The organism is Lysinibacillus sp. NPDC056185, from assembly GCF_047737915.1.
Taxonomy (GTDB): Bacteria; Bacillota; Bacilli; order Bacillales_A; family Planococcaceae; genus Lysinibacillus.
This window is the reverse complement of record NZ_JBLLLQ010000005.1, coordinates 1-57671: the sequence shown is the minus strand read 5'-3', so window position 1 is coordinate 57671 and position 57671 is coordinate 1. Positions and strand designations below refer to the sequence as shown.

Annotated in this window: 51 protein-coding genes, 1 rRNA gene and 1 pseudogene (1 of these 53 running past the window's edge); 23 read left to right on the top strand and 30 right to left on the bottom strand. The window is 37.6% G+C overall.

Features of this window, described 5'->3' with window-relative positions:
• The 12 genes from ACMZ42_RS06940 to ACMZ42_RS06885 form a co-directional block, all read right to left on the bottom strand.
• Positions 1-390: the start of an enoyl-CoA hydratase gene (locus tag ACMZ42_RS06940; protein ID WP_415730982.1), read on the bottom strand. It extends 393 nt beyond the left edge of the window; 390 of the gene's 783 nt are visible here — the first part of the coding sequence; it begins with the start codon at positions 388-390; its stop codon lies beyond the left edge, outside the window.
• Positions 387-1304 (bottom strand): hydroxymethylglutaryl-CoA lyase, encoded by a 918-nt coding sequence (locus ACMZ42_RS06935; protein ID WP_415730981.1) that lies wholly within the window; start codon positions 1302-1304, stop codon positions 387-389. Before ACMZ42_RS06935 ends, ACMZ42_RS06940 begins: the two co-directional genes overlap by 4 nt.
• A gap of 12 nt (positions 1305-1316) precedes the next feature.
• Positions 1317-1529, bottom strand: coding sequence for an acetyl-CoA carboxylase biotin carboxyl carrier protein subunit (locus tag ACMZ42_RS06930; protein WP_031418413.1), 213 nt, complete (start codon positions 1527-1529; stop codon positions 1317-1319).
• A 72-nt stretch (positions 1530-1601) separates the two neighbouring features.
• Complete coding sequence (locus ACMZ42_RS06925) at positions 1602-2960, bottom strand: acetyl/propionyl/methylcrotonyl-CoA carboxylase subunit alpha (RefSeq protein ID WP_415730980.1); 1359 nt, start codon at positions 2958-2960, stop codon at positions 1602-1604.
• 16 nt (positions 2961-2976) lie between these two features.
• Positions 2977-4611, bottom strand: coding sequence for an AMP-binding protein (locus ACMZ42_RS06920; protein ID WP_415730979.1), 1635 nt, complete (start codon positions 4609-4611; stop codon positions 2977-2979).
• A 30-nt stretch (positions 4612-4641) separates the two neighbouring features.
• Positions 4642-5784, bottom strand: a complete 1143-nt coding sequence (locus ACMZ42_RS06915) for an acyl-CoA dehydrogenase (RefSeq protein ID WP_370082471.1) — start codon at positions 5782-5784, stop codon at positions 4642-4644.
• Positions 5785-5891: 107 nt separating this feature from the next.
• Positions 5892-6548 carry a TetR/AcrR family transcriptional regulator gene (locus ACMZ42_RS06910; protein WP_370082530.1) on the bottom strand — a complete coding sequence of 219 codons (657 nt, stop codon included), beginning with the start codon at positions 6546-6548 and terminating at the stop codon, positions 5892-5894.
• A gap of 724 nt (positions 6549-7272) precedes the next feature.
• The gene (locus ACMZ42_RS06905; protein ID WP_415730978.1) at positions 7273-8325 is read right to left on the bottom strand and encodes a hypothetical protein; all 1053 of its coding nucleotides are present in this window, start codon (positions 8323-8325) and stop codon (positions 7273-7275) included.
• A gap of 77 nt (positions 8326-8402) precedes the next feature.
• Positions 8403-9509: an o-succinylbenzoate synthase gene (gene menC, locus ACMZ42_RS06900; protein ID WP_415730977.1), complete on the bottom strand. Its 1107-nt coding sequence runs from the start codon at positions 9507-9509 to the stop codon at positions 8403-8405.
• The gene (locus ACMZ42_RS06895) at positions 9484-10323 is read right to left on the bottom strand and encodes a GNAT family N-acetyltransferase (protein ID WP_415730976.1); all 840 of its coding nucleotides are present in this window, start codon (positions 10321-10323) and stop codon (positions 9484-9486) included. The genes menC and ACMZ42_RS06895 overlap by 26 nt, the downstream gene beginning before the upstream one ends.
• 34 nt (positions 10324-10357) lie before the next feature.
• The gene (locus ACMZ42_RS06890; RefSeq protein WP_415730975.1) at positions 10358-11473 is read right to left on the bottom strand and encodes a M20 peptidase aminoacylase family protein; all 1116 of its coding nucleotides are present in this window, start codon (positions 11471-11473) and stop codon (positions 10358-10360) included.
• A gap of 5 nt (positions 11474-11478) precedes the next feature.
• Positions 11479-12345 (bottom strand): MurR/RpiR family transcriptional regulator, encoded by an 867-nt coding sequence (locus ACMZ42_RS06885; protein ID WP_415731087.1) that lies wholly within the window; start codon positions 12343-12345, stop codon positions 11479-11481.
• A gap of 418 nt (positions 12346-12763) precedes the next feature.
• Between ACMZ42_RS06885 and ACMZ42_RS06880 the strand changes: the two genes are divergently transcribed.
• From ACMZ42_RS06880 to ACMZ42_RS06865, 4 genes are all read left to right on the top strand, one after another.
• Entirely contained in the window at positions 12764-14950 is a 2187-nt protein-coding gene (locus tag ACMZ42_RS06880; RefSeq protein WP_415730974.1) for a DNA topoisomerase III, read from the top strand.
• A 782-nt stretch (positions 14951-15732) separates the two neighbouring features.
• Complete coding sequence (locus tag ACMZ42_RS06875) at positions 15733-16620, top strand: helix-turn-helix domain-containing protein (protein WP_415730973.1); 888 nt, start codon at positions 15733-15735, stop codon at positions 16618-16620.
• 1122 nt (positions 16621-17742) lie between these two features.
• Positions 17743-18129 carry a hypothetical protein gene (locus ACMZ42_RS06870; RefSeq protein WP_415730972.1) on the top strand — a complete coding sequence of 129 codons (387 nt, stop codon included), beginning with the start codon at positions 17743-17745 and terminating at the stop codon, positions 18127-18129.
• 170 nt (positions 18130-18299) lie between these two features.
• A complete protein-coding gene (locus ACMZ42_RS06865) occupies positions 18300-18680 on the top strand; it encodes a hypothetical protein (RefSeq protein ID WP_415730971.1) in 381 nt (126 codons plus the stop codon).
• A 341-nt stretch (positions 18681-19021) separates the two neighbouring features.
• Here ACMZ42_RS06865 and ACMZ42_RS06860 read toward each other — a convergent pair whose 3' ends face one another.
• From ACMZ42_RS06860 to ACMZ42_RS06840, 5 genes are all read right to left on the bottom strand, one after another.
• Positions 19022-20095, bottom strand: coding sequence for a glycosyltransferase (locus ACMZ42_RS06860; protein WP_415730970.1), 1074 nt, complete (start codon positions 20093-20095; stop codon positions 19022-19024).
• A gap of 168 nt (positions 20096-20263) precedes the next feature.
• The gene (locus tag ACMZ42_RS06855) at positions 20264-21028 is read right to left on the bottom strand and encodes a hypothetical protein (RefSeq protein ID WP_415730969.1); all 765 of its coding nucleotides are present in this window, start codon (positions 21026-21028) and stop codon (positions 20264-20266) included.
• A gap of 1 nt (position 21029) precedes the next feature.
• Complete coding sequence (locus ACMZ42_RS06850; RefSeq protein WP_415730968.1) at positions 21030-24812, bottom strand: DEAD/DEAH box helicase; 3783 nt, start codon at positions 24810-24812, stop codon at positions 21030-21032.
• Positions 24813-24931: 119 nt separating this feature from the next.
• Complete coding sequence (locus tag ACMZ42_RS06845) at positions 24932-25486, bottom strand: NADPH-dependent FMN reductase (RefSeq protein WP_402870823.1); 555 nt, start codon at positions 25484-25486, stop codon at positions 24932-24934.
• A 493-nt stretch (positions 25487-25979) separates the two neighbouring features.
• Positions 25980-26825 (bottom strand): oxidoreductase, encoded by an 846-nt coding sequence (locus tag ACMZ42_RS06840; RefSeq protein ID WP_370082496.1) that lies wholly within the window; start codon positions 26823-26825, stop codon positions 25980-25982.
• Between the two features lie 261 nt (positions 26826-27086).
• On the opposite strand from ACMZ42_RS06840, the gene ACMZ42_RS06835 reads away from it, so the two are divergent.
• The 6 genes from ACMZ42_RS06835 (at position 27087) to ACMZ42_RS06810 (ending at position 33218) form a co-directional block, all read left to right on the top strand.
• On the top strand, positions 27087-28133 hold the full coding sequence (locus tag ACMZ42_RS06835) for a PseG/SpsG family protein (protein ID WP_415730966.1): 1047 nt from the start codon (positions 27087-27089) through the stop codon (positions 28131-28133).
• Between the two features lie 180 nt (positions 28134-28313).
• Positions 28314-28499, top strand: coding sequence for an SE1832 family protein (locus ACMZ42_RS06830; RefSeq protein WP_285397488.1), 186 nt, complete (start codon positions 28314-28316; stop codon positions 28497-28499).
• Positions 28500-28553: 54 nt separating this feature from the next.
• Positions 28554-30119 (top strand): ABC-F family ATP-binding cassette domain-containing protein, encoded by a 1566-nt coding sequence (locus tag ACMZ42_RS06825; RefSeq protein WP_415730965.1) that lies wholly within the window; start codon positions 28554-28556, stop codon positions 30117-30119.
• Between the two features lie 814 nt (positions 30120-30933).
• Positions 30934-31338, top strand: a complete 405-nt coding sequence (gene spx, locus ACMZ42_RS06820; RefSeq protein ID WP_053484570.1) for a transcriptional regulator Spx — start codon at positions 30934-30936, stop codon at positions 31336-31338.
• Between the two features lie 23 nt (positions 31339-31361).
• Positions 31362-31805 carry a MarR family winged helix-turn-helix transcriptional regulator gene (locus tag ACMZ42_RS06815; RefSeq protein WP_402870830.1) on the top strand — a complete coding sequence of 148 codons (444 nt, stop codon included), beginning with the start codon at positions 31362-31364 and terminating at the stop codon, positions 31803-31805.
• A gap of 1137 nt (positions 31806-32942) precedes the next feature.
• Entirely contained in the window at positions 32943-33218 is a 276-nt protein-coding gene (locus ACMZ42_RS06810) for a hypothetical protein (RefSeq protein WP_415730963.1), read from the top strand.
• Positions 33219-33360: 142 nt separating this feature from the next.
• On the opposite strand, the gene ACMZ42_RS06805 is transcribed toward ACMZ42_RS06810, so the two are convergent.
• Positions 33361-33909 carry an RNA polymerase sigma factor gene (locus ACMZ42_RS06805; RefSeq protein WP_132360114.1) on the bottom strand — a complete coding sequence of 183 codons (549 nt, stop codon included), beginning with the start codon at positions 33907-33909 and terminating at the stop codon, positions 33361-33363.
• 275 nt (positions 33910-34184) lie between these two features.
• Entirely contained in the window at positions 34185-35306 is a 1122-nt protein-coding gene (locus ACMZ42_RS06800; RefSeq protein ID WP_415730962.1) for a LuxR C-terminal-related transcriptional regulator, read from the bottom strand.
• A gap of 144 nt (positions 35307-35450) precedes the next feature.
• Here ACMZ42_RS06800 and ACMZ42_RS06795 point away from each other — a divergent pair, with 144 nt between their 5' ends.
• Positions 35451-36194, top strand: a complete 744-nt coding sequence (locus ACMZ42_RS06795) for an SDR family NAD(P)-dependent oxidoreductase (protein WP_415730961.1) — start codon at positions 35451-35453, stop codon at positions 36192-36194.
• 230 nt (positions 36195-36424) lie between these two features.
• Positions 36425-37294 (top strand): DMT family transporter, encoded by an 870-nt coding sequence (locus ACMZ42_RS06790; protein ID WP_415730960.1) that lies wholly within the window; start codon positions 36425-36427, stop codon positions 37292-37294.
• Positions 37295-37351: 57 nt separating this feature from the next.
• Here the strand turns inward: ACMZ42_RS06790 and ACMZ42_RS06785 are convergent, their stop codons facing one another.
• The 3 genes from ACMZ42_RS06785 to ACMZ42_RS06775 all read right to left on the bottom strand — a co-directional run bounded on the left by ACMZ42_RS06785 (position 37352) and on the right by ACMZ42_RS06775 (position 39635).
• The gene (locus tag ACMZ42_RS06785) at positions 37352-37777 is read right to left on the bottom strand and encodes a hypothetical protein (RefSeq protein WP_415730959.1); all 426 of its coding nucleotides are present in this window, start codon (positions 37775-37777) and stop codon (positions 37352-37354) included.
• A 258-nt stretch (positions 37778-38035) separates the two neighbouring features.
• Positions 38036-38962: an alpha/beta hydrolase gene (locus ACMZ42_RS06780; protein ID WP_415730958.1), complete on the bottom strand. Its 927-nt coding sequence runs from the start codon at positions 38960-38962 to the stop codon at positions 38036-38038.
• A gap of 16 nt (positions 38963-38978) precedes the next feature.
• On the bottom strand, positions 38979-39635 hold the full coding sequence (locus ACMZ42_RS06775) for a type 1 glutamine amidotransferase (protein ID WP_415730957.1): 657 nt from the start codon (positions 39633-39635) through the stop codon (positions 38979-38981).
• A gap of 140 nt (positions 39636-39775) precedes the next feature.
• Here ACMZ42_RS06775 and ACMZ42_RS06770 point away from each other — a divergent pair, with 140 nt between their 5' ends.
• From ACMZ42_RS06770 to ACMZ42_RS06760, 3 genes are all read left to right on the top strand, one after another.
• The gene (locus ACMZ42_RS06770) at positions 39776-41185 is read left to right on the top strand and encodes a PLP-dependent aminotransferase family protein (RefSeq protein WP_415730956.1); all 1410 of its coding nucleotides are present in this window, start codon (positions 39776-39778) and stop codon (positions 41183-41185) included.
• A gap of 400 nt (positions 41186-41585) precedes the next feature.
• Complete coding sequence (locus ACMZ42_RS06765; protein ID WP_415730955.1) at positions 41586-42383, top strand: MerR family transcriptional regulator; 798 nt, start codon at positions 41586-41588, stop codon at positions 42381-42383.
• 21 nt (positions 42384-42404) lie between these two features.
• The gene (locus ACMZ42_RS06760) at positions 42405-43049 is read left to right on the top strand and encodes a methyltransferase family protein (protein WP_415730954.1); all 645 of its coding nucleotides are present in this window, start codon (positions 42405-42407) and stop codon (positions 43047-43049) included.
• A 219-nt stretch (positions 43050-43268) separates the two neighbouring features.
• On the opposite strand, the gene ACMZ42_RS06755 is transcribed toward ACMZ42_RS06760, so the two are convergent.
• The 3 genes from ACMZ42_RS06755 to ACMZ42_RS06745 form a co-directional block, all read right to left on the bottom strand.
• Entirely contained in the window at positions 43269-43814 is a 546-nt protein-coding gene (locus ACMZ42_RS06755) for an NADPH-dependent FMN reductase (protein ID WP_415730953.1), read from the bottom strand.
• 150 nt (positions 43815-43964) lie between these two features.
• Positions 43965-44111: a hypothetical protein gene (locus ACMZ42_RS06750; protein ID WP_415731086.1), complete on the bottom strand. Its 147-nt coding sequence runs from the start codon at positions 44109-44111 to the stop codon at positions 43965-43967.
• Between the two features lie 312 nt (positions 44112-44423).
• Positions 44424-44870: a MarR family winged helix-turn-helix transcriptional regulator gene (locus tag ACMZ42_RS06745; protein ID WP_415730952.1), complete on the bottom strand. Its 447-nt coding sequence runs from the start codon at positions 44868-44870 to the stop codon at positions 44424-44426.
• Between the two features lie 149 nt (positions 44871-45019).
• Between ACMZ42_RS06745 and ACMZ42_RS06740 the strand changes: the two genes are divergently transcribed.
• The 3 genes from ACMZ42_RS06740 (at position 45020) to ACMZ42_RS06730 (ending at position 47720) form a co-directional block, all read left to right on the top strand.
• Positions 45020-45424: an Ohr family peroxiredoxin gene (locus tag ACMZ42_RS06740; protein ID WP_049667871.1), complete on the top strand. Its 405-nt coding sequence runs from the start codon at positions 45020-45022 to the stop codon at positions 45422-45424.
• 28 nt (positions 45425-45452) lie between these two features.
• Positions 45453-46079, top strand: a complete 627-nt coding sequence (locus ACMZ42_RS06735; protein WP_415730951.1) for a nitroreductase family protein — start codon at positions 45453-45455, stop codon at positions 46077-46079.
• A gap of 258 nt (positions 46080-46337) precedes the next feature.
• Positions 46338-47720, top strand: a complete 1383-nt coding sequence (locus ACMZ42_RS06730; RefSeq protein WP_415730950.1) for a dipeptidase — start codon at positions 46338-46340, stop codon at positions 47718-47720.
• A gap of 45 nt (positions 47721-47765) precedes the next feature.
• Here the strand turns inward: ACMZ42_RS06730 and ACMZ42_RS06725 are convergent, their stop codons facing one another.
• Positions 47766-48338 carry a nitroreductase gene (locus ACMZ42_RS06725; protein WP_415730949.1) on the bottom strand — a complete coding sequence of 191 codons (573 nt, stop codon included), beginning with the start codon at positions 48336-48338 and terminating at the stop codon, positions 47766-47768.
• Between the two features lie 97 nt (positions 48339-48435).
• The gene (locus ACMZ42_RS06720; RefSeq protein ID WP_370083649.1) at positions 48436-48930 is read right to left on the bottom strand and encodes an amidase domain-containing protein; all 495 of its coding nucleotides are present in this window, start codon (positions 48928-48930) and stop codon (positions 48436-48438) included.
• Between the two features lie 183 nt (positions 48931-49113).
• On the opposite strand from ACMZ42_RS06720, the gene ACMZ42_RS06715 reads away from it, so the two are divergent.
• On the top strand, positions 49114-50136 hold the full coding sequence (locus tag ACMZ42_RS06715; protein ID WP_415730948.1) for a DUF2804 domain-containing protein: 1023 nt from the start codon (positions 49114-49116) through the stop codon (positions 50134-50136).
• 118 nt (positions 50137-50254) lie between these two features.
• Positions 50255-50860, top strand: coding sequence for a hypothetical protein (locus tag ACMZ42_RS06710; RefSeq protein ID WP_415730947.1), 606 nt, complete (start codon positions 50255-50257; stop codon positions 50858-50860).
• Positions 50861-51206: 346 nt separating this feature from the next.
• On the opposite strand, the gene ACMZ42_RS06705 is transcribed toward ACMZ42_RS06710, so the two are convergent.
• Positions 51207-51926 (bottom strand): glycerophosphodiester phosphodiesterase, encoded by a 720-nt coding sequence (locus ACMZ42_RS06705; RefSeq protein WP_402875256.1) that lies wholly within the window; start codon positions 51924-51926, stop codon positions 51207-51209.
• Positions 51927-52098: 172 nt separating this feature from the next.
• Here ACMZ42_RS06705 and helD point away from each other — a divergent pair, with 172 nt between their 5' ends.
• On the top strand, positions 52099-54336 hold the full coding sequence (helD, locus tag ACMZ42_RS06700) for an RNA polymerase recycling motor HelD (protein ID WP_415730946.1): 2238 nt from the start codon (positions 52099-52101) through the stop codon (positions 54334-54336).
• Between the two features lie 486 nt (positions 54337-54822).
• Here the strand turns inward: helD and ACMZ42_RS06695 are convergent, their stop codons facing one another.
• The gene (locus tag ACMZ42_RS06695) at positions 54823-56028 is read right to left on the bottom strand and encodes an alpha/beta hydrolase (protein WP_415730945.1); all 1206 of its coding nucleotides are present in this window, start codon (positions 56026-56028) and stop codon (positions 54823-54825) included.
• 233 nt (positions 56029-56261) lie between these two features.
• Between ACMZ42_RS06695 and ACMZ42_RS06690 the strand changes: the two are divergent.
• Together ACMZ42_RS06690 and ACMZ42_RS06685 are read left to right on the top strand one after the other, a co-directional pair.
• A pseudogene (locus tag ACMZ42_RS06690) lies at positions 56262-56519 on the top strand (IS3 family transposase); the annotation flags it as partial.
• Positions 56520-57125: 606 nt separating this feature from the next.
• Complete coding sequence (locus ACMZ42_RS06685; protein ID WP_415730944.1) at positions 57126-57398, top strand: hypothetical protein; 273 nt, start codon at positions 57126-57128, stop codon at positions 57396-57398.
• A gap of 168 nt (positions 57399-57566) precedes the next feature.
• Here ACMZ42_RS06685 and rrf read toward each other — a convergent pair.
• Positions 57567-57671, bottom strand: a 5S ribosomal RNA gene (gene rrf / locus ACMZ42_RS06680); the annotation flags it as partial.

Below are 57671 nucleotides of genomic sequence, written 5' to 3'. Positions count from 1 at the left end.
GATTTTTGCATGTGCAGCTGCAAGACGTAAATCACAGGCTAATGCTAGTTCGAGTCCGCCACCAAAAGCAACACCATTTAGTACGGCGATAACTGGTTGAGCGAGTGATTCTACTTTTGCCACTGTCGCCCCGATTAATTGCACAATCTGTTTTACTTGTCGGTCTGGCATCCCTTTACGCTCTTTTAAATCTGCTCCTGCACAAAAAGCTTTTTCCCCTGCTCCTGTTAGTAAGACAACTCGCACGGCCGGATCACCGTTTATGTTGTCGAGTGTCGCGCCAAGTTCTTGGAGTAGTTGTACAGACATTGCATTTGCAGCTTCAGGTCTTGAAAGTGTAATAAGCCCAATGCAACCATCTAATAATTCAAAACGAACGAGTTGCGTCATAATTGACTCGCACTCCTTTCATTACGGGCAATCGCCATTTGTTTAGAGGCAACTGCTTTCCCTAGTTTCTGTTCAATAAATAGCGCAGCCTCTAGCACTTTATTCAGCTCTACACCCGTTTTAATACCCATTTCATCTAATAAATACAGTAAATCTTCCGTAGCTACATTACCTGATGCTCCTTTGGCATACGGACAGCCACCAAGTCCACCAAGCGCACTATCAAACTTCGTAATTCCCATTTTTAAAGATTGAACAATATTCGCTAGTGCTGTACCACGTGTATCATGAAAATGCATCGCGAAATTTTCCGCAGGGTATCTTTTTAGCAATTCTTCTAAAAGACTTTCCACCTGTGTCGGTACACCAACACCAATCGTGTCACCAAGCGAAATTTCATCGACACCCATTTCTAATAATTTTTCTGTTACTCGTAAAACCTTTTCTGGTTGTATGTAGCCTTCATACGGGCACCCAATCACCGTTGAGATATAGCCTCGTACATTTTTATGCGCTGCCTTTGCCCCTACCATAACTTCCTGTAATATCGGAAATGTTTCATTAATCGATTTATTAATATTACTTTGATTGTGGCTTTCACTTGCCGACATAAACACGCTCACTTCATCTACTTCAGCCTGCAATGCACGTTCTAAGCCACGCATGTTCGGTACTAGTGCCGCATACGTGATATCTTTTTGGCGTTTAATGGCTTGAAGCACCTCCACTGCATCAGCCAGCTGTGGAATCCACTTCGGATGCACAAAAGAAGTTACCTCGATATAATTCAATCCAGTTTGACTAAGTAAATTCACTAACTGTACTTTATCGGCAGTTGCTAGATGCGTTTTCTCATTTTGCAAACCGTCACGAGGACCTACTTCCTTTAACGTGACATGCTTTGGTAGCTGCATAAAGAAACCTCCTTATTCGATTTCTAAAATATCATCATCTACGTTAATGAAATCCCCTTCGTTCGCAATGATTTTTGTGACCACGCCATCTTCTTCTGCAGCAATAGGAATCTCCATTTTCATCGACTCTAAAATTGCCACATCTTGTCCTGCTGTCACTTTCTCGCCCTCTGCTACAACGATTTTCCATACTGTTCCTGCCATGCTCGCTTTAACTGTTGCCATTGTAAATCCCTCCAAATGTATGAATGTACGTCTAGCGCATTCGCACTAATATTTAAGTGCGAATGCTTTAATTTATTTTGTCTCTGCTAATTGCGGTAGATAATATTCTTCTACAAATTTAGTTGTTGTATAGCCCTTTAAAAATTGTTCATGTGTGACTGTTTTCAGCAGCATTGGAATATTTGTTTGAATTCCTTCTATTTTATACGCTTTAAGCGCCTCGATAAGTCGTTCACACGCAATTGCTCGTGTTTCTCCCCACACTACTAATTTGCTAATCATCGGATCGTAAAAAGGTGTTACCGAAGTGCCAGCCTCTACGCCACATTCATGGCGAATACCTTCACCTGTTGGTAATTCAAAAGCCGTGATTGTGCCTGGAGAAGGGAAAAAGGTCGAAGGATTTTCGGCGTAGATGCGTACTTCAATCGCATGCCCTTTTCTTTGAATACTATCGCGCGTAAATGCTAATGGTTGTTTTGCCGCAATCTTTAATTGCTCCTCTACAAGATCCAGTTTCGTAATTTCCTCAGTCACCGGATGTTCCACCTGTAAGCGTGTATTCATCTCTAAAAAATAAAAGTTTTGCTCCGCATCTACTAAATACTCAATCGTTCCAGCATTCACATAGCCAATATGCTGAACTGCCTTGACTGAAGCATCTAACATACTTTTTCTTGTTGCTTCAGAAATGAAAGGAGATGGTGCTTCCTCAACTACCTTTTGATTTCTACGTTGAATCGAGCACTCCCGTTCAAATAGTGGTACGACATTGCCATCATGGTCCGCAATAATTTGTACCTCGACGTGATGAGGATTAGCAATAAATCGTTCCATATACATCGTGCCATCACCAAAGAATGACTGTGCACGCTTTTGATTTCCTTCAAAGGCTTTTGCCAATTCTTCAGCATTTTCTACGAGCTGCATTCCGATACCCCCGCCGCCAGCAGAAGCTTTTAACATAATCGGATAGCCTAGACGGGCAGCAATTTCAATAGCTTCTGTTACATCTTTTACCGGTGCCTCTACGCCTTCAACGATTGGTACACCAGCCGCCTTCATTGTTTTACGGGCTTCTAATTTACTCCCCATCGAAGCAATCACGTCCGCGCTTGGCCCAATAAAAACTAAGCCCGCCTCTGTACAACGTTTAGCAAACTCAGCGTTTTCTGATAATAAGCCATAGCCTGGATGAACAGCTTCAGCACCGCTATCCTTCGCTACTTCAAGAATACGATCAATATTTAAATAACTTTGTGCAACAGGTGGTTTTCCGATACAGAACGCCTCATCCGCTTCCTTAACATGTAAGCTTTCAGCGTCTGCCTCGGAATACACCGCAACTGTTAGGACATTTAGTCGTTTGCATGTTCTAATAACGCGTCTTGCTATCTCTCCACGATTTGCAATTAAAACCTTTTTGAACATAACACCGGCCCCCTTCTTACTTCACTGCTGGAACAAAACTCTCTCGTAATCTATACTTTTGAACTTTTCCTGATGCAGTCATCGGATAGTCGTCGATAAAGAAAATATGTCGTGGTATTTTATGTCTAGAGATTTTATCCCGACAATAATCTCGAATTTCTTCCTCTGTTGCCTGCTCTTCTTCACGCAAAATGATCCAAGCTGCCGCTTCCTCTCCATAAACAGGATCAGGAACACCTGCAACCTGTACATCTGCAATTTTCGGGTGTGTGTAAAGGAATTCTTCAATTTCTCGAGGAGATATATTTTCACCGCCGCGAATAATCATATCTTTTAAACGCCCTGTTACACGTACATAGCCCGCCTCATCCATCGTTGCCAAATCCCCGGTATGCAGCCAACCAGCCCCATCAATTGCAAGAAGCGTTTCTTCTTGGTTTTTATAGTAGCCTTTCATGACGTGGTAGCCTCTCGTACATAGCTCCCCTTGCTCATTTGGCGCAGCTTCTTCGTCTGTACCAGGAACGACGATTTTAACTTCCAGATTCGGCAATGCACGACCAACAGTTTCTACCTTTAATAATAGCGGGTCATCTGCTCTCGTTTGTGTAATAACAGGTGAGGATTCTGTTTGTCCGTAACAGATCGTAACATCCTTCATTCCCATTTTGTCGATCACGGCTTTCATCACCTCAATAGGACAATTAGAGCCTGCCATTACTCCAGTGCGTAACGTTGATAGATCGAAAGACGAAAAATTCGGTAAATTAAGTTCGCTAATGAACATCGTTGGTACACCATGTAACGCTGTACATTTCTCTTTTTCAACTGTTTGTAGCACTTCAGTAGGTGAAAATTCCTGCACTGGTACCATCGTCCCGCCACTAGTCGTAATCGCTAATGTGCCAATTACACAGCCAAAGCAATGGAAGAATGGAACAGGGATGCATAAGCGATCTTCGTATGTTAAACCCATACATTCTGCAATATTAATCGCATTATTAACTAAGTTATAATGCGTTAACATAACACCTTTTGGAAAACCTGTTGTTCCCGAAGTATATTGAACATTAATAACATCATCATAATGAAGCTCTTGCTGCCTTTGATCTAATTGCTCCTCCGTTATTTGCTTTGCAGCCGATAACACATCAGACCAGTTTAGCACTCCGGGGTATTTTGTCTCGCCAATTAAAATAACATTTTTCAATAAAGGCAGTCGCTTTGATTGCAAATTACCCGGTTCACAATGTTCAAGCTCTGGACATAACTCTTGCAGTGTATTCATAAAAGAATGGTCTCGATAATTTTCAATTAAAATAATCGTTTTTGCATCGGATTGCTTCAATAAATATTCCAACTCGCTTGAGCGATAATTCGTGTTGACAGTGACGATCGGAGCACCCATTTTACCTGTACCAAATTGCAGCTGTACCCATTCCGGGACATTGGTCGTCCATACTGCAATATGCTCGCCCTTCTCTATTCCAAGAGCCATTAACCCTCTAGCTACTAAACGACTTTGCCGATTGAGCTCCTCGTAGGTCATTCGTAAATTCCTGTCTGCATACACTAATGCTTCCCGCTGTGGATATTTTTCCGATTGTTCGTCTAGCAATTGACCAATAGTTTGATACACAAGTTCTGCCATGAAAATCCTCCTTTTATGCTATTTAAGAAATTAACAGCCAATTAAACGAGAAATAACGAGACGTTGAATTTCAGACGTTCCCTCACCGATTTCCATTAACTTAATGTCACGCAGATGACGCTCTACGTCGTATTCTTTCATATAACCTGAACCGCCATGAATTTGAATGGCTTGATTACAAGTCCGGAAGCCCATTTCAGAAGCAAATAATTTTGCCATTGCCGCTTCCTTACCGAACGGTTTCTTTTGATCTTTAAGCCATGCCGCCTTATGTACTAACGTACGTGCAAGCTCTATCTCCATTGCCATATCGGCCAATTTAAATTGTATTGCCTGTAGTTTTGAAATTGGTGCACCAAATTGTTCACGTTCTTTTGCGTATTTTAATGATTTCTCATAAGCTGCCTGTGCAATTCCTACAGATAATGCAGCAATGGAAATACGCCCTCCGTCTAAAGTATTTAAAAATTGGCTAAATCCGCGTTTTTCATCCCCTAATAGATTAGCCCTTGGTACACGAACATTTTGCAAAATAATCTCACATGTATTGGAACCACGTACGCCCATTTTGTCGTAATTGCAGTTGATCGTTACGCCAGGAGTATTAGTTGGCACAATGATAGCTGAGATAATTTTTTTACCATCTTCACGTTTACCTGTCACTGCAGTCACAATAATTTGACGTGCATGGCCAGCATTTGTGATCCAGCATTTTTCACCATTAATGATGTAATCATCACCATCAATTACGGCTGTTGTACGTGTCCCACCAGCATCTGAACCTGCATTGGGCTCTGTTAGACCAAACGAACCTAATGTTTCTCCCTTCGCTAACGGAACAAGCCATTCCTGCTTTTGCTCCTCTGTACCGAAATTATAAATAGGCGAAGCACCTAGGCTAACTGCTGCTGCATAGCTTAATCCTGTGCCGCCACACGCACGACCGATTTCTTCAACAGCAAGTGCGTAAGAAACAGTATCTCCGCCTGAACCGCCATACTCTTCAGGAAACGGAATACCTAATAAGCCTAGCTCTGCCATCTTTTCGAAGCTCTCTATTCTCATCGTCGATGTCTCGTCAACCTCACGAGCATACGGTTTAATTTCATTTTCAGCAAAATCACGTACCATGTCTCGAATCATTGCTTGCTCTTTCGTTAGTTCAAAGTTCATCCCCAGTCCCCCTAATGTTTAATGTGCCATAGCGGATTTCGTTCAGATGTCAGTTGCAATAAATAAATAAATAAATAAATAAATAAATACCGACTAGTCGGTTTGTTTTAAATATTAATAAAACCAGTCTCTTCCTTCGCTGCTGGCTTCTCCTTAACCATAAATTGAACTGCTTCTTCCATTGCTTGTTCAGTGACAATCGCACGCAATACCATATCCGTAAAGACTTCTGTAATTTCCTCCATTGTTAATGGACCTGATTGCTTAAACCATTTATATGTCCAGTTAATCATCCCAACAATAGCCATCGTTACAATAGTACAAGGTAGTTCTGTACGAAAATCCTTTGTTTGCTGGCCTTCCTCTATGACTTTTTGTAAAATATCCCGATATTGATCTCGTTTTTTATGAATAATTTCACTATATTCCTCTGGCAATGAACGGCTTTCCTCATAAAAAACAGTAATATGTGCTTGATACACATCAAATACTTGGGTCAGTGTTTGTAGCATCGCACATAAACGTGTAATCGGTGTATCGTATTTGTCATATGCCTCCTGCGACTGTTTAATAACATATGAAATAAATACATCGTGAATTTCATACAACAATTCATCTTTCGATTTAAAATTATGATAAAATCCACCCTTTGATGCACCGATGTATTCAACAATGCGATCAACAGTTACATTGTGATAGCCATCTTGCTGAAATAGCACTACAGAAGCGTCAACAATGCGTTGTTTTAACGTTTTCTTTACCATAGGCATCTATCATCCTTCTTATAACTCTTTACTCCATCACTCTTTATAATTAGAAAAAGTTTTGGGTCATCACCATAATGTGTGGTTGATTTCCGTTCCGGCTGGGCGCTTTGTTGCTGGCGCTTCGCTTTCGCACAGATAAAACAATTGTAGCTGCCGCTTTGCTTTCGCTACAGAAAACATTTGCCGCTGACGCTTCGCTTTCGCGCAGAGCTTCCTGGGGGCGTCCGATGAGCCGCGGATCCCTGAGGAGTCGCCCAGCCTCCACTCCAATCAACTTACGCACATGGCATATGTTTTAGCAAAATGCCATCCCATCTATCGGTGACGAAACCTAATTTTTCTTAATTATAAAAAAACTATAGCACCATTAATATAGCATTCACAAAAATTGGTGTCTAGCACCATAGTAGATTTTATTTAAAATTACGAGAATTTATTTTACATAAAGCAGAATTTTTCAAATCACCACATATCAATTTCGCCTCGGTGTAATTGTAGCTGTCGCTTCGCTTTCGCACAGAAAACATTTGTAGCTGTCGCTTCGCTTTCGGTACAAGAGAGATTTGTAACTGCCGTTTCACTTACGTTACATAAAACACTTGCTGAATGAAGATACGCAAACATACAATTACTGTATGATTTCCACCTTATTTTCATTACTAAAATCCAAAAAAAATTCCCTAGCGCTGTATAAAAACACTAGAGAATCTCAAAAACATGATTATGAAGCTTTTGGTATTTTACGAAGCCATGAGATGATGATTGCAATGATTAATGCAAAGCCTAAATACCCCATTGTTGAATAAACCTTTCCAACTAATGTCGTGAACCCTACTAAACTCGCGACGAAGCCTATTAAACCAATCACCACAATACCTATTTTAAAATATTTATGATCAGGCGCTATAAAACGTACTGTAAATGCATAAAGCATCCCTACAGCTGTATTGTACATCATGCCTAATAAAGCAATGGACATTAAGATACCCACTACAGGATGAATTTGTTTTGCTAGCTCTAATGTCGGCATTGCTGCCCCACCAACTACGTCCATTTTAACGAACATAGCGATATTAATTAGTATGATTAAGACACCGAGCATTAAACCCCCAAGAAGACCGCCTAAACCAGCAATCTTGCGCTCTTTTACTGTTCCCCCCATAACAATTAACATCGCAGTACCAGCAGCTATGTTATAAGATACATAGAGAAGTGCCCCCAATATCCAATTTGAAGCCGCAGATGTTTGCTCTTGCGCTAACACATTCTGTTCTGCGATGGTTAAGTCCATTGTGAAAATGGAGTAAATTAAAATAATAAAAACGATCCCCATTAAATATGGTGTCACTAAAGCTATTATATTAATAATATTTTTTACATTTAATAGCAATGTTAAAATCGTAATGATTACCATAAAAATACTGCCAATCATCGGATTTATATTAAACATTTGCTCGAATGTTGACCCCGATCCAGCAAACATAACAACCGCAACACCAAATAAGAAGAATGTAATGACAATATCTAATAGTACCCCTACATAACGTCCCCCAATTTGATAGATAACCTCTTTATGAGAGGTCGTTTGCGAATCTGCTCCTAATTGCGCTAGACTCATCCCTAAAAAGGCAAATGCGATTGTTGCGACAATTCCCCCAGCTATGCCGTAAAGACCGAAGCTCGTAAAGTATTGCATAATTTCTTGTCCTGATGCAAAGCCAGCACCAACGATTAATCCTACAAATGCGCCACCTATCTGCCAACTTTTTTTCATAGAACACCTGCTTTTTCTAATCAATTATTTTCATAGGCTTCCTAACGAAATATCATTCTTGTACTACTCAAGCCACGTTATTTATATGTTTTCTGCGCTACTGTGAATAAATCGATTGTCTCCCTATTCACTTCATAGCCGATCCCCGCTTTTTGCGGAACTTCAATATAACCGTCCTTCACTATAACTTCTGGATCAATGATATCTTTTTCCCAATAACGACTTGAGCCTGCAGTATCTCCAGGTAAAATAAAATTCGATAATGTAGTTAATGCCACATTATGTGCACGACCAATACCAGACTCCAGCATGCCGCCACACCAGACAGGGATGTTATTTGCTTCACAATAATCATGTATTTTCTTCGCTTCTGTTAAGCCACCAACACGTCCAATTTTTATATTAATAATTTTAGTACTGCCTAACTCAACAGCTTTACGTGCATCTTCTAATGAATGGATACTTTCGTCTAAGCAGATTGGCGTCTCGATTAACTTTTGTAATGCTGCGTGGTCAATGATGTCATCCGACGCCAATGGCTGCTCGATCATTGTTAAATTAAATGCATCTAGCTGTTTGAGTGTTTCAGCATCTGTGAGACGATAAGCTGAGTTCGCATCCGCCATAAACGCCACATCAGGGAACGTTTCACGTAATGTACGCATTACTGCCACATCCCAACCTGGCTTAATTTTGATTTTCATTCGTTTATAGCCTTCATTCACAAAGCCATCTACTAACGCTACTAAATCCTCGATTGATTGTTGAATACCGATACTGATCCCTACCTCAATATTGTCCTTCTTGCCACCAAGTGCCGCCGCGAGAGATTGATTCGTCTGTTGGGCATAAATATCCCAAATAGCACCTTCTATCGTTGATTTCGCCATATTATTTTTACGAATCGGTTTAAATAGCTCATTGACCTCATCTGGATGCTGAAGCTCTTTATTTAAAATAAGAGGAATTAAAAAATCTTCTAGCATATGCCAATTCGTTTGCAATGTTTCCTCGTTGTACCACGGTGAATGGAACGCTACAGATTCTCCCCAACCGATTGTCCCTGCCTCATCCTTGGCCTCTAAAACTAAAAAATCTTTATCATCGAATGTGCCAAAGCTAGTTGTAAATGGTTCTTTTAATTTCATTTTTAAATGTCTAATGGTAATTTCCGTGATTTTCATATTGGTTTGCCCCTTCCAGATCTAAAGTTTCTAATTTTACGAGAACATACTCGTTGTATTGTTCTTGCTGCTGCAATTGAACTGCAGCATAACCTTGTGCAAATAATCGTTGTAAAATATGTCGCGTTTTGAAACGCCATTCCAATGCTAATGTCGGGTCTTGCAGCTTCAATGCTTGAAAGTCCTTCGGCACAGGCAATGTATATAAATCTTCGTTATATTTTAAATCTTCAGTTATTTTTAAGCATGGAAAGCCTTGTTCATTTGGTACACAACTTGCCACTGATATGGCATCAGTTGCATCTATTGAAACACTTTTACTTACGTAATCAGAGGTGATATACCAGCACACCTCAAAACGATCTGAAGGCAGTCCCTTATTTAAGCCATCCTGCATTTCACCGTAGCAATTTTCTATATACGTATAACAAATACCATTTAACTTGGACAGATTGAGAAAACCATTTCGTGTTTCCAGCGGATCAAAGGTCCACACCATTAAATCATAGCCTCGTTCAATAGCAATAGCTTGCTGGGCATATTTTAGTTTTTCACCTATTCCTTGGGAGCGGTAATTTTCGTCTATCCCCAACATATGGGAGCATAAATAACTTTTGCCCTCTCGAAACCCCGAAAAACCATAGCTAAAGCCAACTAATTGATCACCATCAAAGGCACCAACAACGATACCGCCATTTTTCACAGCCGTTAAAGTTTGATGAATGGGAATAGAAGGCATCCCCCAAACGTCATATTCCAATTGCTGAACTTGCTCCAGCTGTTCGATTGTCTTTATTTCCCTTATGTCAATCATCGCTATCACTTCTTTCTATTCTTTATCCCATATTCTATAAAGCTCTTAAAATAGCTCTCGTGATAATGTTCACTCCGGTAATAAGTCGCTCTCGATTAAAAGTCATTTTCGGATGATGTAATCCCGGTGTTACACCACAACCTAAGCCAAGCATTGTTGCTTTCAGGTTCGGGCGTTCATACGTATAAAAATGAAAATCCTCTCCTCCAGGAGTGACGACTGGTGAAGCACATGCCCTTTCCCCAACTACGTCAACAATCGCTGAATTCATATGTTGTAATGCCTCATCATTCACTAACGCTGCAACAATATGCGCATCTACATTTAAAGAAATTTTCGCATCATACATCGCTTCTACCGATGCTTTTACACGTTCAATACCATCTGTGATAGCTTGCATTACTTCATTTGTTTGTGCTCGTGCATCGATGCTAAATGTTGCTTTCCCCGGAATAATATTCGTCGAGGTTCCTCCTGCATTAAATTGTGTCATTTTGACTGACGCTGAGACATTGGGGTCCGTCCAAATTTTTTGTAAGCCTTCGACAATCGCTGCCCCTACCTCAATAGCATTAATGCCGAGTTCAGGTCGTGCGCCATGTGCCTCTTCCCCAAGAATTGTCCCAGTAAAAAGCTTTGCAGCACCGTGGTACAATGCTGGAGCATACGTCCCGTCCCGCAATTCTTTTAACGGACGAACATGGACACCAAATAAGTATTCTAAATGATCGATAAGCCCCTTCTCAACGAATGCGCGAGCGCCCTGTGCTTTTTCTTCAGCAGGCTGAAAAAGAATACGTACTGCGCCAGGAAGTGATTGCTCCATATCCTTTAACACTAGTGCCGTCCCAATAGCCATCGTCATGTGGCCGTCATGACCACAGGAATGATTAGCCTTAAATTCACCATCTACTTCCTGCCATAAAGCATCAATATCCGTACGAAATCCGACTTTCGGTATCCCTTCCCCAATATCGACATACAGTCCCGTCATATCCTCGAACAACTGAGGCTCCATCTGTGCCTCCTTCAATAAACTGGCGATGTATTGCGTTGTCTTCTTTTCCTGCCAGCTAATTTCCGGATGCTCATGAAGATGTGTAAAAATATCAGCCAATCTAGGCTGTAAGTTTTGTAAAACTTGATTCATTGTCTTCAACTCCATCGATTTGCTAAAAAGCTATTTTGGAAATCATCATATTTTACGCGTTGATTTTCATAATAGTCGTGATCTTGTGCAGTCATACCTGCAATCAGTGTATTTAAAAATGAAATCAGTGCTGGCATTGCGTCAATCGTAGACATTTCCTGTTGTTCATTCACAAAGGTAATCGTTGCATATTGCGTAATAGGTGCAATTTTAGAATCTGTAATACCAATAATCTCGCAATTTTTTTCTTGAATTTCAGCTGCAAATTGAATCGGCTCTTTAAAATAGCGATGGAACGATAAAATAATGACCACACTATCCTCATCGATTTCTTGTAAAGCTCTAATGATTTCACTAGTTTCAAAATCTAAAAGCATTACGTTAGGACGTAGCATATTTAACGTAAAATACAACCATTGTGCCGCTAAATGGGAAGAACCATTTCCAGCAATATAGATTTTTTTCTTCGTATGTAGCAGGTTAGAAGCACGATTAAAATCTTCCTCGTTAATGTTCTTAGCAACATTTAAAATACTCGATGCATCCTTTTCCATCGTTTTTTCATAAAAACGTGGTGTTTCAAAAAGTACCTGCTTTGATTGCAAATAATTGTGCAAGCTACTCGTATTGCCTTCATTGAATAGATGCATCGTAATCTCCCGCTGCAACTCAGCATAACCCGATAATCCTATAGCGTAGCAAAAACGGATAACCGTCGTTTCACTTACCCCCGCCTTTTCCCCCACATAAGCAGCTGAATGAACACCAACAGTCTGCAAATTTTTGAGGATAAAGATCGCTACCTTTTGCTGACTCTTCGAAAGCTCCTGGTATTTATGTTGAATGACTTGTTGAATTGTTTGATTATCCATCAAAGAAGTACATCCTTTTTATTTTAGTTTTTGAAGTTTAAACTTCATTTTCATGTTACATACAGTAGCATAAATATTTTCATAATTCAATATATTTTCTGAAATTTCTGTTTATATTTTAAAAATGAAGATTTTGCAAGAACAAAGCACCATTCTGTGGCACCGGTTTCAATCTACGAAATGAACAACAAAGGTAGCTCATCTCCAAAAGTTGAATCATGGAATAAGTTGATTGGAGTGGATACTGAGCGATTCCTTGGGGATCAGCAAGTGGAACGAAGGCTAAAACCATCACGTCCTGTGATAACGCCTTCGTGACCAACATCCTGTTGGCAAGGAAGTTAAGGGTTATACATACTTCAGCTATTACTAACTATGTTACTATTAACAGTACAAGATAGTAAAAGGAGTTCAAAATATGGCGAAAAGTTTAGTATTAGCAGAAAAACCTTCAGTGGCACGCGATATTGCAAATGTACTGAAATGTAACAAAAAGGGTAATGGATTCTTAGAAGGTGACAAATATATCGTCACATGGGCGCTGGGTCATTTAGTTACACTTGCCGACCCAGAAAGCTATGATGAGAAATATAAAAAGTGGGACTTAGCAGATTTACCGATGCTACCAGAACGTTTAAAACTCACAACGATTAAGCAAACAAGTAAACAATATAATGCTGTTAAATCACAACTAATACGTGGTGATGTAAATGAAATCATAATAGCAACCGATGCTGGACGTGAAGGTGAGCTAGTAGCACGCTGGATTATAGAGCGTGCTAAAGTAAATAAACCAATTAAGCGCTTGTGGATTTCTTCTGTAACAGATAAAGCAATCAAAGAAGGCTTTGCAAATTTAAAACCAGGTAAAGCATATGAAAACCTTTATTTTTCAGCTATAGCGCGTTCTGAAGCTGATTGGTATATCGGACTTAATGCGACTAGAGCGTTAACGACTAAACATAATGCACAGCTAAATTGTGGACGCGTTCAAACACCAGTTGTAGCAATGGTAGCAGCACGCGAAGATGAAATTAAGAATTTCAAAGCGCAAACATATTATGGTATTGAAGCAAAAACATCGGAATTAAAATTAACATGGCAAGATGCAAACGGCAATTCTCGTAGCTTTAATAAAGAGAAAGTCGATGCCATTGTAAATACTTTAGATAGGCAAAATGCAAAAGTAATTGAGATAGAACGTAAACTGAAGAAATCTTTTTCTCCAGGTCTATACGATTTAACTGAGTTACAGCGTGATGCCAATAAAATGTTTGGCTACTCAGCGAAAGAAACATTAAATATTATGCAAAAGCTATACGAGTCGCATAAGGTGCTTACTTATCCTCGTACAGATTCACGCTATTTATCTTCTGACATCGTTAGCACGCTTCCAGAAAGATTAAAGGCATGTGGTGTAGGAGAATATCGTTCTTTAGCAAATAAGGTGCTTACAAAGTCTATTAAAGTGAATAAATCGTTTGTAGATGACAGTAAAGTATCAGATCACCATGCAATTATTCCAACAGAGGAATATGTTAACTTTGCAAGTTTTAACGATAAAGAGCGGAAAATTTATGATTTAGTTGTAAAACGTTTCTTAGCCGTTCTATTCCCTGTACATGAATTTGAGCAATTAACAGTGCAAGCTAAAATCGGCAATGAAAAATTTATCGCACGTGGTAAAACGGTAATTACTGCTGGTTGGAAAGAAGTTTATTCAAATCGTTTTGAGGATGAGGAAACGAACGAAGATGTAAAAGAGCAATTACTTCCTCGTCTAGAAAAAGGACAGGAGTTAAAGGTGAATTTAGTTTCACAAACTTCTGGCCAAACAAAGCCACCTGCTAGATTTAATGAAGCTACTCTTTTATCAGCAATGGAGAACCCTACAAAATATTTGAACACGCAAGATAAACAGCTTGCAGATACATTAAAATCAACAGGTGGACTAGGTACAGTAGCAACACGCGCTGATATTATTGATAAATTATTTAATTCATTCTTATTTGAAAAACGTGGGAAGGATATTCATATCACGTCTAAAGGTCGTCAGTTACTTGATTTAGTTCCGAACGAATTAAAGTCACCTGAGACAACAGCTGAATGGGAACAAAAATTAGAGTTAATTGCCAAAGGAAAGTTAAAGAAAGAAACGTTTATCAATGAAATGAAGCAGCATACGAAAGAAATCGTAGCGGATATTAAAAATAGTGATAAGAAATTCAAGCACGACAATATCTCAACAAAGACTTGTCCCGATTGCGGTAAACCGATGCTTGAAGTGAACGGTAAAAAGGGCAAAATGCTTGTGTGCCAAGACCGTGAATGTGGTCACCGTAAAAACGTAGCACGTGTCACGAATGCTCGTTGTCCACAATGTAAGAAAAAGCTGGAGCTACGTGGTGAAGGCGATGGACAAATTTTTGTATGTAAGTGCGGTCATCGTGAAAAATTATCTGCTTTTGAAGTACGCCGTAAAAAAGAAGGAAGCGGTAAAGTGGATAAGCGTAGTGTACAGAAGTATATGAAGCAACAAGAAAAAGAGGCGGAGCCGATTAATAATGCATTTGCGGATTTATTAAAAGGTATGAAATTTGATTAATTTTAAAACAAAGTATAAAGAGGTCCCGCATTAGCGAGGCCTCTTTTAATCTTCATGGTTCATTTTAGTTATTACCTTTAATTCAAATGATCAGCATATTGATTTAAGCCACGTTTTTCTAGTTCTTTAACAAATATTGTACGTATGTTTATTCGGATTAATTAATTAAAAAAAATCACGTATTTTGCATGAATAGCAATATACGTGATTTTTTTATTATTTAAATTTCATATTATCAATTTATGTATGTTTAAACATTTAGAACATCTTTAATTTCATTGGTATATAAGGAATATAATATATGCTTTTTAGGGTTTTCTTTTTCAGTAGAATAAGTTCTTGTTCATTCACTTATTTTTGTATATGACCATAACACTTTTTAATTTCAATCCTACATTTCGAAATATTTTTCATTTGAATCTCGGACGCTTCGGCTGTAGTTAACTCCTCTGCCTTTAATTAGAAAATGTAACTTAATTCATTTTTAAATTTTCACTTTTAAAAACATCATATCCGCTAGATAAGTGACTTTCTTGTTTTTTATCATACTGGGTTAAGATTAAGTTGTAATTCAAAGAATCGTTTGATTGATTATTAACTACCAATTAAGTCCCAAATAGAACTGATAATAGTTCCGACATTTACTGTAAAGACCTTTACTCCTAGCAACATCATCATCTCCCCCTTTCATCTCACTATATATATATTATTGGTTTTTTATACATTTTTTTGTTAAAATGTAAACAAAAGTTAACATCTTAAAGTTGGAGGAAGTAGTACAAATGAAAATTGGAGAATTAATTAGAGAGTTACGGCTACAAAAAAACGTCCGTTCTAATGTTCTATACAAAAATTTACTGAGTAGACCAGCCATAGTAAAATTTGAACGAGGGGAAAGCGATACGACAGCAGAAAAATTTTTAAAAATGTTAGATTACTTAAATATCACGCTAGAAGAATTTAGTATCATATACAATGATGAGGAAAATAAGGACTTAGATTATACGAGGAAGTATGTTGAAGCTTTCTATAACCAAGATGTAGATGCTTTATACTTAATTGTTGAACAAGTTGAAAATGAATATAAATTAACGCACAATCTAAAGTTTTTACATTTTCGATCCTTGATATTGTTGTTGATTGATGATCTTCTAGGAACAAAAGAACATACTAAAGAAATAGAATTACTCCAAGAATACTTAATGAATTGTGAAAGCTGGGGTTATTATGAAATCACTTTGTTTGCAAATAGTTTAAGTTTTTACTCAATAGAATTAATTGATCTTGTTTATGATCGTACAAAAAAAACATTACAGCGCTATCAAAATCTTACGAGATACCGTAATGAAATTGCTTTAATAATTTTCAATATTTTAGAAAAAAAAATTACGTGTATGGATATAGATGGGGCTAAAAAATACCTTGCTGAATTAGAGAAAGTACAAGTAAGTGTTATAGATAATATGTACATGCAAACAATGATTAAATTTTTCTCTGCATTAATCTCTCTTATAGATGGAGATACGTCAAAGAACAAAACAATACTGGAAATTATAAATGTATTCACTTTACTGGAACTAAAGCTCAAATTCACACAATGCCTTGAGCTTTATGAAAAAGTACAGGAAATTTATAATTTAAAATTCAAAGAGGACACCTATCCTCAATAAGGTTCCCTCTATCTTGCCTTGTTTCTTTCTCTCCTAAAAAGAGCATACAATATCCCATTGAGTAATAAAGGCTATATTTTAGGCATTTGAGAAAGCGTCGATATTTCGACTTGATTATTATAATTTATGAGTCAAACTTTTTCTCATGTTTTAGTCGTTTTCACCCTAAAGAACTTCTTTAAAATTGTACCATCCCTATAAACTTTCACTTAGTATGCCAGCAATTCTTGATCATAAACCTATGTGTAAGAAGAGTGGCATTTTTAAATATCTTCTTTCAACAATTTAGATATATAGAGACAATTATGGGAATTAGAGAAATCTTTTGCCCATAATTTCTTTGCATAATCGTAAAGTCAGATTGTATGACAATTACTTAGACAAGGATTCTTATAATTCCTGATGAAGGAGTTTCGAGCAAACTGTACTATACTCTTGTTTATAACCCGTTTAAAGTTCCTACTTTGATTCATCAGCTACTTTGTATTTTGATAAATATTCAGATAGAACTTCATGGGTGTCATTTTCGGAATCTACGGTAAAGCAACTATCTTATAGTCTTGAATATTTGATACATCTTGGACTTCAGCCATATTACATGACATAGGCGGACAAACTGTGTTACAGTTCGTAAAAACAAATATATCCAACTAGGTTTCCCCTTTTAAATTTTCTAACGCTACACTTTCATTATTTTGATTAAAATAGATGAAATCATCTACTAGTTAAATTGATAATTACTACACTCTGACAATAAAACTATAACAACTCTATTAAACAAATAGTTTTTTATATCTTCAATATCTTTCCCTCCAATAACAACGTTTATTGGAATTTCCTCCTTCCTTCTTTAAAGAAGATTTCAATTTCAATTAAAATTCCCCGGACCAAGTATCATTTGTAATTTCAGACTTTATTCCCTCAAAAATACATTAAGTTAACAATTGTTTACATTTTTAATAAATTAAAGGGTATACATTTATTATTAATTTGTAAGTAATTCAAAACACCCTAAAGTTCCAAATACGTACAGTTTATTTGTACATTAAGAATTCAAGTTTTAGTTGAGGTGGTTGAAGTACTTATACAAATAACTTTAAATCAGAAAAGGAGTAGTTAGAAATGAAAAAATTTTTTGCAACACTATTGACTGTTACAGCTTTACTTTCTCCAACAGCTTTTAGCAATCAAGAAGCCCTAGCAGCTGCGCCGTATAAAGATAGTGTTACTTTGACAACGGGTTTACCAAGTATTTCGACAGTACGTGTAAAAAATAATGGTGTTTTGGCATACAATGTTGTAAATACAGGCTTTCAAAAAGTGAGCTTCCAAATTTTTGATAATGGTGAACCACTTTTTTCTGAACGTACATATCTAGATCCAGGCAAAAGAGATGCTACATCATTAGGTGGAGTGTCGCCAAATAGGGAATATTCACTACGTATCTATTGTGAAAGTAGTACAGGTAAAGGATGTACTGCTGGTGCATCACTTAATGGTAACCCTTAAAAATAAATAAATTCTTTTATCAAGTATAGAAAAATTCCACTTACTAGCAGATTTTATGAGCTCGTCTCTATGAAACAGCGAGATATACAGTTCATTTGTATATTGGAAATTTAAGTGTTAGTTGGTGGATAGTTGAAATACTTATAGAATCGGAAAAGGAGTAATTTGAAATGAAAAAATTATTAGCAACACTATTGACAGCTACAGCTTTACTTTCTCCAACAGCTTTTGACAATCAAAAAGCCCTAGCAGCCGCGCCGTATCAAGATAGCGTTACTTTGACAACGAGTTTACCAAGTATTTCGACAGTACGTGTAAAAAATAATGGTCTATTGAAATACAATGTTGTAAATACAGGCCGAGAAAAAGTAAGTTTCCGAATTTTTGAAAATGGTGAACCACTTGCAGGATATATTTATCTAGATCCAGGTGAAAGAAATTCTGCAACATTAGGTGGAGTGTCGTCAAGTAAGGAATATTCACTACGTGTATATTGTGAAAGTAGTTCAGGTAAAGGATGCACTGCTGGCGCTTCGCTTAATGGTAACTAACACTTACTAAAAGAAGTTAAAGGCAGAAATTTTTTAGAGCCATCTACTTAGTCACCATAATAGTCATCATTGATCAATATAAAGAGCAAATTCACGTTAATTGTGAATTTGCTCTTTTTCTATGCTTCAAAAAAATGTTTACGATGAACTGCATACTCAAACTCTCAAAACATATGTTGAGTTAACAGAATGTTCACAAAATCGAAAGGGGATGAATGAATGGATGCTCGAACTTTCAGACCTCGGAATGTGATTTGTATGACAATTGTTGTTTTTATATCGATGTTAATTGGTTACGGGATATATATAAATTTTATTGATGTTCCTTTTCCATGACGGCCTTATTTCTTTAACTGACTTAACAAGAATTTTCGGTTGTCTAGTATGCGCTGATCTTTTGGCTTAAATTTACGCGCTGCTTCATTATGCTGATATGCATTTTCATAAAGACGCAAGCAATTGTATAACAAGCTTAGCTGTAAATGTGGAAGCCATGTGGAATAAGCATGCTTGTGTGTAGCCATTGTCTGTTCTATAGGTTGCTGTAATGCTTGTGAATACCAGTAAATAGCCTCTTTATTTTTCGATTGCTTCATAAAAAAGTGACCGATTCGACAGCATGTTTCTGGTCTTGGTCGATCATATAATAATGATTGTAAAATAGCTTGTGTTGCTTGTTTTGAATCGTGTAGCTGTTGGTAGCAATCCGCTAAATTTAAGCAAGCTTGAATTTGATTATCAGCAGGTCCTTTTGCGGAATCTAAGAAAATATTATAGTGATTGATTGCTTCTAAAAATCGCTGATGAATTTTGAGCTCATTTGCGTAATGAAAAGTTTCTCTAGCTGAAAATGGGTGCCCTTCTTTCTTTAAACGCTCATAAATATTAATATTGCGATGAATATCACTTTTTCTTGGCAAATGTGTAATTGCTATATCACTATGATAGAGCTGGCCTGTTACGTCTAAATATTCATGGACGGCACCCTGCCACTGAAAATTACGTGCACGTTTTACGAGACGAAATCTTTTTTCACTGGATTCTACACAGCCATCTGCATCGAGCGTTACATAATAATCCATGGAAACAGCATCGACATTTGGATGATAAAGTGACTGTTTAAGTTGTAGGAACTTTTGCTGATGTTCTGTTGTGATCACGTCATCTGCATCGAGCCATAAAATAAAATCTTTCGTCGCTTGTTGAAAGGAAAAGTTTCGAGCTTTGGCAAAATCATCGCACCAGGTAAAGTCGAAAATTCGAGAGGTATAGTTTCGGACGATATTTTTTGTACGATCAGTTGAGCCCGTATCAATAATATTGATTTCATCCACTAAATGTTGAACGGAGTCTAGGCATCTTTCAATAGTACATTCTTCATTTTTAACAATCATACATAAACTAATCGTAAACATCGGTCCCCTCCTTTTTTTGTAATAATATATGCAAGCTTAAAAATTTAACGAGGCTATTTACCATTTTATCTCCTAATTTTTTTAATTTATCACCCAACTTTTCCGTTTTATCGACATACGCCTCAAAAAGCACAAAAAAACGAACGCTGCACACGTTCGTTTTTTGTCTTATAAATATTGTTCACGCCACCGTAGTTGTTCTTTTTCTGTAAGCTGTTGTTCTAGGTGCGAATCCCATTGATTTAACAGTGCATTCCATATACGAACGAACAAAATATTTTGTTCTTTATCGTGAAGGACAAATTCAAGGCATGGGATATCATTGATTTGTTTAGCGTCTGTTTCAACAATTTTTGAAATTATTTTTTGAGAGGCTCCGGCTCCAGCTTCAGCTTTTTCCCCATCCTCTTGCTGTAGCGCTTCTATTAACATTGCTTCTTCGAAATGCTCCTGCTTCTCAGCCTCTTCATCCACATAGCGATATAGTTCTGGTAGATCATCGTATTCTTCCATATTGTCCTCGTCGACAGCAAGAAATGCAAGATGGCATGGGCTATAGTAAAGATTAGCCATTTCTACATCTAGCTCCTCTTCGAAGATGCCACGTTCCAGTTGCTGCTGTCCTTTAGAGGTTAATCTATAGAAGTTTTCCGTTTGCTCAATAAGACTTACTCGAGACATTAACGATACTAAATCCTCAATAAATAACGGATCGACTAGTAATAGCTCACTTAATTCTTGTGCGTTTGCAAAATCCGCTTCCTGTATGCTCATTAACAGCATTGTCATCAAGACATCCATCGTAGAACGACGAACTGGCTCATAGGTCACTTCTACTGTTCGAATCGGGATGCTCCATTCATCGGTTTTGACGATTTTAATATTGCGATTTTGCTGAATTTCTCGCATTAAGCGCTGCTGTAATTTTGACAATCTACATCACCTGTCCTTCATGATTACGCAAGCCGTTATAGGATTTCACGGTCTTTAACAGATTGCTGTACATCTCTCGTGTATCTGGATGCTTCGCACGTTTGGCAAACATCTCAGCACTTCCGACAAGTAATAATAGTTCCCGTGCACGAGATAAGGCAACGTTTAAGCGGCGATAATCTCTTGCAAAACCAACGTCTCCCCCTTTAGGCGTATTACGTACCATACTAACTAGTATGACGTCCATCTCCATACCTTGGAACTTATCGACTGTCCCAGTTCTAAATTGAAGATGCGGTAGCTGTAATTCCTGTTGCAGAAGGCGATTGATTTTCTTTACTTGCTCCCCATAGAAGCTAATTACTCCAACACTTTTTTGTGCATCCTGAGGTATACGTCCAGCTGCTTTAGCTTCAATAACAGACTTATTCAAATCTATTAAAATACGACGAATTGTTTGTAATTCACCCTCATTGTAACGACTCGTTCCGCCCTTTACCTGCTCCTCTAAATAAGGTTTTTCAGTTGGAATATCGACCCATAACAAATGATCATCTCGGTTTACAAATTGTCCTTCTAGGCAATGGTCTCGTGCTGCATCCGAATCTGGTAAACCACATTGCAAACCATTTTCCTCTTTCGCGTAAAACGGTGTAATACTGTGCATAATTTTTTCATGCATTCGATACTGCAATGCCAGCATTTGCTTATGTGTTTGCGGTAAGTTATTAAATAAGCGTTCAAACAGTGATTCACGCAGTAAATTTTTCAACTCCTGTGCGCCGTCAAAGTTTGGATTTCCATCGAGCATTGCTTTTAATGTTTCCTCCAACGTATCGTCTCCAAGTAGTGGAGGTAGCTGATGATGGTCGCCTACTAAAATAACTTTCTTCCCCTTAAGCATTGGCAATAATAGCTCTGGTGGTGTTGCCTTGGATACTTCATCAATAATGACAACATCAAATGTCGGGTAGTTCTCCATAAACTCCTTACTTGCCGAAGCAACACATGTTGTACCGATAACATTCGCATGACGCACATATAATTTACGAATTTCATCTAAATCATATTCAGTAGCATTTTGTAGCTTGTCACGCCATTGCTCTTGTAATTTTTTTCGAAGAGGTAGTTGCTGTTCCTTGCGCTGTAATTCCACTATTGCTGTTTTCGAAGATGCAATTGCTTCCACCACTTCCTCGGAAGTGCGCTCTGGTGTTGATTGTAGAAGCTTTGTGCAAGCTGTGAGCTGCTTCTCCTTCTTCAGTCCAGCTATATTAATTTCTTTTATATTTTCTTCTAATTGTGTTAGCTGTTGTTCAATCTCTTGTAAGCTAGTCTGCGCTGTTTGAAGTGCCGCTTTCTTTGGTAGAAGCTGTGTATGAGCATGCTCTACTGCCTCAAGCTGTTGACGTGCTGTTTGAAGAGAAGATTTCGATTGTGACACAAGCATTTTTAAATGTTCTACAGACTCTTCTGGCTCGGCATCAATTTGGAATGCCTCAGCTAGCTGCTGAAGTCGTTCTGTATGTTGTAAAAATGGCTGCAATTGTCGCTGTAAGCTTTGAACGTCAAAGCTAGTAATCGCGCATTCTTGATGTACTAAGCCACCAATACCTTTACGCAAGGACTCAAACTCCCGATCTTTATGATCTTGTTGTTGTTTAAGAGCTACACCTTTTTGCCAGACAAAATCACGACGCATATATAAACCGAGCAAGAAACTCTCAATTTGCTCGGCAGGCGGTGTTTGATCATCTTGAAAGGCTGTATTAAGCTGCGCAAAAACACCTGTTAAATTTTGCAACGAAAACGATTGAACTTGCTGCACTCTACTTTTAGCAAGGGCACGTTCTTTTTCTTCACCAGATACTAACGATTCCAGCTTTGCGATCGCTTTTTGCAAACGTGAATTGATGGTTGCCCATGCCTCTAAATCTTTGGCATCCTCTAAATGCTGCAAGCGATTAATTTGCTGTGACAGCACATAGGATGGGCGAATGTGATAGTGCTGTAAAAATCGTTCAATTCGCTCATAGGACGTTAAATTACTAATATATTGTTCGGCTTCCTTCATTAATCGAAGACGATTATTTTCCTCTTCATATTTCGATTGGATATCTTTGAACTGCAGTGCTAAATGCTGCTTTTGCTCTTGCAGCTCCTTATATTGAGCAGCCGCTTCCAATTGCTCCATTTTTTGAGTAGTTTCTTCTATAGTAAGCTTTAGCTGCTCTATAGATGGGCTTTCAGCAAGGGTTTGCTCGAGCGACTTTACAGCAGGCTCGATTTGCGCCAGCTGTTTTTCGTAATGCTCTTTATGTGCCTCATTCTCCTGCTGTTCAGCTTTTGCTGCCTTTAATTCTTTCTTTAACGCTTGTATTTCCTGCTGTAAAATGGGCTCGTCAATTGTGGCCTGTTCTTTTGCAGCTATTTCCTTTGTTAACTCCTCAAGCCACGCCTCAAGCTTTTCTAGCTCTTCTTCAGCCTTGGTAATACTTGATTTTAGTTCTTGTTCACGTTCTGTAAAGGCTGTAATTTCCTCTTCGATCGCTGCAAGAGTTTGCTCACGCCAATGAAGCGCAACATTTTCCTCAATAAATTTCTTACCCTCTTCTTCAATACTTTCCGTTCTACCGTAACGTAAAATTCGAATTTCTTGATTGGAAAGAAGTCGTCCTAATGCATTATCCACGGCTAGATTTGATTGAGAAGCCACGAGTGTTTTTAAGCCAGCCTTAACATTTTGCTGACAAATTTCAGAAATAACAGTTGTCTTACCTGTACCAGGAGGTCCTTGAATGACATACAAATCTTCAACAGACAATGCTCCTAAAACAGCCCGTCTTTGATATTCGTTTAAATTATTGTGAAAAACAATATCATCTCGAAGCTTTGATGCTCGGACAGTTGGGCGTTTTTCAAATAGTATTGTCTCTAAATTAGGGTTAACTGCCTCGCCTTTTTCTAGCTTTGTAAAACCATTGCGCAATCGTCTAATTTGACTCAATGTCGCAAAATTACTAAAGCTTGCTTGCTTTGAACGAAGGTTAAGTTGATCTTTACGTGCTAAATCCTGCACAAAAGGCTTTAAGTCAATTTCTATTGTCTGCTTCCCTGCATGAGCCTTTAATACTTGTCCAATTTCACCGCGTACCCCTCGAATGCTCACACTTAACCCTTCAAGCTTCTTCCATTCCTTCGATTTTATATACGGGCAGACAATTGTCAGCCTAGTAAAATCTTCATTAAAATAGCTTTGCTTAAACTCTGTATGAATATCATCAATAGTCGCATCGCGTTCTTGAATTTTTAAATAGCCTTCCCAGCTCGAGATACGCTTTTTCACATATTCCGTGCGTTCCTCGGCTATCGGTAGCCCTCTTATTTTCGTATGAAGATCAAGCGGAATCCCTGCTCCATTATTAGGTCTTGTAACAAATTCTAATGCTGCTGGTAAGCGCCGGTTTGTATTGATTGGGCCCCGCATATGTACAAAACGAATATTTGTAGCTAGCAATCCTTCAACCTTTAGCACACAATCCATAATGGCTGTTTTCTCAGCAATGACGTCGGTTAGCTTTTCATTTTGCTCCGCATTAAAATAAATCGATAAAAATGTTTCACCAACTGTTTTTGCTTTGCGCTTTTCGATATAGACGGTGAATGTTTTTTGTAAGGCAAAAAAGGCATGCTCATTTGCTGAGCATTCCTCTACCGCTTCCTTCGCCTTATTAGTCAATATTAGACTACAGCGTTGTTTTTCTAGTATAGCGATGTCCTGCATGAGCAGCCCTCCCTTCCGTTTCACTAAAAATCTATTTTATCACATCGTAAAAGGATACTTGAAAAGAAAAATCCCCTGCACAGTGATTTCTTTCCACTGCACAAGGGATGAATTTTATTTTAATGTTGATCAATCGGTTCTTTCGGCAATGTTTTGCTCATTTCACAATACTGTACAAAAACACGAGCCAATTCACGTAAGCGACTATGAACATCTTCGTCGACAATCTTATTATCTGCATCAAAGTGAGATGTGTGTGTGTATACATAGTTCGGCGTTACAAGTGCACGGAAGTAATCTAAAATTGGTTTCAACTGATTTTCTACTACTAAATGGTGCTGATACGTACCACCATTTGCCACAATCGATACAGGCTTATAGCGCATTGTTTTCGGATGCAAGAAGTCAAATGCATTTTTTAAAACGCCTGGAATCGATGCTTGGAAAATCGGTGTAGCGATAATATACGCGTCCGCTTCTTCGAACTTTTGAATCATTTCCTTCATGTCATCATTTAACGGTGAACCGTCTACAATTTGATGCTTATATTGACTAAAATGCATAATTTCTAACTCGAAACTTGCATCTAATTCTTTAATATATTGCTCCACTTGTTCTAAAATAGCACCAGTTTTACGACCAAACATTGTGCCATCAACGAGTAAAATTTTCATTTTCACTTTGCCTCCACATTCATTTCTACAATAATATTGTAACAAATGAAAAGAGGCACGGAAAGAATTGTGGTGGTTGAAACCTTAAATTCAGTCTTTAGGCGGAATGGAGTCTACGCAGGAAATATGATTTTGAAAAAGACTTTGGCATGTTGATTGTTTGTTATTAAAATAATATTTTCACAAATGAATTTGTTACTACTTAGAAGACTCTGATTATTACTACGGGCCACTCGCTTCCCTGCGCATTAAGTTGATTGGAGTGGAGACTGGGCGACTCCTTGGGAATTAGCGATAGAGGAACGAAGGCTAAAACCATCACATCCTGTGATAACGCCTTCGTGACCAACATCCTGTTGGCCCGAGACCCTGCAGCGAAGCGAAGCGGCTCATCGGACGTCCCCTGGAAGCTTTGCTCTGTGCGAAAGCGTAGCGCCAGCAACAAAGCGCCCAATCGAAACGGAAATCAACTCCACGTTACGGTGATGAACCTTTATTTATCCTGACGACGTTGGAATTTTACTTCTTTATCAACAACGGTTTCCTCTATTTTATATTTATCTCGATTAATCACGACTTCACGATTTACTTTATCGCCTTCATCGTTAGAACTCGATAATTTGCGATTATCCCAATTAAATAAATTCTCCCTTGAAACATCCTCACCCTGCGTTTCAGGGAAATCTAGCTTAGCCAATTCCTGAGATGGATAAATTGTAACCGGCTGTTTATTGCCATACAGCGCAATAACGATCATCGCCTTCGCAACCTGGGAAGCTTCTATAGCTCTTGAACGCTTTAATGGCCCAACTAATAACGGCTTTACTAGCTTTAAAGCTTTCTCTCCCGCCTTTTCACCTAAGCGAAATTCCTCTCTATCGCCAACCAATAAAGATGGGCGAATAATTGAAAGTCTCTGTAAACCTAGCTCTATAAGGTCATGTTCAAGCTTTCCTTTTACTCGATTATAGTAAAATGATGAACTTTCATTTGCCCCCATTGCTGTAATGACTAGCATATGTGGGATTCCTCGATTTTTCGCTAATGAGGCAATCGTTAACGGATATTCAAAATCAACTTTCTCAAATTCCTCACGTGATCCTGCCTTTTTAATCGTTGTTCCTAAACAACAATAAAGCTCATGTGCAAATTCGATATCTTTTTCCTCTAAAGTATCAAAATTACGAATTTTCACTTCTAGCTTCGGATGCGTAAATGCTAGCGCTCTTCGTGCAATAACCGTAACTGAAACATATTCATCGTTTTCACATAATTGTTCTACAAGAGAGGTACCTGTTAATCCAGTAGCCCCTACAACAATCGCTGCGCGCATTCCCATTAGTTGTACCCCCTTCTATGTTCATATGTCCCAGAAGTCACTCTGCCGGAACAATAGTTTTGCTGAAAAACTGCAACAATCCTATGTATCTTCTTGCAAACTCTACTTTATTTATCGGTCAAAGAAAGAGCTCTTACTCTTTTAATTTTATGTTTTTATCAATTATGCCTCGGTAAAAATGATTTATAATCCTAATTTTTTACACATACTTGCCCATCATCCACCATAGTTTAAATAGACGGATGAAAGGATGGGATACATTTGCAAAACGAAATTCAAACAACGGAACTAAAAAAGACGATTGTTTTCATTATTGAAAGCTGTATCGATAAAGGGCTGTATCCTTTTGAACGGGTTGCCACGCTGGCCAAGCTACTTACAAATGAAAAAGTTTTCATATTTGTAAAGACCCCTTCAAATGATGGGATTCAAATTTTAATGAATGAAAATCTCTCGCCAATCTTATTTGAACATTTCGATGAGCTACCAAAGCAAATGAAAGGTATTCAGCCTGATTTAATTGTAAGAGATGGCCGTAACTCTGAAAGCTGGCAAGTACAAAATTTACGACCATTCTGCAAAATAATCATTCATTTTGATGATTTGGGTGAAGGTGGCCAAGCCTGTGACTGTGTATTGCTAGCACTCTATCAAGAAGTTAAAGATTATTTACCATCTCATTATATTGGTGGTAGTTTCAACTTCGCATTACCACAATCTTTTCAGAATTTTGATGATCAACCTGACAGTAAAATACCTGAAAACCCACCTCATATTGTTGTTGCTTTTGAGGACGGGGACGAGCATAACTTAACCTACCGTACTCTTCGACACTTAACGCAGCTACAAATTCCACTACAAATTACAGTGATGATTGATGATAGCTATCGACACGCAACAGATGATTTGCAAATGATGGTGCTTAGTCGTCGTAATACTGCCATTCTTCGTGATAAAAACGCACTCCTTAAACTATTACCAAAAGCAGATGTTATTATTTGTAACGCTAACTATACACCTTATAAAATCGCCTCTTATGGTGTACCTTGTATTACTCTTGCACAAACTGAGGCTGAGCTATTACATGCCTTCCCTCGCGAACAGAACGGCTTTATTCACCTTGGACTTGGTCGCAAAATGAAGCAATCACAAATCCAAAACGCTGTCATGGAATTTTTATTACATGAGGCCCGAAGCGAACGAGCTGTTAAAAAACAACGACAGCTCAATCTAGCAAGTAACAATGAAGCACTACAGTCCTTGCTTTTAGATTTCGCTTACGATCGACATAATATCGCTTCTACTTAGTGATTCTTTGCAGGTGGATATGATACAATATAGTAGAAATTTCACTTTCATTTTAAGAAGTGAATTCAAGCAACATAAGTACCCGATTGATAGTAACTAATAAGCGGTGGGGGATAAAAAAACCTCCATCGCTTTTACACGCTTTCGTTATACAAATAAACACATAAAGGAGCAATCATCATGCCATCAAAAAGTGATATTGAATATCAAATTAAAGAACTTAAAATGGATTATATGAATTTACAAGGCGACATCGAAAAGCTTGAATCTACAGGTCATAATGATCAAGTAGCAAAAGCAGAGCAACGCCTTGCAAATATGGAAGCAACGCTAGCGGAATTAAATAAACAATTAGCAGAACTATAAAAATGATATTAGCGGTTATAAAAAAAGCTTAGCCGCTATCTCGGAGGAACATATATGGCAATATTAACAGTTGAAAATTTAGGTCATTCATTCGGTGACCGCACGCTTTTTAAAGATGTCTCTTTTCGTCTAGTTGAAGGTGATCATATTGGTCTTGTAGGTGCAAACGGTGTTGGTAAGTCAACATTAATGGGCATCATTACGGGCCAAGCAATCCACGATACTGGTAAAGTTGAATGGCTTCCAGGAACGCATTATGGCTATTTAGATCAGCACACTGTATTGACAGCTGGCCGAACTATGCGTGATGCATTACGTGACGCTTTCCTTCCTTTATATAAAAAAGAAGAAGAGCTCAATGAAATTACAGGAAAAATGGCTGAAGCAACACCTGAAGAATTAGAAGTTTTATTAGAGCAAATGGCTGAGGTGCAAGATGCTCTGGATGCAGGTGATTTCTATTCGCTTGATATGAAAATTGATGAGGTTGCACGAGGTCTTGGTCTTGATGCAATCGGCTTAGACCGTGATGTCGCTGCTCTTTCCGGTGGTCAACGTACAAAGGTTTTACTAGCTAAGCTATTACTTGAAAAACCAAAAGTATTATTACTAGATGAGCCGACAAACTATCTTGATGAAGAGCATATTACATGGTTGAAAAACTATTTAAAGAACTATCCACACGCTTTCTTATTAATTTCGCATGATACAGAGTTTATGAATGAAACGGTGGATGTTATCTTCCAACTAGAATTTTCAAAACTAACTCGCTATACAGCGACATATGAAAAGTTTTTAGAGCTTGCTGAAATCAATAAACGCCAGCATATCGATGCCTATGAAAAACAACAGGAATTCATTAAAAAACAAGAAGATTTTATTGCGAAAAATAAAGCTCGCTACTCAACTACTGGTCGTGCAAAATCTCGCTCCAAGCAGCTTGACCGCTTAGAGCGTATCGACCGTCCTGAAACAGCTGTAAAGCCTGAATTCGGCTTTAAAGAGGCACGTTCTTCTGGTCGTTATGTAGTAGAGGCTGAAAACTTAGTCATTGGATACGACAAGGACAAGCCATTACTTCCTCCACTTACATTCGCTATTGAACGTGGAGAAAAAATTGCTCTAGTCGGTATGAATGGTGTCGGTAAATCAACATTATTAAAAACGATGTTAGGCAAAATAAATCCGCTTGATGGAAAAGTGATTCGTGGTGACTATCTTTACCCATCTTACTTCGAACAAGAAGTAAAAGCTGAAAAAATTACACCTATTGATGATGTGTGGAATGCCTTCCCTTCTATGGAGCAAGCACAAGTACGTGCAGCATTAGCACGCGCAGGACTAAAAACGGATCATATTACTCGCCCACTTAATTCTTTATCTGGTGGTGAGCAAGCAAAGGTACGTTTATGTAAGCTCATGATGGATGAAGCAAACTGGCTTTTATTTGACGAACCGACAAACCACTTGGATGTCGATGCAAAAGATGAACTAAAGCGTGCCATGAAAGAATTTAAAGGCACAATCGTATTAGTAAGCCATGAACCTGATTTCTATGAAGGTTTAGCGACAAAGGTTTGGGATGTCCAAGACTGGTTTACTTCAGGACAACAAAACTAAAAATATTATCAATATGGGCAGTTACCGGCGTGATTCATGGATCACTCGGGACTGCCCTCTTTTTTGTTTTGTGCCTCGATTGTGGGTAGTATCAATTTGACGGTAGCTTTGAGCTACATGAGTGGTTTTTTGGCCTACCTGATCAGTTTTCTGGCTTACCTGATCAGTTTCTTGGCCTACCCGAGCAGTTTCTTCGTCTACCCGAGCAGTCTCTTCGTCTACCCGATCAGTTTCTGGCCTACCCGAGCAGTTTCTTGGTCTACCTGATCAGTTTCTTGGCCTACCCGATCAGTTTCTTGGTCTACCTGATCAGTTTCTTGGCCTACCCGATCAGTTTCTTGGCCGACCCGATCAGTTTCTTCGTCTACCCGATCATTTTTTTGGCCTACCTGAGCAGTTCCCCTACTATCCAAGCTTTTGAAAACAGCCCTCTTCCCGGCCCCAAAATAAAAAATTTATTTATCTATGCATAAAAGCCAGCATAAAATCATATTAATAATCAGTGGATTAACAATATATCTATCTCCTTTAAAACAGACTATTTCTCTCTATATTAGAACAGCTCTCTTTATACTATGAACTTCTATTATTAATATTGAGTAAACTTACATCATTGTAAGCTGAATTTGCGAAACTTTTCGCTCTTTTACGCGTATATTTTAGTGTAGTAGAAAAAATTCATTTCTGTTTAAAATTTTTCAAATAACTATTGATTTATATATAGCTTACTAGTAAGATATATGTATAACCTAATTAACTTACTAATAAGATATATATTAAATATAATCCTAAAAAAGAAAGCGGGGAATGAAGAATGACAGTTACAATTTATTCACAAGCGAGCTGTTCTTCATCCAGAAAAGCATTAAAATGGTTAAAAGATCACAAAATCGAATATAAAGAAAAACGTATTACTTCACATCCACTAACACTTGCTGAATTTAAAGAAATTTTAAGCATGACAGAAGATGGAACAGACGAAATCATTGCAACTAACTCAAATGATTTTAAAAATTTAAATGTTGATATTGATCAGCTCTCTATTCAAGAGTTGTTTGCTATCATCCAAGCTCACCCAAGAATGTTACGAAGCCCAATCTTAATTGATGAAAAACGTATTCAAGTTGGGTACAATGAGATGGACATTCGCCGTTTTATTCCACGCAGAGTACGTGCTTATGAGTTAAACGCGATGACAAGATTGGCACAAGAAAGTTAAAACAGTTTTGGAGTTGACCTTATATGGATCAAGAAAAAGAAAGAGCCATTACCTCGTTGTTTGAAGTAGTATCTTCCATTGAGCGTAAGTGGGCAAACGAGTGGAATAATCATAATGTACTCGGCTTTTCAAAATCCCATATTTTAATTTTAGACTACTTATCGCAGGAGGGACCAAAGCGCCCTTCTGCCATTGCTGATCGGTTAAAAGTGACGACAGGTGGTGTCACTGTTTTAACAAGTAAGCTCATTAATGCTGGCTTTATTGAAAAAACACAGCATGCAACAGATCGCCGAGCATCCCAATTGAAAATTACAGTTGATGGCGAAAATATTTTAGAAGATTCCCGTCAGCAAGTTAGCGCAATTATACAAAATATGTTTGGTATGCTGTCAGCTGATGAGGTACAAACATTACGAGATATTTTTGCAAAATTACTCAACGTTGAACCTAATCGACATGAGTAAACGCTTCATTTTCACACCGTAAAAAGTTAGATATGAATCTAACTTTTTGCGGTGTTTTTCTTTTTGGGCGAGTTTACGGTAACTTCCCCACCCCAATCGCTTCTATCAGCGATTTCCGATGCTTTATCAGCGATTCTTGCTCTTTTATCAGCGATGTTCACCGGTGTTGACGGAAATAACTGCAGAGTGATGGATAGAACAGGCAAAGTGACTTGACTAAAGTCACTTTGTCTAGCGGTGGGATTTCGAGGTTTAGCAGAGTTCCTTGCTTGTTAGCGGCGTTCTTTGCTTGGTTTGCGGCGCAACTCTATTCTTTAGCGGCGCTCCTCCTTTGGTTTGCGGCGCAATTCACAGTTTTAGCGGCGAATCCCAATATTAGCTGGGAAATTTAGCAAAACTAAAGTCAGGGTTGAAAACTTTGTATAGAATTTTACACAATATTTAGGGTTTGACTCGGTTTACCGGCGATTCTTGCTCTTCTATCAGCGATGTTCGAGGTTTTATCAGCGTTTCTTGCTCTTCTATCAGCGATGTTCAGGGTTTTATCAGCGATTCTTACTCTTCTATCAGCGATGTTCGAGTTTTATCAGCGTTTCTGCCCTTTTACCAACGATGTTCGATGCTTTATCAGCGATCCTAGCTTTTTTATCAGCGATGTTCGGGGTTTTATCAGCGATTCTTGCTCTTCTATCAGCGATGTTCGAGGTTTTATCAGCGTTTCTTGCTCTTCTATCAGCGATGTTCGAGTTTTATCAGCGTTTCTGCCCTTTTACCAACGATGTTCGATGCTTTATCAGCGATCCTAGCTTTTTTACCAACGATGTTCGGGGTTTTATCAGCGATTCTTGCTCTTCTATCAGCGATGTTCGGGGTTTTATCAGCGATTCTTGCTCTTCTATCAGCGATGTTCGAGGTTTTATCAGCGATTCTTGCTCTTCTATCAGCGATGTTCGGGTTTTATCAGCGTTTCTGCCCTTTTACCAACGATGTTCGATGCTTTATCAGCGATCCTAGCTTTTCTATCAGCGATGTTCGGGGTTTTATCAGCGTTTCTTACTCTTCTATCAGCGATGTTCGAGGTTTTATCAGCGATTCTTGCTCTTCTACCAGCGATGTTCGGGGTTTTATCAGCGATTCTTGCTCTTCTACCAGCGATGTTGGGTTTTATCAGCGATTCTTGCTCTTCTACCAGCGATGTTCGGGGTTTTATCAGCGATTCTTACTCTTCTATCAGCGATGTTCGGGGTTTTATCAGCGTTTCTTGCTCTTCTATCAGCGATGTTCGGGGTTTTATCAGCGATTCTTGCTCTTCTATCAGCGATGTTCGAGGTTTTACCAGCGATTCTGAACCTTTTATCAGCGATGTTCGGGGTTTTACCAGCGACGTCCACGCTCTACCGATTTTTACCATAAATGACATTCATCCTCCTTGCTATAAAAATCCATACAAAAAAAAAGATGCATCGCAAAATAATTTTACGATGCATCTTTTCTTGGATTGGCCGAGCGAATACTTCCGACTAAGTAATTATGCTAGTGCGACCAATGCATTTAATTATGCTGGCAGCACAGACTCTACTATGGATGCATCGGCCATTAGCATTTCTTTTAAACGAGCTTTTGCACGGAATAAGCGCGATTTCACAGTACCAATTGAAACTTTCATAATTGAAGAGATTTCTGCAAGTGAAAATTGGTCTATGTAGAAATACCATAATGTTTTACGATAGATTGTATCTAATTGACCCATTTTATCCTGTACTAATTTAGTAACAATATCTTTTTCAATTTTTTCTTCTGTTGAAATGTCATTGTTGGGAACCAAATCTAATATCGGTACGTCTAATGTTTCAGGTTGGTTCATCATGTATTTACTACGTCGTGTCTTTTTACGATAGCGATCTCTAAATGTATTCATTGTAATTGTTGTTAGCCAAGCTTTAATATGCTCCACCTCGGCAACGCTATCTTCATAGCGTACAACTTTTACCCATACTTCTTGCATTAAATCTTCAGCTTCTACATTATTGCGAGTAAGTTTTAAACATAAGTGGTATATGTAACGATTGTATTCTTCATATACGCCTTCTAATTTTTCATTCATTGTGTATTCCTCCGCTTCTTGTTCTTGCTTCTATACACATTCTCGCAAAATAATGTATTACACTCTATCGTATTGGCTTTCAATTACATTACAATCGTGTAAGCTTAATTGCTTTCACTTGTAATATTCGTAAATAATGTTTTATTACTATATTTATTATTCGGAGAAAAGCTTTATAACACGCCCCTTCCCCTTCTTTTTTATTGTATATTCAATAGTATTCCCTTCAATTTCTTAACGCAAAATAATTCGGATTTTTCATACATTTTAAACACTTAATTCAACAGTCCCATTCGAAAAGCAGAAGCGACAACTTGAGTACGGTTTTTTGCTTTTAGCTTTGTCATTAAACTACTGACATAATCTCTTACTGTGTGCTCGCTTAAAAACAGGAAGCTACCTATTTTTTTATTGTCATACCCTTCTGCTAATAAACCCAAAATCATTGCTTCCCGTTCAGTTAAGTGAAGCTCTGAGGATTTCTCCGCTTTTTCACCTTTTCTTGATAAAAATAACCCTAAGCGTTGCCCAACTTGTTCAAGTAACTGTAAGTCATCTTTAGTGCAATCAAATTCTTCACCTAACTGATCAAATGTCAGCCACCCAAACAATTGATCTTCATGAATAATCGGTATAAAAATCACAGAGGACAAATCAAATAATTTTATATGCTCTTCTTTTACATAATTTTTAGGGTCTCTTAAATAAATCGGTTTCTTGTAACCAAAAACTAAATGTTGTGCAGTGAGCTGCCCCTTCATGCTCTGTACTTTTGAGAGCTCCGCCCCAATGACCCCTTGGAATTGATTTGACCATGGGACATATGCATAAAAGACACATCTTTTATATCGAAAATACTCTTCACATTTTTTTAATATATAGGCTAAATCTTGATATCCCGAGCAACGAATTAATAGCTTATTAAATTGATCTAGGAATAGAAGGTTTTTCAGTTCCAAACTTTCATGTGATTTGGAATTTGTCTTATACTCTTCCTCATACTTGTTATAACTTTGAACAAGATAAGTAAACATCGATAGTAAAAACATTAATATTACGTTCATTCGGCTATGTTTCTGTTGAATCATAAAGGTAATCAAGGACTTCTCAAAAATTAATTGAAACAGGTTAAAGCTTCTCATATCTATAATGGATAATTGTGATTGAAGCCACGTATCTAAATAATCACCATATGCTTCATTTATATCTTCAATATCGATATGAGTTAACAGAAGAATAAACGAATCCAACAGCATCGTAGTCCTTTTTCGTTCCGACTCAGAAATAGAAGGCTCTAGATTAAGATAGATATTTATATTTTCTTCTAGCTGTTTGCTATAGATTTTAATAAACAAGACGAATTCTTGGAATGTAACTTCTTCATTTGAATGGGTCATATAAATCCTGCTCCTTCACAATCAATTACCCTATAAATGGACGATATAAACTCAATATTATACAGCATCTTATAGGATAGTATTTCAGAATCAAACGAGTATGATGTAAATATACCAACAGCAAAATAAAAGGCGGGATAAAAAATGAAATTAAAAGATAAAGTAGCAATCGTAACAGGTGGCGCAAGTGGCATTGGCGAAGCGACTGTTCGCCTATTTGTTGAAGAAGGAGCAAAAGTAGTTATTGCTGATTTTTCTGATCGTGGACAAAGCATCTCAGAAGAATTAAATAGTCATGGATATGATACTCTTTTCGTTAAAACAGATGTAACAAAAGAAGAAGAAATCCAAAACATGATTAATGAAACGATCAATAAATACGGCAAGCTAGATATTATGTATGCAAACGCTGGCGTAGCTGATGATGCTCCAGCACATGAATTATCCTACGAAAAATGGAAAAGAACGATTGATATTAATTTATCGGGTGTATTTCTTTCTGATAAATATGCAATTGAACAATTTCTTAAACAAGGTACAGGCGGTGTTATCGTTAACGCTGGTTCCATTCATAGTTTTGTTTCCTTACCAGCTCCAACAGCCTACTCCTCTGCAAAAGGTGGCGTAAAACTGTTAACACAAAACTTATGTACTACTTATGCAAAAGAAGGCATTCGTGTTAATGCCGTATGTCCGGGATACATCGAAACTCCCCTACTCTCTGAAGTAGATGCTCAACAGAAAGAATATTTAGCTTCACTTCATCCACAAGGCAGACTAGGAAAACCAGAGGAAATAGCAAGAGCCGTGCTATTTTTAGCAAGCGATGATGCAAGCTTTGTCAATGGTACTACCCTACTTGTTGATGGCGGCTATACAGCTCAATAATCTATTACATGGTCTGAATTCGGTACATTTTACCGGGCTCAGATCATTTTTTTCTCTCAAATTCAAAAAAATGTTATATGATAAATGAAATACTATAAAAGGAGCTGGTTATATTATGATCTTTTCACCATTATTTGAACACGATGTACCTGAAGTTATTCTCCCTTAACGGAGAATCTTCATATCTCCGTTAAGGACAGGTATTGTCTAGAGATAACGGAGGGGAAAAAATGAAAAATACCTTATTAGGTTCCTTATATTTATCACTTGCTGCTAGCATTTGGGGCGGCATGTATGTAGTAGTAAAGGTAGTTGTCGATACCGTACCACCTTTAGAATTAGTATGGCTACGCTATATGATTGCAATAATTGCTTTGATCATCATTGGCATTATTACAAAACAATCGTGGCGAATTGATAAACGAGACTGGCTGTTAATCTTTATGATTGGGCTAATTGGAAATACGATTTCTATCGTTGCCCAAGAGATGGGTACTATGCTGTCTACTGCTCAAATGGGCGCCATCATTACAGCAACGACACCGGCATTTATGGTTGTTTTTGCGAGATTCATTTTAAAAGAAAAAATCACTTTAAAAAAAGCTGTTTCTATTATTCTAGCGACATTTGGGGTCTATATGATCGTAGGAAGTGCACATATCGATTCCTCACATCAATTAGGTGGGGTTGCTTTACTAATCGCTGCACTAACCTGGTCACTGATGTCCGTCCTTATTAAACGGGTACCGGAGCAGTATTCACAAATCGTTGTCACAAGCTACGGAACACTAGTCGCTATCATTGTTTTAACACCTTTAGCCATTCCACGACTAATAAAATTAGACTTACATGCTATGGCAGAACCATCCATTTGGGGTGGCTTACTCTACTTAGGTGTTATCTCTACAGCGTGTGGCTTCTTACTGTGGAATCGTGGATTACAGATGCTTAACGCCGCAAGTGGTGGTTTATTTTTCTTCTTTCAACCAATCGTCGGCACCTTCCTAGGATGGCTATTACTAGGCGAACAAATAGGCCTATCCTTTTGGGCTGGAACTGCATTAATCTTTAGCGGTGTACTATTAGTTATTCGAGAATAAACATACTAAAAGCTGAATGATCTCATTCAGCTTTTTATAATTTAGCGAGAACCTAGGTTAGTTAGAAATAAAAGATTCCGAATTCAGGTGCTCACAATATTCTCTTATTAGTTTCCATTCATCATTTTGTTCTTTCCTAAATCTCTGAACAAATAATTTCACTACATCTATAAATTTCCCATCCATTTCAAAAGTTACCCAAAACGTTGCAATCACTTCATTTTCAGATGCAGGTGTAATATGCAATTCTTTAAAGTGCCATTTTGGATCATGACCTTCATAAAGATTAAATGCTTCTATCCAACCATTACAAGCCTCTTCGTATCCCCAATCTGAAATATCAGTACCAGGCCCTACCCACCGTACTTCTATATCTGGCGAAATTAACGCATTCATTTCATCTGCGTTGCAACCATTCCACACTTTTTGAAAACGATTAAAAAAACTTTGAAAATCTTCGATTAAAGTTGTCGTAGAAGACATTTAAAAACCCCCTTATAAAATATAGTTCAGTAAATATATTAACACAAAACTAAAGATTCGGAATATTTCAAAACTACTCCTATTTGTAAAGAATTTGAAGACATTTTCGCCTTAAAAGCCGGCGACAAAATCTAATAGCAACACAAAAAGCAACCCCGAGAGTAGATGCTTTTTGCGTTAGAAATTATTAATTACACTTGCAAATGCTAAACAATAAATCTTGTTTGAAGAGAAAATTAAGATAAAGTTAAGCCCATATTAGTTGTATAATGCTTTTTTCAATGCTCGATAAGTTTCTTCCGTTGCCAATTTACTTATAGCCGCATTTGGAACTATTGCTTCAAACTCATGGAAACATCCTGGATAGAGATGAAATTCTACTGGTACACCTGCATTTAATAAATTTGTAACGTATTGTAATGTTTCATCTCTAAAAGGATCAAGTTCTCCGACTGTTGTATAAGTAGGAGGCAGATTTGAATAATCTTTTGCTCTAGCTGGTGCAGCATAAATAGGCGTTTTCTTTCCAATATTATTTTTTAAATATTGATTCCAAGCAAGTCTATTAAAATCGCCGCACCACACACGTTTATCAATAATTTCTTTACTAGATTTTGATTGACAGCTGTCATCGATCATAGGAAATAAAGGCATTTGAAATTTAATTTTTGGCCCCTTTCGATCTCTTGCCATTAGAGAAAGTGCTGCTGTTAAACCGCCTCCTGTACTACCTCCTAGAACAGCTATGTTATCAGGATCAACATTGTATTGCCGAGCATTTTTAGCAAACCATTGCAATGCAATATAGCAATCTTCAATCGCAGCAGGATATGGGTGTTCAGGAGCTAACCGATAATCTACTGAAATAACTACACAATTTACCTTCTCTACAATTTCCCCGCATTTTTCATCGTTACCTTCTACTGATCCAAAAATATAACCACCGCCGTGTATATATAAAACACCAGGCAATGTATCCTTTTGATATTTTGGACGATAAATTTTAATCCTTAACTTTTCACTATCATTTATCCATTGTTCTTCTAAAATTAGATTCTTATTTTGATAGGGCACTATCATCTCTCTACTTTTTCTTCGGATATCTTTTATATTCTCAACTGTCAGTGTCATTTCTTCTAAAGATGAAAATGTTTCTTTTAAATCTGGATGTACTCTTTGATCCATAAATACTTCTTCCTTTTTAGTTAATTTTTAAATAGTTTAAAATCTCTGCTAATACTTTTTTATTTTCAGATGGAATGGAAGTGTTTAAAATCGTTTCGGCCGTTTGTTCATAAATACTACCTTCTATATTATTTTTATCTTCCTCCACTAATTGCAACAACGTATTTTTAGTCATTTCTAAGTGAAATTGCAAACCAATTACATTTGAATTATAGATAAAGGCTTGATTTGAACAAGCATCAGTTGAATACAGTCTCTTACTTTCTTTAGGAAGTTCGAAAGTATCTCCATGCCAATGCAAAACTTCGAGTGTACTAGGTAAAAAATCATATTCGTTAGTAACTTTTTTTACCTGATAAAAACCTACTTCTTTACCTTTCGGATTTTTATAAACCTCTGCACCTAAAATTTTTGCAATGAGTTGTGCCCCTAAACAGATTCCTAAAATTGGTTTATTTGCTTTGATTATTTCTTTTATAAATATTTTTTCCGATTCTAACCAAGGAATTGAATCATTTACACTCATTGGTCCCCCTAAGATAATTAACATACTAACTTCTTCTATTGAAGGTAATTGTGCATCTTCGTACATTTTAATAATCGTATATGATTCGATTTCTTCTATAATGCCAGGAGTTTCGAATGGAACATGCTGTAAAACATATGTCGTCAATTTTTATCTTCTCCTTAAATTCCATATAAAGATATATGTTAGTCTTTTGTAATTCGAATAATGATAGAATAAAATAGAACTGTCATATTGAAAAGAGACAGTTTGTTATTTTTTAAATAGGACAGTTTAAGGAGAGAATTATGTTTTTTTGTTTTGATCGAAGTAAAAACCATGAGCCTTTTCATGTGCAATTATATAATTATATAAAAAATGAAATACAATTAGGTAACTTAATAGCTGGCGAAAAATTACCTTCCATTCGATTTCTTGCTCACGATTTAAATGTTAGCAAACAAGTTATACACTCTGTCTACCAGCAGTTACTTGCTGAAGGATATGTAGAAAGCAAACCAAGAAGTGGCATTTTCATTCTACCTTTCGAAAATTTCAAATTTATATCAGACCCTAGCCCCATCAATCATGACGAAGAAGTCGAGTCACCTAACATTTCAATCGATTTCTTTTATAGTTCATTAGATCCCTCCAAATTCCCTCTTCGAGCTTGGAGAAAGTGTATGAATAGAGCTTTAGAAAATATTAATAATATGACTAGCTATGGAGAAAAACAAGGCGAGTTGCATTTGAGAAAGCAAATATCACATTATGTCCGTAAATCTAGAGGAATTAATTGTACGAGTGATCAGATTTTTATTTTTGGTGGTACTCAACAAAGCTTACAATTCATTACACGCTTATTAGATTTATCATCAACTATGGTAGCTATCGAAAATCCTGGCTATGAAGAAGCGAGAGCAGCATTCGTTCAGAGTCAGTGCAAAATTTGTGACATTCCATTAGATGAAGATGGTATTTCTGTTTCGCATTTGAAACAGACTTTAACAAAAGCTGTTTATATTACTGCTTCACATCAATTTCCGATGGGAATGGTTTTACCTATAAAAAAAAGACTGGAGCTATTAGAGTGGGCAAAGAGAAATGAGAGTTACATTATAGAAGATGATTATGATAGTGAATTTCGCCATATTGGAAAACCTATACCTCCTTTGAAATCATTAGATAATGAGAATCGAGTGATTTACTGTGGCACATTTTCAAAAAGTTTTTCACCTTCCATAAGATGTAGCTACGTAATTCTACCTGAAGATTTAGTTAAAAATGGTATTCAACATCTTAAATCATATAGTCAAGGGGCTTCACTGATTATTCAAGATGCACTTGCACATTTTATGGAAGAAGGTTATTTTGAAAAACATTTACGTCGCATGAAAACAACATATCAAAAGAAACATAAAGTACTATTAAAAGCAATTGAAAATTACTTATACCCTTTTGTTGAAGTAATAGGAGAAAAAGCTGGTCTGCATGTATTACTTTATTTAAAACATATAAAAGCGGAGGATTTAATTATTGAAGCTGAAAAATTGGGGGTTCGAATTTATTCCCCAAATGTCCATTGGTCTCTTCAAAAGCCAGAATCCATAATTATGTTGGGATTCGGAGCATTATCAGAACACCAAATCGAAAGTGGAATTCAATTATTATCTTCTATTATTAGTCATGAAGCTGTTCCAAAAGGAGACGGTAAATAACCTTTTGAGGTCAGTTCATTTCAAACAGAGACATTTTTGACACAGTAGGCAAAACATTCAGTAACTGATGAAGAAGTTCGTATAAGGATAGCCATTACCTCTAAAGTTGATCCAAGAAGTCCTTTTTTACATGACTTTCTGGATCAACTTTTTCCTTTTATCTAAATAAATAATATCCCCATATAAAACTGCACCTTAGATTTCTTATCAACAGTTTGACTAACACCTGTGGAATGTATAACCAACTTGAGGTTTAAATCAAATTCATTGAACTACTCCCACCCTAATGCAGTCTCACAATCAATTTCCGCCAATATTTTATATGACGATAAAAAAATTAGCTACATTGTTGACCCTCCCCTTACAGGAAGCATTATATTTAAAACAGGAGGTGATTGTTATGCTTACAATCGGTGAGTTTTCAAAGGTCTCACATCTCACATTGAAGACTCTTCGCTATTATGATGAAATTGGACTTTTAAAACCTGCTTTCATAGACGCTAAAAACAACTATCGCTATTACAATATTTCTCAATTAGAAACAGCTTTATTGATTGCACGCTTAAAAAGCTATTTATTTTCATTAGAAGAAATCAAGGTTATTTTAGCTAATTGGGAGAATACTGAACTTCTTAACTCTAAAATGAAAGCCAAGCAAGAAAATCTAACACAACAAATTACATTTTATTCTTCGTTGTCAAAAAAATTAAAGCATGATATTCAACTATTAGAAGAAGAGGAAAATATCATGGGTTATTTAGATCAGATTGAGATTAAACTTGTGGATCACTTAACCTATCATATAGTATCTCAACGAAAACAAATAAATACCGCTGATTTTCTAATACATTTTAATGAGTTGTTTAGTAAAATTTTGTTTGAAAATTTATCACCTATTGCAAAGCCACTTGCTATTTTCCATAGCTCAGAATATGAACCTGAAAATTATGATGTAGAAATTGCGATTCCCCTTGCGATGGCCACCAATAAAACAAAAGTGTTTAATCCTGGTCTTTGCGCAATGGCTACGCTTATTGGCTCTTACGATGAATTACCTTCAATTCATACAAAGCTGCATGTTTGGATTGATGAAAATAACTATAAACTGAACGGTGCTCCGTTTGAAGTTTATCTAACGGACCCCTATAACACACCTGAGGAAAATAATATTACAGAGGTATACTTCCCCATTAAATAAAAAATGAAGGAGCGTCTCACAATGTATGGTATAAACAAGTCAACGATAAAAGAAAAAATCTTAATTTTAGTTGCTGAGATTATCTATTTAATCATTGCTTATTACTTACTTTTCATTACATATGACAAATCAGGCATTTCACTAGGGCTTTTTATTGCTTTAATTATTACAGCTTTACGATTAACAGCTATGATGTTTATATGGTTGCCTAGAGGTATTGCATGGCAAGAAGCCATCATGAATAGTCTAGCTTTTGGGATTTATTATTTAGGTTTCCCCATTTTAATGATTACTAGTAATCAGGATCCAAACTTAATAGTACTTATTGTAGGCTGGATATTATTTTTAGGTGGCAGTATGTTAAACACGGTTTCAGAATTACTTAGAAAACCTTTTAAAGACAATCCTGAAAACAAAGGTAAACTATATACAGGCGGTTTATTTAAATATGCGATTCATATTAATTATCTCGGAGATTGCCTTTGGGTACTAGGCTTAGCGCTAATCTCTAACAATATTTATAGTTTGCTTATCCCTCTATTTTTATTCTTAGTATTTATTTTTGGCTATATTCCAAAATCTGATGATTACTTACAAAACAAGTACGGAGAACAATTTACATTATATAAACAGAAAACTAAAAAACTAATTCCTTTTATTTGGTAAATAGTAACGAAATTTGAAAACGGAGTATTCAAGATCACCTATTTAAGGTGATCTTTTTTACTTCTTTCAGCATCAGCAAATGCTTGTTGTTTCGGCGTCAATTTCTTATCCATAAAAGAAAAAGCCTACCCCTGCTAGGAGTAAGGCATAAAATATGGTCTATAGCTCTTTTTAGAAACCGCAGTAGCTACACCAATTTATTGTGAATTATAAAGTTTATTATTTATTAATCTCGTACACTAAACTATTAATAAGGTCGATAAGTGATTGCTTAGTGCTCTCGTCTTTCACTGTAGCATTATCGTTAAATTTAGTTCCGACAGATGGGACTAGCAATGATCCATCTTCAACAATGTTAGTATCAAGCATTCCCAGCGTAAGTAGTAAAGATTCATGCGCTTTGTCTCCCCCAGTAATTGCTGGAGAAGCTGTTATAACAGCTACTGGTTTTTTATAAAGTTCGGCAGATGAGACAAGCCACTCTAAAGCATTTTTCAAAACTCCTGGAACACTTTTTGCGTATTCTGGCGTACAAATAATAAGCGCATCTGATTCAGCTAACGTTTTTCTAAAACTCTCGACAACAGCTGGCGGTTCCGTTCCGTCTATATCCGGGTTGAAATGCGGAAGGTCTTGTATTCCGTTATAAATTGAATAATCAATACTTTCAGGAATAAAAGCTGCTAAAGCCTTTAATATATTCGTATTGGAAGAGCCTTCTCGAATGCTACCTGAAATAGCTATTATCTTTTTATGTGTGGCCATTCTATCACCTCTTGAATAGAATACATGCGCAAATACATAAAAATCAAAAATTTCGAACTATCTTATCGAAGAGTAACTTAATCCCGCGTTCATCTCACCTATAGAGGTGAGAGACTTCCATACCTGACACTTTGCTTTCGCTTCGTATGTTTAAGATATTGTATCCCCTTGTATTGGCTCATTACCATCTTTAAAAAGAATACGAATGGACTTTCCATATACAATATCCGGGGAATCCATTACCTGAAAATGAATATGAGGTTCTGATGAATTACCAGAGTTTCCGCATTTCCCAATAAGTTGCCCTTCTGTTACGATGTTGATTTTACTAAAATTGCGTTCTTTTTAAAATGTGCAACCATACTAAATTCATTATTAGCATGTTCAATCACGACATAGTTTCCTGCTGCATTACGTTCATCCATTTCAACGCTTCTATTTCTTTTTAACAGTTATATTAATTTGTAGGATATAGCCATGTCTTTGGGGTTTGTGGGCTAGATTGGATATAAAATAAAAAAACGCCAACTTGATAGCTGGCGTTAACATTTTGTGGCTGAATCCTATGTGAATTGATCCAATAGTTCAGGGAGAGACTCATAAATCATTTTATTTTCCTAGCTTTTCATCTTTGATTGGCAAGTCGTTTTGTAAAATATCTTGAAGGGCGTTTTTTAGCTGCACATACTGCTGCTCTGAAATGTTCGTTTTCTTCATTACTTGACGTGACACTTCAGATAGCTTTTGGCGCACTTCAATTCCTGCTTTTGTTAAATAGATTTGCATTTGTCGCTCGTCTTCCTTGGAACGCTCACGAAGGACGTAGCCTGTTGCCTCTAACTTTTTTAGTACTGGTGTTAATGTACCAGAGTCTAAAAATAAACGTTGCCCCAATTCCTTCACCGTAATTTGCTCATCGTCCTCTATCGCTAGTATGGCAATATAACCTGTATAAGTTAAATCGTATGGCTTTAATAACAACGTATATTGTCGAATGATTTCCTTTGAAGTCGCATACAAAAGAAAGCATAGTTGATTATCTAAATGATTCGGCATAGGAATCCCCTCTTAAAGTACTTTTGATACTAATATTAAAAATAAAGTTTCTACTTGTCAAACACAATTAAATTGTATACAATCTATTACGCACAATTAAATTGTGCACAATCTAATTTAATTGTGCCACATAAAAGGAGGTTAATCTTATGAAAGAATTATATACAACAACAATGATTAATAACGGTGGCCGTAATGGTAAATCGTATGCAGAGGATCAATCGTTATCATTAAATATTGCACCACCTGGCTCGAAATTAGCGGATGTTACAAACCCAGAACAACTATTTGCAGCAGGTTATAGCGCTTGCTTTAATAGCGCGTTAGATTTAATTAAACGTCAAAAGAAAATTCAAGGGGCATCAACAATTAAAGCAACGGTTAAACTAATGGAGCAAGCTGCATTTGACTACGTGCTTGCTGTTGACATTGAAGGACATATTGAAGGCTTATCGATTGAAGAGGCACAGCAATTATTAGAAATTACACATACCGTTTGTCCATATTCAAAAGCGACAATGGGCAATATCAATGTAACAATTAAAGCAGTTTAATTTATATTTTGTAAAAGAGGGAAATAAAATGACAACAACTAAACCAGTAAAACAAATTATGCACGAGCGCAAATCGGTTCGTAAATACAATGCTAACACAACGATTTCTCGTGAAACGATTATGCAACTGTTAGAAGATGCAACTTCATCCCCATCTTCAAGCAATATGCAGCCATGGCGCTTTATCGTCATCGATGATAAAGAAATCCAAAAGAACATTAATTTTTTTTCATTTAATCAAGAACAAATCGAAACAGCATCTGCCATTATCGCTGTCATTGGAGATACAGAAATGTATCTAAATGCAGAGGAAATTTATGCAAAAAATGTTGAGCTAGGCTATATGCCTGAAGAAATTGCAAGTAAGCTTGCCCAGGATTCTCTAGCAATGTATGGTGCGATTCCAAAAGAAGCGCTTCTAAATATCGTTCACTTTGACGCAGGCTTAATTTCAATGCAAATTATGCTATTAGCGAAGGAAATGGGCTTTGATACAGTCGCAATGGGAGGCTTCGATAAATCAAAATTTGCTGAATATATGGAATTACCACCTAACGAAGTGCCTATTTTATTACTAGCGATTGGCGAGGCAGCTGGGCCAGCTTATGGTTCTTCACGTCTTCCAATTGAGCGCCTTGTACGCTTCAATAAATAATTTATCGGTTGTACGATCGATTTTGGCAATGTCCTTGAATGATTTGAGGACATTGCTTTTTAATAAATAGAAAAGAACAGTGATGAAAGTATGTGAGTGACAAGCATCCAGTAAGAAATGGTCTGTGAATTAATCAACCAACTTTACAGGCAGTTGGGCTAGCTAAATATGGCAGGAACCATTGCTATAACAAGATTCCCCAACCACATTATGCTATACTATTTCTATTATCGAAATATTTGAAAAGAGGGATGCTAGATGACAAATTTACAGCAATTAGATGCGTATTTTTCAGAACATCGCGAAGCACACTTAAATGAATTAAATGAATTTTTACGTATCCCAAGTATTAGTTCTTTATCAGAGCATAAAGGAGATATTCAAAATGCCGCTGAGTGGCTGGCAAACGCTTTTAAGAAGCTAAATCTTGAGAATGTCTCTATTACGCAAACTGCAGGTCACCCTGTTGTTTATGCGGATTGGTTACACGCAGAGGATAAACCAACTATTCTATTTTACGGTCATTATGATGTACAACCGGTTGACCCACTAAATTTATGGGAAACGGAACCATTCAACCCGACAATTCGAGACAACAAACTATTCGCTCGTGGTGCTAGTGACGATAAAGGGCAAGTGTTTATGCACTTAAAAATGATTGAAGCATTATTTGCGACAAAGGGCACTTTACCAGTGAACGTGAAGTTCATCTATGAGGGTGAAGAAGAGATTGGTAGTCCTAACCTTCCAGCCTATGTTGAAGAGCATAAAGAGAAACTAGCTGCTGACTTAATTTTGATTTCTGATACAGGTTTATATGGTCCTGGTAAGCCTGCTGTATGCTATGGATTACGTGGATTAACGGGGGTTCAAATTGATGTTCGTGGTGCAAAAGGTGACCTTCACTCCGGTCTTTACGGTGGCGGTGTTCAAAACGCCATTCATGCATTAGCTGATATTTTAGCATCCTTCCGTGATGAGCATGGCACAATTCAGGTTGAGGGCTTCTACGATAAAGTTTTACCATTATCTGAAGAGGAACGCGAAGCTTATCGTGCGCTTGGTTTTGATGAAGAATCCGTGAAGGAAGAAGTTGGTGTGAAGGAATTATTCGGTGAAGCTGGTTATTCCTATTTAGAACGTACTTGGGCACGCCCAACATTAGAGGTCAATGGTGTGTTTGGTGGCTTCTCTGGCGAAGGCATTAAAACAGTACTTCCTGCTGAGGCTGGCGCAAAAATCACATGCCGTCTAGTGCCAAATCAAGAACCAAATGAAATTGTAGCACTATTAAAAGCACATATTGAAAAACATAAGCCAACTGGCGTTGAAGTGACGATCTCTGAATTCGATAAAGGTCGTCCATTCTTAACACCATTTGATCATCCATTTATCCAAGCTGCTGGCCGCTCATACGAAAAAGTATATAATGTGCCAACTGCTTACACACGTGGAGGAGGATCAATCCCTATCGTGGCAGCTTTTGATGAAATTTTAGAATTACCAGTAGTGCTAATGGGCTTCGGCTTATCAAGCGAAAACTTCCATGCACCAAATGAACACTTCCATTTAGAAAACTTCGATAAAGGATTACGTGTTTTAAGTGATTATTTATTCGAGGTTGCTGAATTACAAAAGTAAAATAACAAATCCCCTCGTTTCTTGTAACGAGGGGATTTTGCTATATTATTCTCCAAAAATCGTAACGATATCTGCTGATGTTTTACGTTCTTTCCCTTTTGGTACTTCATCAAAATAGCCAACTTGTAGCATCGCGATTACGCGCTCACCCGGCTGAACCTTTAAGGCTTCACGGAATTTCGGATTATCTAGGAAGCCAGGCGTTTTCCAGCATGAGCCTATTCCTTTATCCCAAGCTAGCAATTGAATATTTTGAATAAAAATACTTGCCGCTCCGTAATCTTCTAAGCGCTCTTTTTGTCGAGCATCCTCTGGAACAATGACAAAAGCATAGCCACCCGGTAATGTGAATTTCGTCATTTGCTTCGCTAAATCTTCACTTGAAAGCTCCTGCCATTTCGGTATCGTTAAATCACGCAATAAATTATGAAGAGCAGCTAACTCCTTGCCGCATGCAACGACTAAACGCCAAGGCTCTCGATTCCCATGATTCGGTGCCCATACGGCATCGTCAATAATGGCCATTAAATCTTCACGATCTACAGGCTGGCCATTAAATTTTTTAATAGAACGACGCTCAATAATCGCGTCCCTAACAGATAAAAATTGTTCGCTCATATACTCTTATCTCCTTCTATAACACTACAATAATTAAAATTGATATCTTCTACCCTTCACATTATCACAAAATGATGAGCTTTAACACTGCTTCACCTTAAGCAAAACTATCTTCTATATGAATATAATGATAAGTCATGCTCGGCGTATAAGCCGTTGAATCTTCATAAAAATATGGTCGCTTAATACTATCTGAAGTGTGTGCGTTAACATATGGGATACCATTTTCGATACTTGTCACAATTACGGAATGATCAACTCTTCCATCCCCCTGGAAATCATAAAATATGACATCTCCAAGTTCTAATTCTTCGGCAGATTGTACACGCCTACCCTTCAACCCTGTTGTAGAGCCTTCCAAATACCATCTAAGGGAATGTGCAACAGACCAACTAAAGCTCCAATTTCCATGTTGAACCCACCAACCTTTCCCTCTGTTTGGAGCACCTCGCATTGGTGCTCCTCCAGCAAGTAAACATTGAGATATATAGTTCGTACAATCAACAGTAAAATTCGGAAATGCTGGATTACGCCTGTTCCACCACAAGTTCGCATACTGTACAGCGGCCTGTCTGTTATACATTTTTGCCACGCTTCCCCTCCTTATGTTCAACATATGTATAAAGAGGGATTTCTATTAGCTAGGTCCTTATTCATAAAAATGTCGAATGTGGTCTTATTTGGCACTATCTTTGCCAATTTTGAGATAGTTTTTGCTACAATAAGGGTAAGGAATTATAGGCTTCTATATTACGAATCAGAAGGGATGTTGAAATTGAAGCAGCATGCTGAGAAAGAAATTATACAACCTACTCTTTTATGCGATAAAAAAGGTAATTTAAATCCAGCTGCCATCGGATTTGCTCGTAAACCTCTAATAAACAGCAATTTAAGTGGCCATATCATGCGCAAAAAGAAATGGAATTATTGGTGTGTCTACGGTGATGAGATCATCTTCTCAGCTACTATTAGCCATCTAGACTACGCAGCGGTCTGCTTCGTCTATTTCCTTGAATATGAAACACAGCGCTATTTTGAAAAAACAATTACCATTCCATTGGGTGGAAAGTTAAAAATGCCTACGCAGGTGCTAGATTCAGTATCCTTCAAAAATAGTGAAATGATGATTGATATGACATATGTACAAAATGAAACACATCTATCCGTTTCAATCCCAGACTTCGATGGAGATGTTTTACGTGCAAAGCTTGTCATTCAGCATCCGCCTACAGATGAGTCATTGAATGTAGTCATCCCTTGGAACCGTAAAACATTCCAATTTACAGGTAAGCATCATACACTCCCTACTTCAGGATTTGTGACAATTGGTAATCGTCGCTTTACATTTTCCCCTGAGGAAAACTTCTCTGTCCTAGAATACAGTCGTGGCGTTTGGCCCCGTACATTCACATGGAATTGGGGAATGGCCTCACAGCGAGTCCGAGGAAGACGAATCGGACTCAATTTAGGTGGTAAATGGACAGACGGAACAGGAATGACCGAAAATGCTGTTTTCGTTGAAGGAAAAATGACAAAAATACATGAGGATGTACTGTTTAATTATAATCAAGAGGATTTAATGCAACGATGGAAAATCAAGACTAAATTCACTAACCAAGTTTCATTAACATTTTCCCCATTTTTCGAGCGTGTATCCGTCACAAAAGCTGGTCTCATAAAATCTGAAGTACATCAAATGTTTGGCTACTACGACGGCTCCGTATTACTAGACAATGGCGAAACACTTGTCATCCAACAAATGCTAGGCAGCATCGAAGAAAATCGCGTAAAGTGGTAAGAACAAAAAAATTAATTCCTTGCTATTCTCTTCTCATACTAGGATTTAACGCACTGATTCGCGTACCCTCAGCGCGTTAAATCCGAAAAAGCCTTTAAATGGCGCCTTTTTCGGCGAATTGGCGTTTTTATCTGTCGCTTTGCCGGGGCTATCCACGATTTTGGCTGTTCTATCCACGATTTCGGCTGTTCTATCCACGACTTTGACGATTCTATCCGTCGCTTCGGCTTTTCTTTCCGTCGCTCTGATGATTCCTTCCGTCACTTCAGCTCTTCTTTCCGTCGCTCTGATTTCTATCCGTCACTTTGGCTCTTCTACCGCTACTTTTGCCTTTCTATCCATCACTCTGTCGGGGCTATCCACGATTTTGGTTGCTCTATCCACGATTTTGGTTGCTCTATCCATGAATTTGGTTGCTCTATCCACGACTTTGACCGTTCTATCCGTCGCTCTCGATTTCCTATCCGTCGCTTTGACCATTCTATCCGTCACTTCGGCTTTTCTTTCCGTCGTTCTCGACTTTCTATCCGTCGCTTCGGCTCTTCTTTCCGTCGCTCTGATTCCTATCCGTCGCTTCGACTTTTCTTTCCGTCGTTCTCGACTTTCTATCCGTCGCTTTGACCATTTTATCCGTCACTTCGGTTTTTCTTTCCGTCGCTCTGATTCCTATCCGTCGCTTCAGCTCTTCTTTCCGTCGCTCTCGACTTCCTATCCGTCGCTTTGACCATTCTATCCGTCGCTTCGGCTTTTCTTTCCGTCGCTCTGATTCCTATACGTCGCTCTGATTCCTATACGTCGCTTCGGCTTTTCTTTCCGTCACTTCGTCTCTTCTTTCCATCACTCTGAATCCTATCCGTCACTTTTGCCGTTCTATCCGCCACTTTCACTTTCACTTCTCTATCCACGACTTTGACCGTTCTATCCGTCGCTTCGGTTTTTCTTTCCGTCGCTCTCGCCATTCTTTCCGACGCTCTGATTCCTATCCGTCACTTTTGCCGTCCTATCCGCCACTTTTGCCGTTCTATCCGTCGCTTTGATTTCTATCCCCAAACCCTGGCCATTCACCCCAACTAATCCGTCAATCCTGCTACTATCTTTTCCGGGTCGTCTGTAAATATTGCCTGTACACCGAGCTGCTGTAATTGCTTTGCTTGCTCAACATCATTAACCGTATAGACACGGACAGTTGCTCCTTCATTAAGAGCTTCTTGAATGGATCTCCGAAATGCTGTAGGTAGGCTGACATGTATAGCATCTGCCGGGATTTGAGCTGCGTAGCCGTTAAAATCAACTAAAATTTCGGCAAACAGTGCCGCTTTTTCAATATAGGGTGCTCTTTGTGCGACGATTTGAATAGATTCATGATTGAAGGAGGAAATTATTACTCTCTCTGTCATTTGAAATGCAGCTACCTCCTTAATAACAAGTGCTTCTATCCCGTTATATGGAAATATATCGGTTTTGAGCTCAATATTAATACGATGATTAGTGCCTGCAAATAGCTCTAAAACGTCTCCTAGAGTTGGGATTCTCTCCTCTTCAAATTTAGAAGAAAACCATGAACCATAATCAAATGCACGGAGCTCTTGTAGCGTGTAATCCTTTACGTAGCCAGAGCCATTAGATGTACGATCGATTGTTTCATCATGAATAACGACTAACTCCCTATCCGCTGTTAAATGAACATCTAGTTCAATCCCTGTAATCGGAAGCTTTGATGCGGCCATAAAAGCAGCCATAGTGTTTTCTGGGTAATGTGCCGAAACGCCTCTATGGGCAAAAATATTCAAATTCGATAACCTCCTATTTCGCCCACCTCTCAACTCGTTAACAGGCGGGCCATTAAATTTCGATTTCTCTTCTCCCTTAATAAGCCTATTACAATTTCACTTGATGGTAAATATTATATATAGTAGTATGAGAATCTACTTGAAAATGCAAGTACTTAGGAGGTGCTAAAAAATGACTGCACAACATCCAGATTTTCAGGCTGAAGTGGAGCGGCTAGCTTACACTAAAAATTACATGCAGCAAATTTTAAATGAATCACAAAGAGGTTTGCAATCTGCTCAGGAGAATATTCGTAAGTCGATGGCAGATCTTGATTATTTAGATTCCAGTTTGGGCTATAATAATATCTTAGCAAATGCTCGTTTCTTTGAAATGGCCCGAAACCAAAAGGAAGGCTTAGAGGCTATTCGAAAAAAGCCATACTTTGCCCGAATTCATTTTCAAAAGACAGGAGATCCTGAAGAATTTCTTTATATCGGAAAAACATCTTTGTTTCATCGAGAAACCCATGAGCCTATAATAGTCGATTGGCGTTCACCAGTAGCAAACGTCTATTATGATGGTCGCCTTGGGGATATGGAATATGATGTGCGTGGAGAAATCCATAAGGGACATCTATTTGCCAAACGCCAATATAAAATTAATGATGGTGAATTGCTCGATTTACGGGATATTGATTTAACAACAAACGATGAATTACTGCAAGAAGCGTTAGCTGGAAAAGCAGATGTGCGTTTGACTGAAATCGTCTCCACTATTCAAAAGGAGCAAAACGAAATTATACGAGCACATCTTCGTCAGCCTATTATCGTACAAGGTGCTGCTGGTAGTGGAAAAACAACAATTGCCCTACACCGAATATCTTACTTCCTCTACACGATGGGCGAGCATTTTAATCCTGAGCAGCTTATGATTTTAGCACCGAATAAGTTATTTATCGATTATATTGGTGATGTTTTACCAGAGCTTGGTGTCGATAAAATTTGCCAAACAACCTTTACCGATTACGTTCTAGCTGCGACGAAGCTAAAATTGAAACTTCAAAACCCAAATGAGCAGTTAGAATCTCTTGTTGCAGGAGAACCCCAACAGGCAGCTTCTTGGATATCCGAAATGAAGGGCTCACTTTATTACCGTGATGTAATAGAACGATATGTTCAAAAAATCGAACAAGAAATCGCCAATCAGTTTGAGGATGTATTCATTGAAAAATATTGCATTATGCGTGCCTCCCATTTAAAGAAGCTATTTTTATATGAATTTTCTTATATGCCGATTGAAAAACGACTAGCACATATAAAAAAAGTGCTTGCAAGCCATGCTCGTCAAAAGAAACAGGCTATTTTAAATACACTTCATAAAAAATATGATGAAGCACTTGGCAGAGCACTTGATGGATTTCGTGATGATGACAAACGACGTCGTGTTGTCACGAAGTTTATTGATGAGCGTGATGAACGCATTCCTGCTATTGAAAAAGAGGCAAAGTCAACCGCAACTGTTTATATGCGGCGCTTTTCTAAACATAACATCAAGACTCTCTATCGTTCTCTTCTAACAAATGCTGAGCTTTTAGCAGAACTTGCTCCAGAATGGCATTATCTTGAGCAACAGCAATTTTTACAAGCACATGCTAAAGAACAATGGGTGCTTGAAGATTTAGCTGCACTTTATTTTTTACAAGCTCGTATAAAGGGCATTCCAGATGAATGGAAAATGCGAGTCGTTTTCATCGATGAAGTACAGGACTATAGTTTATTTCAGCTTGCTGCTTTAAAGACTGGGCTTGAAACAGATATGTTTACAATGGTCGGTGATTTAGCACAAGGAATTCACAGCTATCGTTCCCTTACTGCCTGGGAACCTGTCCAAAATCTATTTCCTAGAGCAAGCTTTAGAACACTGCAAAAAAGCTATCGAACAACCATTGAAATTATGGAGGTTGCAAACAAAGTCTTAGCACAAATGGATGAACAGCTTCCATTAGTAGAGCCAGTAGTGCGTCATGGCAATGCCCCTACCTATATACAAGCTCAATCATTTGATGCCCTGCAAATTAAAGAAATTTTTGAAGCCATTCGAGGCAATGGACACCATTCCGTTGCTTTAATTTGCAAAACGACTGCTGAGGCAAAAACAATGCAGCAAGCATTAAAGGACAAAAAAATTGCTTCGCAGCTTCTAACTGAAAATGAGTCCATCAATCAGGAATTATTGCTCGTTGTTCCGAGTCATTTAGCAAAGGGCCTTGAATTTGATGCTGTGATCGTAGCTGCCTTCGATACACCTTTCTACGATACGAAGGTTGATCGCAAGCTACTTTATGTGGCACTCACTCGAGCCATGCATGAGCTTTATTTAATTGGCCCAACAAAAAATACATTTCTATTAGAAAATGAACAGATATAATAAATATTTTCGCCTTGGTGTAATTGTAGCTGCCGCTTCTCTTTCGCTACAGAAAACATTTGTAGCTGTCGCTACAATCAAAACCCAGCTGAAAGAAGATAAAAAAGTCGCTATTAAAGCGACTTTTTTTCATCGAACATTTAAATCTGATTTATCGATTCCGAGGTGGTAAACGGTAAAACCTCCCTCTGGATAAGTACGCTTTTACAACTTTCCACCATGACCTTGGTGCTTCCCTTTGAGGAGACTTCTTTTTAGGTAGTGCCGGCATGCGCATGATAACGACTCCTTTCATAGGCTTACTAATACTATATGAAGATAGTTACAAATTTATGATAAAAAGAATAGTTAACCCAATATATCGATACGTTCATGACCCATCGCCTACCGCCGAATAAACATAAAAAAGAGCAGACGCATTTTGTCGAAAAAACGGCGTTCCCCCACTAAAGAAGATCGTATTTCCCCTAAAAATACTTATGTTTACTAATTATGCTTTTGAAGAAAAGCCTTTACTTTTTCATAAGTAAATTGAGTGCTCAAACTATTTGATACTGCATCAAAAGCATGATCGACTCTTGGAATAAGATAAAGTTCATGGGGAACGTTATTTTCTTTTAGCTTCCTGTCCAAAATTTCAGCCTGTTCTTCTAGAAAAATTCGGTCACTCGTTCCTAAAAGTGTAATAGTAGGAGGTGTCTTGCTTTGAATATAACTGATCGGAGAAAGTATTTTATAACGATCAGGGAATTGTGAAGGTGTACCTCCAATATATTTCTTCATAACATCTTGCACATAGTCAGGACTTGGACTATTTTTATAAACTTTCTCCATATCAGACGGACCGTATACATTAATCACAGAGTTAATAGTTACTGAAGGTACATTTGATGAAGGAGGTAACTGTGTATCCCCCATACTATAGGCAGCTAGCATAGCCAGATTTCCACCTGCTGACCGTCCCATTACGTTTATTTTTTCAGGATCAATTTTGTAAGCATCCGCATGTTCTGCCACCCATCCTATTGCTGATTTTACATCAGCTACTTCATCTTTCCATCCTGCATGAGGTGGCATACGATATTGTATATCAAACACAGTATATCCTAATTCACTTAACCATTGATTCCAATGAGGTGCTCTATTTTTATCCCCCTCAACCCATCCACCTCCATGCACTTGTACAATAGCAGGATGAAGTGGTTTTTTTGAGTCTTCATTGGCTGGCCACACATCAAGCTTTAATTCCACACCATCAGAGGTTGTCATGTATACAACGTCCTGTGTGAATTTTGATGTGATTTCTGTCTTACCGAAAAAATGAGAACGAAGCGAAACGGAAACACTCTCGTTTTTAGCGTAATGTAACATTTCAATAATTGGCTCTACAGTTAAAAAACTTAATAATAAAACTAGAGGAATCAAAATTGTCCGAGCTATTAAAGCTTTCCTCCAGACAGCTAATACTAATAAAATTATGATCACAACAGTTATACTTAATAGAAGCGTAGGTATTATCAATGCACCTGCTCCAAGGGCACTCATTATATTAGGAAAACCGCCTGGATTCCAAATATAGTATGTCATAATGCTAATGAAAAAAAATGCAATTACTGCAATGATTGTTAGTAACCATTGAATAAAACCCCTAGGACGCCATGGGGTTGGATGTTTTTGTTGTTCCTGTTTCATTTTTCTAAATCCCTCCATAATCAATCAAATATCTTAACTTATGAAAGTATCAAAAAATACTTAGCTTTACCAAAAGACTTTGACCCTAATTTATTGATGAAACCCCTACAAAATCGTTGTGTGAGTCATTGATCCTCATCCTTTACTTCATTCAAACAGCCCACAGCTTTTGCAATGGTGTTGTCTTTTTATAATCCAAACCAATATCATAAAAAACTAATTCCAGTTCACTTAACAAGCTTATTTCTGAGGCACTTGAAATATTCGATATCCAGCGTTCATTGAGTATGAAAGGATGTCCTTATGATAATGCCGTGGCTGAAGCGATGTTTAAAGTATTTAAAACGGAATTCGCTAATGGAGCTCATTTCACTTCTCTTGAACAGCTCGCTCTTGAACTTGATGATTATGTTCATTGGATCAACAATATTCGTATTCACGGAACTCTAAGCTATTTAACACCAGTGGAATTCAAGCAACAGCCCATATAATCTTTGTCCAGTTTAGTGTTGACACACCACAGCTTGTCAGCAACGTGTTTTTGACTTTGCGAAAGCGAAGCGACAGCAACAACATGATGTTGGTCACTCAATCATTACCACAGGACGTGGCGTTCTTAGACAGAGTTCCTCTATTTCAGCGAATAAACCAGCATTCATCTTACCACCTATAGAAGCTAGCACTATTTGGATTTTGTGTATGGCATAACCCTAGAGTTAATGCTAGTACTACTCTGTATTACTTGCAACAGTCGAATCATCAAGAATCATTTTTAACTCTTTATATAAAATTATAAAAAGCAAAAAAGGACATCCTTTTATCGGAAATCTTTTCTTAATGGTTGCTGCTATTGAAGGGTAAAACTTTCTGGGGAAATATGCAAATCAATCTTTGCTTACTTTTGAACATGTTTTGATAAAAGCTTCTTTGGATTGTTATGATTATTATTTTCAACTTTATTTTTTGAGATTGGATTGAGTGCTATTCACTTAAGACTACCTCTTTAAGGGAAACAGATGTTTCTCATGCGAAATGGATTACGAAACTACTGCGGCATGGATTAATTGAAAAGCGAGCTTTGTTCCAGCAGTTGAATATTGGCTAATGAAATGGATATGGAAACAAGTTTACATGGAAGAGTGATGCCTAAAAAACAGATGAATACCGATTCGTTATTCGAAATACTCACGGAATATCAACGTTTCCTTATTCATCAATATTGGAAACAAAAACATGCATTAGAAAAGCACTGGACAATCGCAACTAGAAGAGGCAAGAAAAAAGCACTCGTTGCGCTATCACATCGAATGCTTTGGATTTATTTATTTCATGCTATACCCATACAAAGAATCGCGAATAATTTAATCTAACCAAAAAAGAATTAATCGAAATTACTCTAAACAGATACCTTTGCTTTTCCGTTGGCTTTTAAAACTCCATACCGATTCTCTATCTATTTTTAGAATATTCATAGACCAAGGGGTTATTTATTTTCACAGAAAAAAAAGCCGAGGAATAAATCCTCGACTTTTTCAGGTGCCTAGCGACGTCCTACTCTCACAGGGGGAAGCCCCCAACTACCATCGGCGCTAAAGAGCTTAACTTCCGTGTTCGGTATGGGAACGGGTGTGACCTCTTTGCCA

Bases quoted from the DNA above. Each gene is read 5' to 3' on its own strand.
- ACMZ42_RS06935 (WP_415730981.1), bottom strand. From the start codon at position 1,304: ATGCAGCTACCAAAGCATGTCACGTTAAAGGAAGTAGGTCCTCGTGAC.
- ACMZ42_RS06930 (WP_031418413.1), bottom strand. From the start codon at position 1,529: ATGGCAACAGTTAAAGCGAGCATGGCAGGAACAGTATGGAAAATCGTT.
- ACMZ42_RS06925 (WP_415730980.1), bottom strand. From the start codon at position 2,960: ATGTTCAAAAAGGTTTTAATTGCAAATCGTGGAGAGATAGCAAGACGC.
- ACMZ42_RS06920 (WP_415730979.1), bottom strand. From the start codon at position 4,611: ATGGCAGAACTTGTGTATCAAACTATTGGTCAATTGCTAGACGAACAA.
- ACMZ42_RS06915 (WP_370082471.1), bottom strand. From the start codon at position 5,784: ATGAACTTTGAACTAACGAAAGAGCAAGCAATGATTCGAGACATGGTA.
- ACMZ42_RS06910 (WP_370082530.1), bottom strand. From the start codon at position 6,548: ATGGTAAAGAAAACGTTAAAACAACGCATTGTTGACGCTTCTGTAGTG.
- ACMZ42_RS06905 (WP_415730978.1), bottom strand. From the start codon at position 8,325: ATGAAAAAAAGTTGGCAGATAGGTGGCGCATTTGTAGGATTAATCGTT.
- menC (WP_415730977.1), bottom strand. From the start codon at position 9,509: ATGAAAATCACGGAAATTACCATTAGACATTTAAAAATGAAATTAAAA.
- ACMZ42_RS06895 (WP_415730976.1), bottom strand. From the start codon at position 10,323: ATGATTGACATAAGGGAAATAAAGACAATCGAACAGCTGGAGCAAGTT.
- ACMZ42_RS06890 (WP_415730975.1), bottom strand. From the start codon at position 11,473: ATGAATCAAGTTTTACAAAACTTACAGCCTAGATTGGCTGATATTTTT.
- ACMZ42_RS06885 (WP_415731087.1), bottom strand. From the start codon at position 12,345: ATGGATAATCAAACAATTCAACAAGTCATTCAACATAAATACCAGGAG.
- ACMZ42_RS06880 (WP_415730974.1), top strand. From the start codon at position 12,764: ATGGCGAAAAGTTTAGTATTAGCAGAAAAACCTTCAGTGGCACGCGAT.
- ACMZ42_RS06875 (WP_415730973.1), top strand. From the start codon at position 15,733: ATGAAAATTGGAGAATTAATTAGAGAGTTACGGCTACAAAAAAACGTC.
- ACMZ42_RS06870 (WP_415730972.1), top strand. From the start codon at position 17,743: ATGAAAAAATTTTTTGCAACACTATTGACTGTTACAGCTTTACTTTCT.
- ACMZ42_RS06865 (WP_415730971.1), top strand. From the start codon at position 18,300: ATGAAAAAATTATTAGCAACACTATTGACAGCTACAGCTTTACTTTCT.
- ACMZ42_RS06860 (WP_415730970.1), bottom strand. From the start codon at position 20,095: ATGTTTACGATTAGTTTATGTATGATTGTTAAAAATGAAGAATGTACT.
- ACMZ42_RS06850 (WP_415730968.1), bottom strand. From the start codon at position 24,812: ATGCAGGACATCGCTATACTAGAAAAACAACGCTGTAGTCTAATATTG.
- ACMZ42_RS06845 (WP_402870823.1), bottom strand. From the start codon at position 25,486: ATGAAAATTTTACTCGTTGATGGCACAATGTTTGGTCGTAAAACTGGT.
- ACMZ42_RS06840 (WP_370082496.1), bottom strand. From the start codon at position 26,825: ATGGGAATGCGCGCAGCGATTGTTGTAGGGGCTACTGGATTAACAGGT.
- ACMZ42_RS06830 (WP_285397488.1), top strand. From the start codon at position 28,314: ATGCCATCAAAAAGTGATATTGAATATCAAATTAAAGAACTTAAAATG.
- ACMZ42_RS06825 (WP_415730965.1), top strand. From the start codon at position 28,554: ATGGCAATATTAACAGTTGAAAATTTAGGTCATTCATTCGGTGACCGC.
- spx (WP_053484570.1), top strand. From the start codon at position 30,934: ATGACAGTTACAATTTATTCACAAGCGAGCTGTTCTTCATCCAGAAAA.
- ACMZ42_RS06815 (WP_402870830.1), top strand. From the start codon at position 31,362: ATGGATCAAGAAAAAGAAAGAGCCATTACCTCGTTGTTTGAAGTAGTA.
- ACMZ42_RS06805 (WP_132360114.1), bottom strand. From the start codon at position 33,909: ATGAATGAAAAATTAGAAGGCGTATATGAAGAATACAATCGTTACATA.
- ACMZ42_RS06800 (WP_415730962.1), bottom strand. From the start codon at position 35,306: ATGACCCATTCAAATGAAGAAGTTACATTCCAAGAATTCGTCTTGTTT.
- ACMZ42_RS06795 (WP_415730961.1), top strand. From the start codon at position 35,451: ATGAAATTAAAAGATAAAGTAGCAATCGTAACAGGTGGCGCAAGTGGC.
- ACMZ42_RS06790 (WP_415730960.1), top strand. From the start codon at position 36,425: ATGAAAAATACCTTATTAGGTTCCTTATATTTATCACTTGCTGCTAGC.
- ACMZ42_RS06785 (WP_415730959.1), bottom strand. From the start codon at position 37,777: ATGTCTTCTACGACAACTTTAATCGAAGATTTTCAAAGTTTTTTTAAT.
- ACMZ42_RS06780 (WP_415730958.1), bottom strand. From the start codon at position 38,962: ATGGATCAAAGAGTACATCCAGATTTAAAAGAAACATTTTCATCTTTA.
- ACMZ42_RS06770 (WP_415730956.1), top strand. From the start codon at position 39,776: ATGTTTTTTTGTTTTGATCGAAGTAAAAACCATGAGCCTTTTCATGTG.
- ACMZ42_RS06765 (WP_415730955.1), top strand. From the start codon at position 41,586: ATGCTTACAATCGGTGAGTTTTCAAAGGTCTCACATCTCACATTGAAG.
- ACMZ42_RS06760 (WP_415730954.1), top strand. From the start codon at position 42,405: ATGTATGGTATAAACAAGTCAACGATAAAAGAAAAAATCTTAATTTTA.
- ACMZ42_RS06755 (WP_415730953.1), bottom strand. From the start codon at position 43,814: ATGGCCACACATAAAAAGATAATAGCTATTTCAGGTAGCATTCGAGAA.
- ACMZ42_RS06745 (WP_415730952.1), bottom strand. From the start codon at position 44,870: ATGCCGAATCATTTAGATAATCAACTATGCTTTCTTTTGTATGCGACT.
- ACMZ42_RS06740 (WP_049667871.1), top strand. From the start codon at position 45,020: ATGAAAGAATTATATACAACAACAATGATTAATAACGGTGGCCGTAAT.
- ACMZ42_RS06735 (WP_415730951.1), top strand. From the start codon at position 45,453: ATGACAACAACTAAACCAGTAAAACAAATTATGCACGAGCGCAAATCG.
- ACMZ42_RS06730 (WP_415730950.1), top strand. From the start codon at position 46,338: ATGACAAATTTACAGCAATTAGATGCGTATTTTTCAGAACATCGCGAA.
- ACMZ42_RS06725 (WP_415730949.1), bottom strand. From the start codon at position 48,338: ATGAGCGAACAATTTTTATCTGTTAGGGACGCGATTATTGAGCGTCGT.
- helD (WP_415730946.1), top strand. From the start codon at position 52,099: ATGACTGCACAACATCCAGATTTTCAGGCTGAAGTGGAGCGGCTAGCT.
- ACMZ42_RS06695 (WP_415730945.1), bottom strand. From the start codon at position 56,028: ATGAAACAGGAACAACAAAAACATCCAACCCCATGGCGTCCTAGGGGT.